This window comes from Streptomyces sp. SAS_272 (genome assembly GCF_052543235.1).
This window is the reverse complement of record NZ_JBMNDR010000014.1, coordinates 1-56,906: the sequence shown is the minus strand read 5'-3', so window position 1 is coordinate 56,906 and position 56,906 is coordinate 1. Positions and strand designations below refer to the sequence as shown.

Here is a 56,906-nt window from a genome sequence, read left to right as displayed (position 1 = left end):
GGCCGCGGTCAGCACGTATCCGGCGATCGTCCATGCCCAGAAGCGGCGGCTGCGGTCGGCCAGCGGTCCCGAAGCCAGACGCAGTCCGAGCGCGGCGGCCTCGCCCGCCCCCGTGACCACGCCGACCACGGCCGCGGAGGCGCCCAGGTGAGCGAGCAGCGGGCCGGTGACGGAACGAGCGCCCTCGTAGACGAAGTCCATCAGCAGGCTGACGCCCCCGAACACCAACACGAACCGCCACGCCGAGAGACCCAGGGCAGGTGGGTCCGACGGTTCGGGTGTGGCGGACGTGGTGCGGACGGGCTTCACGAGCTCCTCCCCGAGGGCGTCGCGTGCCCGGCAGGCCGGACATCGCCTCCTGAACACCGGACCACCTCCTGGTGGCGCTCTCCGCCTCACAGACGAATCCGGCAGGCTCATCCTCTCTCGGCACGCCGCGGCAGTCAGGTGCGGAGGGGGACGCAGGACGCTCTCCCTCGCCTGCCGGACGAGCGTGGCGCCGTTTCGCGCTCAGTCGGCCCGCGCGGTGGCGCGGTCGCAGTCGCCCGTCTCCGGAGGCAGGGCCGCGGCCGGGGCGAGGCTGCGGCGCTCCTGAGCATGGGCGTAACCCGTAAGACCGGCCAGTACGGCCAACAGCACGGCCGACGAGCCCGCCGTACCGAGGTCGAGACCGCCCTTCGCGACCGGCTTGGTCAGGAAGTCGCCGGCTGTCGCACCGAGCGGGCGGGTCAGCACGAAGGCAATCCAGAACAGGAGCACGTTCGGCACGACGGGCACCCGCATCAGGGCCACCAGTACCACCAGGACGCCGGTCACCAGCGCCGCCCCGCCGGCATAGCCGAGGCCCGAACTGTCGGACAGAAAGTCGCCCATCGAGGTGCCGAGCGTGTTGGAGACGAGGATCGCCGACCAGAACAGCGCCTCCCCGCGGAAGCTGACGATGTCCCGGATGACGAACGTCATCCCCGTCAGCTTCCAGACGGCGAAGACGACGACCAGGACCGAGATCAGGATCGCCGCGCCCGTCGGGTAGCCCAGGCCGAGGCCCTGCGGCCCCCAGCCCAGCGAAGCGGTGCCGCTCGAAAGGTACTTGGCGCCGGCGTCGCGGTTCATGAAGTCGGACATCGTGGTGCCGGCCATGCTGGTCGACAGGATGACCGTCCAGTAGAAGAACGGGTTGTAGCGGCGGGAGCGCAACTGAACGACCAGGGTCACCACGAAGAGCAGGAACAGAGTGATCGTGGTGAGGAAGTAGCCGAGCTTCAGGGTCTGGGCGAACAGGTCGCCGGCCGTCTCGCCCAGGGTCGTCGCCGCGATCTTCATGATCCAGAAGGCGAGGGTGACCTCAGGCAGTTTCTTCATCACCGACCTGGCCGTGGTCGCGGCGCGTCGCTGCGGGGCGGCAGCGTCTAAGTCGGTGAGGACTTCGGGGTTCTCCATGGTCGGACACTCCTCTTCGTGGGGGGTGTGCAAGGGCACCCGTCTCCGCGAGGGGGACGGGCGCCTTGCGACACACGGGCCGACCGCGCCGGCCGGCCGTGGTGTCCGACCTTGTCGGTGATCGTCTGAACGCTTCCTGAACGCGTTCCCAACCGTTCAGGCCGCCTGCCGCGTCACTCGCGCGGGTTCCGCGGCGTCCTTTCGGGTCACCGCCAGGTACACCACCAGGCCGAGGATGACGGCCAGGAAGAGCCCGCTCGTGACGACGGTGCCGAACCCGAGGCCGCCGTCGCCGGTCGGCTGGGACAGGTAGTCGCCGATCGAGGCGCCGAGCGGACGGGTGAGGATATAGGCGATCCAGAAGCTCCACACCGCGTCCAGGCCCAGCGCGAAGTGCGCGACCGCCACGGCGGCGATGGCCAGGGCGAACAGAACCGCCGCGAGCCAGTAGCCGAGGTCCATGCGCTCGGAGACCAGGTCACCGGCCGCCGTGCCGAGGGCGAAGGTGAACAGCACCGCCAGCCAGTAGAACGACTCACGGCTCGTGGTGTCGATGCTGTGGATGGAGAGGGTGCGCTCGCGGCGGTACCAGACGACGAACACGACGGCGAGAAGGACGGCGAACACAGCGGTGCTCGTCTCCAGCGGCACGCCCATGTTGTCGGTGAGGTTGTCGCTGATCAGCGTGCCGACCACGCTGATCAGAGCGACAGCGAGCCAGTAGACGCCGGCCCGGTAGGCGTTCGTACGGAACTGGACGACCAGGACCACCGCGAGCAGCGCGCTCATCAGGACCGACACGCCCGTCAGGCCCAGTCCGGCCTTCTCGTTGAGCAGGTCGGCCGCGGTCTCGCCGACCGTCGTGCACAGCACCTTGATGATCCAGAAGTAGGCGGTGACCTCGGGGACCTTGTTCCAGCGCAGACGGCGGGAGGGGCGACCGGAGGCAGTCGGGTCCGGTTCGGCCTCGGGAGTCTCGGAGAGTTCGTAGGTCATGGGCAGGACGTTGCCAGCGGTTACCTGAACGCATCCTGACTGCCGCGCGGCTTTCCCGGTGCGCTGAGTCCGGCCTGATCACGATGGGGCCATGCATACCCGCGCCGCGTCCTGGCTGCGGCACCGGCTCGGCCGCGCCGTCGTCCTCGCCTACGTCCTCGCCCTGGTCCTGCCCGCGCCCGGCCTGTGGCTGCGCCACCCCCGGCCCTTACCGCCGACGCACCTGACACTGCACACCGCACCGCTCCTGCTGTCCCTGGTCCTGTTCTCGGCCGGGCTCCAGGTACCCGTCCGCGCGCTGGGCCGCCTGCTGCGGCGGCCGAAGGCCCTGCTCGCCGGGCTCGTGCTGCACCTCGCGATCCCGCTGGCGGTGCTGCCGCTCGTCGCGTTCCTGTTGCGGCGCACCCCCGACACCGACGGCGGCAGCGGACTGCTCACCGCGATGATCCTCGTCGTGGCGATGCCCGTCGCCGCCGGAGCCACCGTATGGACCGACAAGGGCGACGGCGACCAGCCGACAATGGTGGGCCTCGTCCTGGCCTCCACCCTCCTCAGCCCGCTCACCACCCCCTTGCTGCTGGCAACGCTGTCGCCGCTGCTCAGCGGCGGCTACGCGCACACCCTCGCCGCCACCGGCCGACTGGCCCAGGGCGGATTCGCCCTCACCGCCGTGGTCCTTCCCTGTGCGGCGGGCCTGCTGAGCACGCTCGTCCTGCCCGCGCGGTGGCTGGGCCGTCTCGTCACGACGGTGGCACCGGCGGCCATGGCCGGTTCGCTGGTCCTGACCTACGTCAACGCCAGCGGAGCCCTCGGCTCCGTCCTCACCCGGCCCCGCCCGCTGCTGTTCGCCGCCGCCCTGGCCGTGGCCGCCCTGGTCTGCCTGCTCTCCTTCGTCCTCGGCCGGGTCGCCGCCCGCGTCCTGCGGCTGGAAGCGGGTACCGCCTCGTCGCTGACGCTCGCCTGCGGCATGAACAACAGCAGCGCGAGCGCGGTGCTGATCACCGCGTCCCTGCCCGACAAACCTCACCTGCTGCTGCCGGTCCTCGCCTACGGACTGCTGCAGAAGACCGCCGCGAGCCGGATCGTCACCCGCCTGGGACCGGCTCCCGCTCTCACGCCAGGCGCCTGAACGGTCTTCAGCAACCGTCCTCGGAGTCGGCTTCCTCATGGCGTACGGGGACGAGCAGAGTGAAGGCGGCCGGGCGGCGGCCGGTCAGGGAGAGTCTGCCGCCGAGGGAGACGGCCAGGTCGCGGGCGAGGGACAGCCCGATGCCGGAGCCCGGTTCCGGGCCGGTGTGACCGCGATCGAACAGCCGGCCGGCCTCGCCGTCCACGGCGCCCTCGTCGGTGACGTCGAAGGCGACGGCTTCGCCGAGGTCGCGGGCCGTGAGTCGTACGGTGCCGTGCCCGTGGACGCGGGCGTTGTCCAACAGGACGCCGAGGATCTCGGTGACGGGGACGCCGGGGACGCGGGCGTCGTCGGCCGCATCGACGGTCGCGCACTCCAGGCGTCTGCCGTCGCGCGCGAACATTCCGTGCCACCGCACCTCGATCTCGCGCAGCAGCCGTGGCACGGAGGTGTCCGGCGCGGGCCGGCGCGGCAGGCCGCGGGAGCGGGACAGGCGCAGCACCTCCTCCACCGTGCCGTGCAGGCGGCGCGTGGTGGCCAGTGCCTCCTCCAGGGCCGCCCGCGTCCGGGCGTCGTCGTCCTGGGCGAGCCCCGCCTCCAGGGTGAGCTGGAGCCCGGTCAGCGGGGTGCGTAGCTGGTGGGAGGCGTTGGTGGTGAAGTCCCTTTCGTGGCGCAGGAGTTCGGTCAGGCTGTGCAGCATCTCGTTGTGGGTGTGCGCGACCTGGTCGATCTCGGCGACGCTGCTGGGGGCTGCCCGGGCGCTCAGGTCACCGGCGGTGACGGCCTGGCAGTGGCGGGAGAGGTCCTCCAGCGGCACGGCCAGCACCCGCGCCTGCCGACGGGCGACGAGGACGGCCACCGTCAGCGCGAGGGCACAGACTCCGGCAAGGACAGCCCAGGCGAGCAGGTAACGGTCGCGTACGGCGGATGCCGGTGAGGAGGCCCGTACGACGCCGATCACCCGCTCGGCGTGCGAGACGGGCACGGCGACGACCAGGTCACCGCCCGACCGGCCGCGCACCACCTCCGCGGCCAGTGCCCGTCGCACGGCGCTGTCGCCGGTACGGGGGCCGGTGCCGGCCCGCAGCCGCAGGCCGAGGTCGTACAGTCCGAGGCGCCCGCCGGCCGGGGGCGCGGGCAGTTCCACTGGGTCGCCGGTCGTGTAGTCCGGGCTGACGCGCACGGCGCCGGACAGCGCCGCCCGTTCCAGGGTGTCGCGCTGGTCGGCGTACAGGGACGACCTGATCGCCAGGGCCAGCGGGACGGCGAGGAGGACGACGGCGACCAGGGCGGCGGTGAGGGCGACTCGCACCACGCGCTGTCTCATGCCCCCATCTTGCGGCCCCCCGACCGGCCCGTGCGCGGTGCGCCACGCGCTTTTGCCGTCGTCTAACCGTCGGCGTGCGGGGCGTTAACCGTCGGCCTCCTAGCGTCGGTGGCATGACCGGAAGACAGTTCCCCGGCAGTTCCTCGGGAGGGCAGTGACCATGTCGTACGCACGTACTTCCGCCGGCGTCGTCGTAGTGACGGTGGTCGCCGCGGTGATCGCGGGGTGTTCCGGATCGTCGTCCGGGACGCAGTCCGGTTCGGCTTCCACGGTGTCGTCCACGTCGCCGGCGCAGCCCAGTCCGGCGCCCACCGAGTCGAACCCGCCCGGTGACATCCCCGACAACCAGGTCTTCGTGGCCTACCGGCCCACCAGCGGGTTCACCGCATTCACGGTGAAGGTGCCGGAGGGCTGGGCCCGCACAGGCAAGGGCGCCACGACCGTGTTCACGGACAAACTGAACAGCGTCCAGATCACGACGGCCGCCGCCACCACCGCGCCGACCGTCACCTCGCTCACGAACACCGTCGTACCCCGACTGCGCACCCAGGTGCCGAATTTCGCGTCCCCGAAGGTCTCGCAGGTGACCCGTCACGCGGGTCAGGTCGTCCTTCTCACCTATCAGGGCGACTCGGCCAAGGATCCGGTCACCGGCAAAGTGGTGCGGGACGCGTTCGAGCGGTACGCCTTCTACCGGCAGGGCCACGAGGTGGACCTGACGCTGTCCGGCCCGGTGAACGCCGACAACGTCGATCCGTGGCGGACCGTCAGCGACTCGCTTGCGTGGCGGTGAGTGCGATGCCCGCAGGTACGAACGACGACGGGGTGCTGGCCGCCCGGGAGCTGTACCGCTTCTACCGGGCGGGCGAGGAGGAGACGCTCGCGTTGCGCGGGGTGTCGCTGCGGGTGCGGCAGGGTGAGACGGTCGCCGTCGTCGGCCCCTCAGGGGCGGGCAAGTCGACCCTGCTGGCGTGCCTGGCCGGCCTCGACGAGCCGTCGGGCGGCGAGGTCCGGGTGTCGGGGGTACGGATCAGCCACCGGCCCGAGACCGAGCGCGCCCGGCTGCGCGCCCGGCATCTGGGCGTGCTCCTTCAGTCCCGCAACCTGCTGCCGCATCTGTCCGTGCGCGACAACATCCGACTCGCCCAGCACGCGGTGCGCGGCCGGCCCGCCGTGCGGGCCGAGGCGCTGCTGGAGCAGGTGGGGCTCGGGCAGCGGGCGAGCGCGCTGCCGCGGCAGTTGTCCGGCGGTGAGCTGGCGCGCGCCGGACTGGCCGTCGCGCTGGCCAACTCCCCGGCCGTGCTGCTGGCCGACGAGCCGACCGGCGAACTCGACGGCGGCACCGAGGAGTTGGTGCTGCGGATGCTGCGGGACCGGGCGGCGGACGGCTGCGCGGTGCTGATCGTGACGCACAGCGCGGAGGCGGTGCGGGGCGCCGACCGGGTGATCGCACTGGACGACGGGCGGGTTCACGAGGGGCACGAAGGAACCGTGCATACGAAGGGGGACGAGGGAACCGTGCATACGAAGGGGGACGGTCATGTCCACCGCTGACCTGCTCGTCTCCTGCCGGGGAGTCGCGCTCACCTTCGGCAGGGGCCCCGGCGCCGTGGTGGCCGTGCACGGCGCCGACCTGGACGTCCGCTGCGGCGACCGGCTGGCGGTCGTGGGCCCGTCCGGGTCGGGGAAGTCGTCCCTGCTGCATCTGCTGGCCGGGCTGGAACGCCCCACCAGCGGAACGATCGACCGGCCCGGACTCGACGGGCCGCGGGACATCGGTCTCGTCTTCCAGGCCGACAGCCTCATCCCCGCTCTGGATGTCACCGAGAACACCGCGCTGCCGCTGATGCTCGCCGGACCGCGGGTGGAGGAGACCCGCCGCCCGGTCGCCGAGGCGCTCGACGTGGTCGGCGCGGCCGGGCTGGCCGACCGGCTGCCCGACGAGATCTCCGGGGGTCAGGCCCAGCGGGTGGCCGTGGCCCGCGTCCTGGCACAGTCGCCCCGGCTGATCCTCGCCGACGAGCCCACCGGCCGCCTCGACCGCACCACCGGCGGACGAGTCCTGGACGCCCTGCTGGCGGCGGCCGACCGGACGGGCGCGGCCCTCGTCGTCACCACCCACGACCCGGCCGTCGCCGCCCGGCTCACCGTCCGCCGGATCATGCGCGAGGGCCGGTTGCTCGCACCCGGGTCAGCGGACGCGCCGGACCCACGAGGGAGCCTGTCATGATCACCACCTGGGCGGGCGGACTCGCCCGCCACCGCATCGGACGGCTCCTCGCCGCCGTCGCCGGGATCGCCCTCGCCGTCGGCCTGGTCGCCGCGCTCGGCTCCTTCCTCACCGCGTCCAAGGCGACCATGACCCAGCGGGCAGTGCGCTCGGTCGCCGTGGACTGGCAGGTCGAGGCACAGCCCGGCGCCGACCCGAACGTCGTCCGGGCGCTGGTGCGGGCCACCCCCGGCACACAGGCCGCGCTGCCCGTCGGCTTCGCCCGCACCACCGGCTTCACCGCCACCGTCCAGGGCAGCACCCAGACCACCGGCCCCGGCGTCGCGCTCGGCCTCCCGGCCGGCTATGGCACCTGGTTCCCCGGCGAGCTGCGCACGCTCTCCGGCTCCGGCACCGGCGTCCTGCTCGCCCAGCAGACCGCCTCCAACCTGCACGCGGCCCCCGGCGACACCATCGGCGTACGGCTGCCGGGCGCCGGGCTGCGGCAGGTGCGAGTGGACGGCGTGGTCGACCTGCCCCAGGCCGACTCGCTGTTCCAGAAGGTCGGCGCGCCCGCACAGTCCCAGCCGGCCGCTCCGCCGGACAACGTGGTGCTCCTGCCCGCCGCGCGGTTCGCATCCCTCACCCGGGGAGCCACCGACGTCACCACGCAGATCCACGTGGCCCGCGACGCGAAGCTGCCGTCCGACCCGGCCGCCGCGTTCTCCTCGGTGACCGGCGCCGCCCACAACCTGGAGGCCAGGTCGGCGGGCACCGCGCTGGTCGGCAACAATCTCGGCGCCGCGCTCGACTCCGCCCGCCAGGACGCCCTCTACGCCCAGATCCTCTTCCTCTTCCTCGGTGTCCCAGGCGCGGTCCTGGCCGCCGCCCTGACCGCGGCGGTCGCCTCGGCCGACGGCGAACGGCGCCGCCGGGAGCAGGGGCTGCTGCGGCTGCGCGGGCTGCGGCCCCGTCAGATCACCGCACTCGCGGGCCTGGAGGCCGCGCCGGTGGGGGTGGTCGGCGGCCTCGCGGGTCTCGGGCTCGCCGCGCTGACCGGCCGTATCGCGTTCGGCACCGCCTCCTTCGGGGCGAACGCGGGCACCTGGGCGCTCTGGTACGCCGTCGCTTTCGTCCTCGGCGTGGCCGTGGCCGCCGGCGCGGTGCTCGTGCCCGCCCTGCGGGACCTGCGCACGGTGACCGTCGCGGACACCGGGAAGGAGCCGGGCGGAACCCGTTCACCCTGGTGGCTGCGGTACGGCCTGGACTTCGCCCTGCTGATCGGCTCGTGGCTGGTCTTCCGCGCTTCCTCCGGCAACCAGTACGCCCTCGTCCTCGCTCCGGAGGGCGTGCCCAGCGTCTCCGTCTCCTACTGGGCGTTCCTCGGCCCCGCGCTTCTGTGGCTCGGCGCGGCACTGCTGCTGTGGCGGCTGACCCTGCTGGCTCTCGCCCACGGCCGACCGGCGCTGGCCCACCTCGCCCGTCCGTTGACCGCGACCCTCGCCACGACCACGGCGGCCGTGCTGTCGCGCCGCCGGCGTCCGCTGGCCCGCTCGGTGGTGCTGCTCGCCCTCGCCGTGTCGTTCGCGATCTCCACGGCCGTCTTCAACTCCACCTACCGCCAGCAGTCCGAGGTCGACGCCCGCCTCACCAACGGCGCGGACGTCACCGTCACCGAGCCGCCCGGCGCGCAGATCCCGCCGAGCGCGGCGGGCAGCCTGAAGGTCTCCGGCGTCCGGCACGTCGAGCCTGTCCAGCACCGCTACGCCTATGTCGGCGCCGACCTCCAGGACCTCTACGGCGTCCGGCCCGCCACCGTCGCGAAGGCGACCTCGCTCCAGGACGCCTACTTCGCGGGCGGCACCGCCGGGCAGCTGATGCGGCGGCTCACCCAGCACCCCGACAACCTGCTGGTCAGCGCGGAGACCGTGCACGACTTCCAGCTCTCCCCCGGTGACACCGTCAACCTCCGCGTCCAGGACGCCCGTACGAAGGCACTGCGTACCGTGCCCTTCCACTACGCGGGGATCGTCAAGGAGTTCCCGACCGCGCCGAAGGACAGCTTCTTCGTCGCCAACGCGGCCTACGTGGCCAAGGCGACCGGCAGCGACGCGGTCGGCGCCTTCCTGCTCGACACGGGAGGCAGCCACCAGCGGCAGATCGCCGCACATCTGCGCGAGCGGCTCGGCACCGGTGCCACGGTCACCGACCTCACGCAGACGCGCGGCACGGTCGGCACCAGCCTCACCTCCGTCGACCTGGCCGGGCTCACCCGCGTCGAACTCGCCTTCGCCGTCCTGCTGGCCGCCGGAGCAGGCGGCCTCGTCCTCGCCCTCGGACTGGCCGAACGCCGCCGCACCTTCGCCGTCGCCACCGTCCTCGGCGCCCGCAGCGGCCAACTGCGCGGCATGGTCCTCACCGAGGCCCTGCTGCTGGCCGCCGGCGGGCTCGCCGGGGGCGCTCTCATCGGGTGGGCGCTGTCCGAGATGCTCGTGAAGGTCCTGACGGGCGTCTTCGATCCGCCGCCCGCGAGCCTGTCGGTGCCGGGCGGCTACCTGGCCCTGACGGCGGGCGCGGCCGTCGTCGCCGTACTGGGCGCCGCGCTGAACGGCATCCGCAGCGCCGGCCGGCCCGCCGTGGAGGAACTGCGTGATCTGTGAGCGGCCGGGAGCGGGCGGGCCGAGCGGCTCGCCCGCTCCTAGGCTGTCCAGCATGCGCACGCACGCGAACGCCGACCGCAGCCGCCATCGCATCCTCGTCGTCGAGGACGACGACACCATCGGCCGCCATCTGGAGTCCGGCCTGCGCGGCAACGGCTACACACCGACCTGGAGCCGGACGGGTTCCGCGGCCCTGGCCGAGGCCGCGCGCACCCCGTACGACGTGCTGTTGCTCGACCTGGGGCTGCCCGACATGGACGGTCTGGACGTCGCCCGCACCCTGCGAGCCCGCCACCCGGACCTGCTGATCGTCATCCTGACGGCCCGCACCGACGACATCGACGTCATCGCCGGGCTGGACGCGGGGGCCGACGACTACCTCGTCAAGCCGTTCGGCCTGACCGTGCTGCTCGCCCGGCTCCGCGCCCATCTGCGGCGCAGGGTCGTCGCCACGCCGCCGCAGGAACCCGTCCGGCTGGCCGACCTCGTCCTGGACGGCGTCGCCCGCCGCTGCATACTGCACGACCAGGATGTCGAGCTGCGTCCCAAGGAGTTCGACCTGCTCGCCGTCCTGACCCGGCATGCGGGGGAGGCCGTCTCCCGGGAGACCCTGATGGCACAGGTCTGGGACGAGAACTGGTTCGGCTCCACCAAGACCCTCGACGTCACCATGGCCGGCCTGCGCCGCCGCCTCACGCAGGCCGCCGCCACCTCGGCCCGCCCCAGCAGCCTGCCCCGCATCACCACCCTGCGGGGGCACGGTTACCGCCTGGAACTCTGACGGGCCCCACCCGCACGGCGCACGCCGGCCCGGTACGCCGGTGGGACGCGGGCATCCGAGGCGGATCCTCAGTGCACGATCCGGTAGCGGTGTTCGGGCCGGCCGGTGGCTCCGTAGCGTAGTTCGAGCCGGACCATACCCTCCCGTACGAGGTAGGAGAGGTACCGCTGGGCCGTGGCGCGGGAGACGCCGGTGAGTTCGGCGGCCTGGGCCGCGGACAGGGGGTCGTGGGCGTCGCGCAGGACCTGGTGCAGGAGGGCGAGGGTCGGCGCGGAGTGGCCCTTGGCCGGGACCCGGGGGACGGCCGGTGGCCGGGCGGCGCTGAAGAGGGCGTCCACGTCGGCCTGGTCGGTGCGGGGGGCCAGTCCGAGGGCGTCCACGCGGTGCTGGAGTTCGCGGTAGGCGGTGAGCCGCTCGGCCAGGTCGGTGGCGCCGAACGGCTTGACCAGGTATCCCACGGCACCGAGCTTCATGGCGGTCCGTACCGAGGTGATGTCCCGGTCGGCGGTGATCATGATCGCGTCGGGGCGGGCGCCGCCCTCGTCCGCGCTGAGCTGCCGCAGCACGTCGAGTCCACTGCCGTCCGGCAGGAAGACGTCGAGCAGCAGCAGGTCGGGGTGGAGGGTGCGCACCGCGTCCAGCGTCTCGGCCACGGTCGCCGCCCGGCCGATCACCTCGAAGCCCTCGACGCGGGAGACGTAGTCGCAGTGGATGTGGCTGATGTGGAAGTCGTCGTCCACCACCAGGATCCGGATCATCCGCGGTCACCTCCTGACGGCGAGGCCGTCGTGAACTGTTCGTCCGCCGGGAGGGCGGTGGCGTCCGGCACCGGCAGCACGACGGTGAAGACCGCGCCCGGACCCTCGCTGGCCGTGATGGTGCCGCCGTGTCGCTGGGCCAGCCGGTGGACGAGGGCCAGACCGAGTCCGCGCCGGGCGGTGCCGCGGTCCGGCCGGGTCGACCAGCCGTCCTCGAAGATCGTTTCGGCGGCTCCAGGGGGAATCCCCGGGCCGCTGTCCGAGACCCGGACGAACACCTGGTCGACGGCCTCGATCAGGGAGAGCCGCACCTGGCGGCTGCCCGCCGGGGGTGGTCCGCCGGCCGCCGCGTCGATGGCGTTGTCCAGGAGGTTGCCGACGATGGTCAGCAGCCGCCGCAGGTGCGGCGGGTCCTCGCCGAGCGCGGAGTCGTCGCTGAGCGTCACCTGCACCCCGCGTTCCGCGGCCACCGTGGTCTTGGCGACGATCAGCCCCACGAGCAGCGCGTTGCCTATCCGTTCGCGTACGGACTCGGTCAGCGCCTGATCGGCGCCGGCCGATTCGACCGCGTACTCGAAGGCGGCGTCGTGGTCTCCGATGTCCAGCAGCCCGGCCACGGTGTGCATGCGGTTGGTGAACTCGTGCTGCTGGGCGCGCAGGGCGTCGGTCAGTCCGCGCACCGAGTCCAGTTCGCGCAGCAGCCCGATCAGCTCGGTGCGGTCGCGGACGGTGACCACCGCGCCCAGCTCTCGGCCGTGCAGTGTCACCGGCATCCGGTTGACCACCAGGCAGTGGTCGTCGGTCAGCACGCTGAGGTCGGCGCCGGTCAGGGTGCCGTCCAGGGCGCGGCGCAGCCGCCCGTCGGGCAACACCTCATCGAGCCTGCTGCCGAGCGCCGCGCCGAGGCCGAGCAGGGTGCGGGCCTCGTCGTTGACCACGGTGATCCTGCCGTCGGGATCGAAGGCGATCACGCCCTCCCTGATGCCGTGGAGCATGGCCTCGCGGTCCTGCAGCAGTCCGGCGATCTCCTCCAGCTCCAGCCCGAAGGTCGACCGTTTCAGCCGCCTGGCCAGCAGGAACGCTGCCGTCGAGCCGAGGGCGACGGCGATCGCGGCATACAGGCCGAAGGTGGGCAGCTCCCGCCACAGCTCGCCGAGCACATCGTGTTCCGGGATACCGGCCGACACCTCGCCGACCAGCGTGCCCGTGGGCCCGTACAGAGGAGCCTTGCCGTTGGCGGACCGCCCGGTCGCGCCCTGGTCGGAACCCACGTGGGGGCGGCCGTCCAGCACCGCGATGGGATCGCCCACCGGCTCGCCGATCAGCGCCGGGTCGGGGTGCGAGTGACGGATTCCGTGCAGGTCGATCACGACCACGTACGACGCCCCCGACGCCTTGCGGATCCGTTCGGCGACGGTCTGCACGATCCCGCCGCCGCCCCCGTGCGCCACGGCCTGCCGGATCTGCGGCTCGGCGGCGGTGGTCTGCGCGATGTCCAGTGCCCGCTGCTCGTAGGCGCGGTCGATCTCGCCCCGCTGGGCGAACGCGAACAGTACGAAGCCGATGGCTCCGGTCAGAGTCAGGATGACCAGCTGGCTGGCCAGGATCCGCGCGGAGAGCCTCCCCTTCCCGCCGCGGCCGATCCGGATACGGATGGGCATCACAGGTGCCTACGCCCTTGTCGTGCTGCCGGGTACGGCCCCTGCGCCGTACCCGTGGTGGCGTGATTGTGTCCCACCGAGGACATTCTGCCCACCCCCCGGCCTACTGAGCAGAACGCGCAGAACCCCTGTTAACACGACTATCGCGAGATACGTGTGAAACAGCGACGTAATACGGGGCGGCCTTTAGCGTCTGCCTTCCTCGACCTCCGAGGTGAGGAAAGGAGACAGTCTCAGATGGCTTCGCGAAATGACGTCGCGGTGAGCCCGGTCGCCGCAAAAGTCGGCCGGGACAGCGCTCGAGTCGAGATTTCAGGACTCACCAAACGATTTCTGACTCCTACGGGTGAGGTGTTCACGGCGCTTGAGGACGTCTCCTTCACCGTGGAGCCGGGCCAGTTCTGCGCGGTGGTGGGCCCGACCGGCTGCGGCAAGTCGACGACGCTGAGCATGGTGTCCGGGCTCGACCGGCCCAGCGAGGGCTCGGTCAAGGTCGGCGGCCGTGAAGTGGACGGCGTCGCCGACGGCGTCAGCTTCATGTTCCAGACCGACGCGCTGCTGCCCTGGAAGACCGTCCTCGGCAACGTCCTGATGGGCCCGGTCTTCCGCGGCGTCCCCAAGCAGCAGGCGCAGGCGTCGGCACGCGACTGGCTACGCCGGGTGGGTCTGACGGGGTTCGAGGACCGATACCCGCACCAACTCTCCGGTGGTATGCGCAAGCGCGTGGCGATGGCCGCGGCGCTGATCAACGAGCCCAAGATCCTGATCATGGACGAACCGTTCGGCGCCCTGGACGTGCAGACCAAGGCGATCATGTCGACCGAACTGCTCGGCTTGTGGGAGCAGATCCGTCCGTCGGTCATCTTCATCACCCACGACCTCGACGAGGCCGTGGCACTGGCCGACCGGGTCGTCGTCATGACGTCCAGCCCCGGGTCGGTCAAGGCGGTCTTCGACATCGATCTGCCGCGCCCGCGCGGCGCGGTCCAGGAGATCCGCTTCCAGCCCCGCTTCATCGACCTTCAGCACCAGATCTGGGAAACGCTGCGCGAGGAGGTGGAGCGCGCCTACGCCCGCACCGCAGGAGGTACGGCATGAGCACGACGTCCGCAGTTCCCGCCACGCTGGTCAAGGGCGGCGCACCGTCCTCGGCCGCTGTCGCCGCGAAGCGGGCCGCCCGGCGGCGCACCGCGCAGGTGTGGGCGGCCCGGATCGGCCTCGCGGCCGTCGTCATCGGCGGCTGGCAGGCGTTCACCACCTGGGGCGTCGTCGACCCGTTCTTCTTCGGGCAGCCGTCCGGCATCGCCAGGCGGCTGGTCGACCTCTTCCGGAACGGCACCGAGTTCGGGTCCTTCTACGCCAACATCTGGACCACCATCCAGGAGGCGCTCGCGGGCTTCGCCCTCGGGGCGGTCACCGGCGTGGTCTTCGGCGTCACGCTCGGCCAGAGCCGCTTCCTCGCCGACGTGCTCGGCCCCTACATCAAGATGGTCAACGCGATCCCGCGGATCGTCCTCGGCTCGATCTTCATCGTCGCGTTCGGCATCGGCGTGCTGCCGAAGATCCTGCTCGCCGCGGTGCTGGTGTTCTTCATCGTCTTCTTCAACGCCTTCCAGGGCGTGCGTGAGGTCGACCGCAACATCCTCGCCAACGCGAAGGTGCTCGGCGCCTCACAGACGCAGATCACCCGGCACGTCATCGTGCCGTCCGCGCTCACCTGGATCATCGCCAGCCTGCACAGCGCCTTCGGCTTCGCCATCGTCGGCGCGCTGGTCGGCGAGGTGCTCGGCGCGCAGAGCGGTCTCGGCCTGGTCATCAAGACCGCACAGAACAACTTCGACCCCAACGGCGTGTTCGCCACGATGCTCGTCATCTCGGTCATCGTGCTCGGCGCCGAGTGGCTCATCGGCAAGCTCGAACACCGGCTGCTGTCCTGGCGCCCACCGGCTCCGTCCGCGGCCAACTCCCTCTGAGAACACAGCACTTCCCTCTACTTCATCACAGACTTGTAGCAAAGGAATGTGGTCAGCCATGTCCAGACGACCCGTCGCCGTCGCCGCGTCCGTCCTCACCGTCCTCGCCCTCGGCGCCGTCAGCGCCTGTTCCAGCACCTCGTCCGCCTCGACCGGCGGTTCGGGTTCCGTTCCGACCGTCAAGCTCATGGCCGGCGGCCTCGACAAGCAGATCTACCTCCCGTACCAGCTCGCCCAGCAGCTCGGCTTCTACAAGAAGTACGGCGTCGACGTCCAGCTGAGCACCGAGCAGGACGGCGGTGTCGGCGCCGAGGAAGCCATGGCCTCGGGGCAGGTGGACATGGCGGGCGCCTGGTACAACCACACGATCGAGTTCCAGGCGAAGGGCAAGGCGGTCGAGGACGTCGTCCAGCTCTCCGGCGCGCCGGGCGAGCGCGAGATGTGCACCACGAAGTCGGGCGTCCACTCGGGCTCCGACTTCAAGGGAAAGACCCTCGGCGTCACCGACCTGGGGTCGGGCACCGACACCCTCACCCAGTTCCTGGCCGCCAAGCAGGGCGTCAAGACCAGCCAGTTCCACCGGATCGCGGTCGGCGCGGGGTCCACCGCCGTCGCCGCGCTGCAGAAGGGCAAGGTCGACTGTGTCATGACGACGCAGCCGACGGTGGCCGCGATCCAGAAGAAGGGCGTCGGCTCCTCCGCCATCGACCTGGCCACCACCTCCGGCGCCACGGCGGCGATGGGCGGCGCCTATCCCGCGGCCAGTGTGCTCGCCCTCACCGACTGGGTGAACTCGCACAAGGCCACCGTGCAGAAGGTCGTCGACGCGCTCGTCGCCACCATGCACTGGATCAACACCCACAGCGCCGCCGACATCGCGAACAAGCTGCCGGCGTCGTACGTCTCGAACCAGTTGGTGACCAAGGCCGACTACATCTCGGCCCTGAACGAGGACAAGGGCCAGTTCCTCCCCGACGGCCTGATGCCGGCCGGCGGCCCGAAGACCTCGCTGGCCACCGAGCAACTGGTCGGCAACGTGAAGTCGTCGGTGGACCTCAGCAAGACGTTCACCAATGACTTCGCCGTCCAGGCCAACAAGACCGAGGGCTTCAAGACCACCACGACCCCGGCCATGAGCGCGTCCTGACCGGCCACCGTTCCTCGGTTCAGTCCTCGTTGGGCCGGGCGAGCCTTCGGTCGTAGGCGAAGATCACGGCCTGGACGCGGTCGCGGGCTCCGATCTTGGCCAGGACGCGGCCGACGTGCGTCTTGACGGTGGACTCGGACAGGACGAACCGGGCGGCGATCTCACCGTTGGTCCAGCCCTTGCCGACGGCGACGAGGATCTCTCGCTCGCGGTCGGTGAGTGAGGCGAGTCCCGGGTCCTCGGCAGGGTCCGCGCGGTGCGCGGGGACGTAGCGGGCGTACTCCTCCAGGAGACGGCGGGTGAGGGCGGGCGCGATGACGGCGTCGCCGGAGGCGACGGCGCGGATGCCGGCGAGGAGCTCCTCGGGGCGCGCGTCCTTGAGGAGGAAGCCGCTGGCGCCGGCACGGAGGGCGGCGTGGACGTATTCGTCCAGGTCGAAGGTGGTGAGTACCAGGACGCGCGAGCGGCCGCCGGCGGCGACGATGCGACGGGTGGCCTCGATGCCGTCCATGCCGGGCATGCGGACGTCCATCAGGACGACGTCCGGGCGCAGTTCGGCGGCCTTGCGAACAGCCTCGGCGCCGTGGGCGGCCTCCCCGACGACGTCGGTCTCGGCGACGGAGTCCAGGAGGAGGTGGAAGCCGTAGCGTTGCAGCGGCTGATCGTCCACGATGAGGACGGTGGTCATCGGTCACCGCCCTGGGGTGTGAGGTCGAGGACGGCCTCGACGCTCCATCCTCCGCCGCCCGTCGGCCCCGCGCTCACGGTGCCGCCGTACAGAGCCGCTCTCTCCCGCATGCCCACCAGGCCGTGTCCTTCCTCGTTCGGCGGCCCGGACCGTACGGCCGGGCCGGTGTCCTGGACCTGGATGTTCAGCCGGCTGTCCTCGACGAGGATCGCCAGGTGCACCCGGGAGTCGGTGGCCGCGTGCTTCAGGGTGTTGGTGAGGGCTTCCTGGACGATGCGGTACACCGTCAGCTGTACCCCGCCGTCCAGGGCGTCGACGTCGCCGGAGGTCCGGTAGACGACCTCCAGACCGGCAGTGCGCACACCCTCACACAGCGCTTCGACGTCCCCGACACCGGGCTGCGGACTGAGTTCCAGCGCCCCGGCAGGGCCGTCGGACGCCTCCCGCAGGACACCCAGCACGCGCCGCAGCTCACCGAGGGCCGTCCGGCCGGTGTCGCCGATAAGCTGAAGAGCCTCCTTGCCCCGTTCGGGAGCGATGTCGGTGGCGTAGGAGCCCGCGTCGGCGAGCGTGATGATGACGGACAGGTTGTGGCCGACGATGTCGTGCATCTCGCGGGCGACCCGGGTGCGTTCGGCGGCCGTGGCCAGCCTGCTGCGCTGGTCACGCTCGATCTCCAGGCGGGCGGCCCGGTCTCGCAGCCCGGCGAGCTGGGCCCGGCGGGTCCGTACCATCAGGCCGAGCGCCAGGGCCGCGGTCGCCGTGCTCAGCAGGAAGAACAGCGCGTCCCAGACGGACACCGCCGCGGAAGCGCGCACCGCGACCAGCACGATGCCGGCCGCCATGGCCCCGCAGGCCCACGGCAGCTGCCGCAGCCGCCCGTGCAGAGCCAGGCTGTACAGGGCGATGAACAGGGCGACGTCGGCGCGCAGCGCGGCACCCAGCGACCACTGGAGGACGAACACGGCCGTGATGGCGGCGAAGGCCGCCATGGGCCTGCGGCGCCGCCACAGCAGCGGCAGCACGAGACCGGCCTGCAGGGCGAGCATGGCAGGCGGAGGAAGCCGGGTGAAGGCGAGTCTGAACCGGCGTGGGGCGTCGCCGTCCCCGGCGCCCCCGTGCAGCAGATCCGGCAGGCAGAACACCAGGAAGACCAGCACCACCACCGCGGTGTCCAGCACCCATGGATGCGCCCGGTCCGCGTGCCGCAGCCGCTGGCCGCCCCGGCTTAGCCGGGCGACCAGCGGCCCCATCCCGCCGATGTCGTCGGTGGTGGTCGTCAACGTGGTCACCTGCCCATGGTGCGGGCGGTCAGACGTCGCTGCGCACGAGCCGGTACGCCGCTCCCGCCAGGGCGAGCGCCGTCCAGCCGAGGAAGACCAGCAGCCCGGCCGTGGGGGACAGGGCGGTGCTGTCGTGGGTCAGGGCGAACAGCGACTCGCCCGCGTTGCTCGGCAGGTAGGGGCTGATGTCGTTCTGCCAGGAGCTCGGCAGCAGGGAGATGAGCCCTGGGATGAGCATGAGTGTGGCGACCAGCACCGAGATACCGCCGGCCACCGACCGCAGCAGCGCGCCCAGCGCGACGCCGATCACACCGACCAGTCCCAGGTAGAGCCCGGCGCCCAGCAGGCTTCGCAGTACTCCAGCGTGCGAGAGGCTCATCGCGGCCGGCGTGCCGGAGACGATGCCGCTGCCGAAGCCGAAGGCGACGAACGCGCCGAGCGTGCCGATCACCAGCGCCACCAGCCCGAACACGGCCGCCTTGGACCACAGCACGGGCAGCCTGCGGGGAACCGCCGCGAGCGTCGAGCGGATCATGCCCGTCGAGTACTCCCCCGCCGTGACCAGCACGCCGAGCACGCCGAGGGCGAGCTGGGCGAAGTTCGTGCCGAAGAGGGACAGACTGACGGCCGTCGAGGCGGCGAAGTCCCGGTCCATGTGGCTGGAGCCGATCTGCGACTTGTAGCGGCTCGCGGCGATCAGCCCGAAGGCCACCAGGAACAGCAGACCGAGGCCCAGGGTGATCCAGGTCGAGCGCAGCGACCACAGCTTGGCCCACTCCGAGGACAGCACGCGCCGTCCGGTCACCCGGTAGGCGGGGCGGGGCGCGGTGGTCCTGGGTTCCTCCGCTGTCGCGGTGAGGGTGCTCATGCGAGCCTCCCCAGGGTCTCGATGCCGGCCGTGGTGCCGTGGTACTCCACGGCGTCCTTGGTCAGGTCCATGAACGCTTCTTCCAGTGACACGGTCCTGGCGCTCAGCTCGAACAGCGCGATGCCGTGTTCGGCGGCTTTGAGTCCGATCTGGCGGGCGGTCAGCCCGGTCACCTGGAGCTCCTCGGAGCCGATCCGGCCTGTGACGTCGACACCGGGCCCGGCCAGCACGTCCCGCAGCCGCGCCGGGTCCTGGGTCGTCACGTTCACGGTGTCGCCGCCCGCCTCGCGGATCAGGTCCGCCACGGTCGTGTCGGCCAGCAGCCGGCCGCGTCCCACGATGATCAGGTGGTCCGCCACCAGGGCCATCTCACTCATCAGGTGCGAGGACACGAACACCGTCCGGCCCTCGTCGGCGAGCCCCTTGAGCAGGTTGCGGATCCAGAGCACGCCCTCCGGGTCCAGCCCGTTGACCGGCTCGTCCAGCATCACCGTCAGCGGATCGCCCAGCAGCGCCGCGGCGATGCCCAGCCGCTGGCCCATCCCGAGGGAGAAGGCACCGGCCCGCTTCCTTGCCACGCTGCCAAGGCCGGCCAGGTCGATGACCTCGTCGACCCGGCTGCCCGGAATCCCGTGGGTCAGCGCGAGCGCCCTGAGGTGGTTGTACGCCGAGCGGCCCGGATGGATCGACTTCGCCTCCAGGAGCGCGCCGACCTCCTGCAGTGGAGCCCGGTGGCTGGCGTAGTGGTGGCCGTTCACGGTGACGGATCCACTCGTCGGGGCATCCAGGCCGACGATCATGCGCATGGTCGTGGACTTGCCCGCGCCGTTGGGCCCCAGAAAGCCGGTCACCGTGCCCGGCTTCACGACGAAGTCCAGCCCGTCGACCGCCGTCTTGTCGCCGTATCGCTTGGTCAACTGCCGTGCTTCGATCATTCGCGTTCTCCCTGTCGGCCTACGGCGCCCGTCCCTTCCGACGCCACACCGGCAACGCTAGGCGTCGAATTCCCCGAATCGGTGGTACCGGGAGGCTGAACCGCGCCGTGCGCGTAGTACCGCGGTACTACGCGTCTACCTGCGGTGACTCCGGTGTTCACCGGCTCCGCCGTGGTGGCAGCAGGCGTCCGGCCGCCGCGGAGGGCGGGCCACCCTCCGTGCCCGGCACCTCGGCGTCCGCGGCGCGCTGGGCCCGTTCCGCGCTCTCGACCAGGCTCTCGCTGTCCGATGCGGCGTGGGCCAGGCCGGCGCAGCACAGTGTGAGCAGGAGGGCGCCCGCCGCGAAGGGCAGGGTGCGGCGCGGGGGCGGCGGGGCCGGCAGGGCCTGCACTCGCTGGGGCACGGCCCCGCCGGTCGCCGCCAGAGTCGCGGTACGTGGCATACCGGCCGAGGCGAGAGCCGCCCGACCGACGGCGCGGGCAACGACCGTACGGCTGCCGATTCGGGCTGCGGCCTCCTCGTCGGCCCATCGCTCCAGGACAAAGCCACCGGCCTCGGCCGGCGGTCGCAGCAGCGGGTTGACGGCCGCCGTGAGTCGCCACACGGTCCATCGTCAGATCGCGGTCCGGCGCGCCATCGCCATGACCCGCGTTTTCGGCGGTTTCGAACGCGGCATCGAGCTGACCAACGCGCCGGCGATCGTGCGCCCACGGCAGGAACATCACCGCGAGGTCCCAGGGCCACGCGAGGAGGCGACGTCCACACTGCGGACCCCCGCGGTGTCGGGTCACGATCACAGGACGGAGCGGCGGGCCGACACCGCGAGCACCAGCAGGCCGGGGAGCAGCGGCAGCCAGGCTGTCAGCAGGCGGTAGCCGAAGACCGCCGACAGGGCCGCGGCTGCGGGCGTCCCGGCCGCGGTGAGCGTCAGCACGAGCGCGGCGTCCAGTGAACCCAGACCGCCCGGGGTGGGTAGCAGTACGGCGGCGCCGCTGGCGAGGAGGTACGCCAGAAGGACGTGACCGGCGGGCACGGGCACGTCCAGTGCCCGAACCACGGCGATCACCACGGCAGCGTGCAGCAGGGCGAAGCCGAGGGAGCCACCCCACAGGGCGCATGCCCTGGCCCTCTGGCCGTGCACTGCCCGCACGTCGGCGAGGACCTGGCCGGCCGCGCGCCCTACGCCGCGGCGCGCCGGCCGGCTCAGGGCCACGGCGGTGGCGGCCACGATGACGCAGCCGGCCACCGAGAGCAGGATGCAGGCGCGTGGGAGGGCCGGCGAAAGGCGCGGGGTCCGGGGCGAGGCCAGGAGCAGCACGACGGCAAGTGCGAAGCGGACCAGAGCGCCGGCGGCGGCCTTGACCGCGAGCGCGGTCGCCGACCGGGCGGTGGACAGCCCGCGGCGGGTGAGGAACCGCAGGTTGACCGCGCTCGCGCCGACCCCGGCGGGCAGCAGGTGATTGGCCGCGCACGCCGCGAACTGTGCCGCCACGAGCTGCCCGGCAGGCAGCCGCTCGGCCACCGCTCCCTGCTGGGCGACGGCCGCGAACACCCACGTCGCGAGAGCGGCCGCACCAGCCGCCAGCAGCCAGGCGCGATCGGCGACGGCAAGCCGGTCGGCGCTGGCGTCCACCGCGTGCCGGTGTGCGGCGAGCACCCAGACTGCCGCCGCCACCGCGGCTACGGTGAGGGCGAGCTGCCAGGACCGGCGCAGGCCGACGGACAGCGGAACGCTGATGGCGTTCACTTCCGCCCTCCCTGCGTCACGCCGGGTGCGACGTACACGCGCAGGCCGGCCACCTGGTGCGGGGTCCAGGAACGGGCGTATCCGGGCGGGCTGCCGCCCGGTGCCACGAGGGCGGCGACGGGCAGCCGGTGGGCGGTTCGGCGTATGGCTGCGGCGGTGGTGTTGGTGTTGTGGCCGCCGGTCGCCGCGGACGAGCAGCCCGCGTAGTAGGCGATCGGGACGTAGTCCCCTCCCGTCACCAGGCAGGGCGGTTGGACGCCCAGTCGGTGCAGCCCGGCCGCGACGGCCGCCCACTCACGATGTGCAGCGGTGGTGCGCCGCACGGTGTGCTCCAGCACCGCGAACTGCACGGCCAGGTGACCGACCAGAGCGAGGGTCAGCAGCACCAGAGTCAGCGGTCGGCGGATCCGACCGGGGACCCTGGCCACGCGCACCAGAAGATCGGCGACCGGAAGAACGAGCAGCGCATAGGCGGGCAGCAGGAAGCGGGGTGCCGCGTAACCGATCAGGAACAGGTACGGGAAGGCCGCCGAGACGGCGCAGGCCAGCGGCACGAGCGGGGCGGCGGGGCGGCGGGCCCGGACGGCGACCACGCCCGCGAGGGCGGCGAGCAGCGGCAGAACGTACCACCACAGGGTCTCCAGCACAGGGGGCGCGGCACTGGTGCAGGGGCGGCACAGCGCACGTCCGCCCAGAGCGCGCAGCTGGTCTGCGACGGCGATGTTCCAGCCGAGTCCGCCCTGGATGCGGGACGCGTCGGACAGGCGTTGCGCCAGACCGCCGTAGGAGACGTACGCCTCGATCACCCACTCGGCCGCCCCTGCGACCAGGCCGCCGCCCAGCGCCCCCAGCAGCGCGGGGCGCCGCCACCGCCGTACACACACCGGCATGACGAGCAGGGGCAGGGTCGCCCAGACCGCGTCCGTGGGGCGCATCCAGGCCATCAGGGCCGCGCTCAGGCCCACGCCCCACAGAGCCGTTCGGTCGAAGCGGTTCGCCTGAGCGCGCAGGAAGCAGCCCGTGCCGACCAGGGCGCCGACGGCGACCCAGTAGTTGGGCATGGCCTGAGGACCGTAGAACAGCGTCACCCACAAGGTGGCGAACAGGACGCCCGCGGTCGCGAGCACCCGGGTGGGGAGAACACCCCGCCATGCGCGGAGCGCAAGGAACAGGGCGAGGCCGGACAGGACGGCCAGGTAGATCCGCAGCACCGCGGTGGACGACGTCCAAGCGGCGACCGGCGCCACCAGCAGCGGAACGCCACGGGCACGCGGAGCACTGAAGAACGCGGCCGGCGCGTGGGGGGCGACCTGGCTGACGTAGACCGACTCGTCCCAACCGAGGCCCATTCCTCGTGGAAGTGGGCAGGCGCACGGTGTGGATCCACACGTACGGCCAGCGCTTCGCCTCGCACCACGACAGTTCACCTGGCTCGTCCCCGAGGCTTCCCCCGGAGGAACAACCGGAATGCGTCGTCGTGATCGGAGAGGACGACGGGTTACCTGCGGACATCTCTTACGACGCGTCCACGCGAACCCTCACGGTGGGCACGGGCTGCACACGCCCGGTGGCGCCGGAAGTCTGGGACTATCGGATCGGCGGGGTGCAGGTGATCCGCAAGTGGTTCAGCTTCCGCAAGCGCAAGCCAGACGTGGAACGACAGACCCCGTTGAACGACATCCTGCCCCCGACCTGGCCTGCCCGGTGGACCGTTGACCTGCTTGACCTCATCAACGCGCTCGGGCTCCTCGTAGCCCTCGAACCCCGACAGGCACAGCTGCTGGACGCAGTGAGCAGCGGCCCGCTCATCAGCACCGACGACCTACGGGGCGAGGGCATCCTGCCCGTACCTGCCTACGCAACCAAGGAACCGAAACCGCCGCGGAAGTCTCGACGCGCCCCCGGCCCTGGTCAGGAGAGCCTCGGCTTCTCGGACTGACACCCGCCCGGCCTGAGTGCCTGACGCCCGCAACATCAACGGAATATTTGCGCGACGACGCCCCGCCGCAGACCCCGGCACGGCGCAACCGCATTCAGTCTGGCGGTTGCACACGTCTGCTGCCAGCAGCCGGCGGCCCTTGCCGGAGAGTATTCGGTGCCCATGACCTTCCCCAGCCGTGAGACTGGGGCGGTGACGTGAACCTCGCCGTGCGTGTCCACACCCAAGTCGACCTCACTCCGATTGGGCAGATCCGTGCTCGAGGTGGTGCTGCGCTCTCTGACGGAACCGGCTCTTCACACGCATATGCGAGTGCAATCGCAAAGTAGGCGCGCCCCGAAAACGTTACAGGGACAAGGGCCGCATGAGGTGCCGACCGCATCGTGCCCGACAGCGCAGCCGATCTCATGACGAGGCCGCGCCGAAGCTCTCCGGTGCGGCCTCGTCGTCTCACGGCTCCGCGCAAAGCCCCCAGGCGGGGCCCGCCGTATCACTCGCCTATCACGCAGCCATCACCAACTGGGCGGCCCCTCCCGGACCGGAAGGCCCTGACCTGCTATTTCATGCCCGCGCTGGACTGGCGTAGACGCCCCTGGACGGCCTCTACAACCTGTGCCAGGTGGGTGGTGCCCAGCGAGGGCCCCAGGATCAGGACGGAGCCTCTTCTGGCCCGTCAAAGCGGTATTGCAGGGTGTTCGGTGGTGTCTCGCTCACCCGTCAGACCCTCTCATCCTCACGGACGCCCCTGCCACGGGGATCGGTGAATACCGTCCTGACCGGGTCGAAGACCTCGCGGGCGGCGTATCGCTCCCGGCAACGGATGTTCCCACGCCGGATCTCGCCCTCGCGAGTTCGGCGTTCGCAGTACGCCCGGGTGCGCGGTTCGTGGCGCAGCCGGGCGAACACCGTGCGGTGCGGGGCGGCGTTCGCCTGGACCTGCCGTGAGCGCGGGTCAGTGACGTGGCCCGGCGCCGTGGAGGAGTGTGTCGATGACGAGGGCGGCCAGGACGTCCGGGTCCCGACCGGCCGAATCCCCGTCGGGCCCGGGCTTGTTCAGGGCTTCGTCGAGGAGGGCGTAGTACACCTGCGCCGTCCATTCCAGGTCCGTGTCCGGGGCGAGGAGTCCCTCGCGCTGCGCCCGGGTCAGCAGTTGGTGGGTGTGAGCGTTGATCTCGGCCCAGAGAGCGGCGGCGGCTTCGGTGTGGGGGGTGGCGTGGCTGAGGGTGAAGCGCCAGGCGCTCTTCACCCTCAGGACGTTCGCGGTCACCCGGTGGAGAGCGACGAGCGCGGGGGCGGCGTCGGAGGCCATGCCCGCACGCTCGGGAGCCACACTCACCGGCGCGGCGGCCGTGCTGGGCGCGACGACCAGGCCGCAAGCAGATCGGGGAGCAGGTCCCAGTCCCGCCCCGCGACGATGCGTCGCCACTTTGCGATTCCAGCCTGGGCCGCCTTGTGCGGCTGAGCCGTCTGTATGTCAGCCGTGATGACGATGCCTTCCGGTGGAAAAGGCTTATGCCTGTTCGTTGCAGACGGCGCCGCCACCGCGGACCATCGCCGCGCCGCCCACGTGAAGGCCGCGGCGGAGAACCGCCGGCCGGGGGGATTCCCGCCGGACCCGCCCCTTCTGCACGCGCTGGACGCCTCCTTGCGGCAGCCGGATGCCGCGACCGGGCTCCCGCGACGCGCTGTGCGGCACTCCTCCGCCTCTCCGGCCGACCGGCGGAACGGCGTTTCCGGATCGTTACGAGGAGCGGGTTCCCCCTCTCTCACCTGCAGGGCCGTACGCCCCGTCATGTGCGGTGCACTCCGCGTATACACGCGAGGTATACATGCGGCGTATACACCGTGTGTAGAGTGAGCCTCATGTCCATCGGTCACACCCTTTTGGGGCTCCTGGAGTCCGGCCCGCGCCACGGTTACGACCTGAAGCGGGCCTTCGACGAGACGTTCGGTCACGACCGTCCGCTGCATTACGGCCAGGTCTACTCGACGATGTCCCGGCTGCTGAAGAACGGCCTCGTCGAGGTCGACGGCGTGGAGGCCGGGTCCGGCCCGGAGCGCAAGCGCTACGCGATCACCGACGCCGGCATCACCGACGTGGCGCAGTGGCTCGCGACCCCGCAGAAGCCGCAGGAGTACCTCCAGTCGGAGCTCTACACCAAAGTCGTCCTCGCGCTGCTCACCCATCGGGACGCCGCCGACATCCTGGACACCCAGCGCTCGGAGCACCTGCGCAGCATGCGCATACTGACGGACCGCAAGCGCAGGGGCGATCTGGCGGACCAGCTGATCTGCGACCACGCCCTCTTCCACCTGGAGGCGGACCTGCGCTGGCTGGAGCTGACCGCCGCCCGACTCGACAAACTCCGTGAGGCTGTGGCCCGATGACGACTTCTCCCCCCGGTTCCCTGCTCACCGCACGGGACCTGCGCAAGACCTACGGGCCCACCCACGCCCTCGACGGCGCCGCGTTCTCCATCCACCCCGGCGAGGTCGTCGCCGTCATGGGCCCCTCCGGCTCCGGCAAGTCGACGCTGCTGCACTGCCTCGCGGGCATCCTGCCGCCCGACTCCGGGTCGATTCTCTACAACGGGCGTGAAGTGACGACGATGAGCGACGCCGGTCGCAGCGCGCTGCGCCGCTCCGAGTTCGGCTTCGTGTTCCAGTTCGGGCAGCTCGTCCCGGAACTGACCTGCGTGGAGAACGTCGCCCTGCCGCTCAGGCTGAACGGCGCCTCCCGCAAGGAGGCCGAGCGGGCGGCGCTCGGCTGGATGGAACGCCTGGAGGTCGACGACCTGAAGGGCAAGCGGCCCGGCGAGGTCTCCGGCGGCCAGGGGCAGCGCGTCGCCGTGGCGCGTGCGCTGGTCACCGGTCCTCGGGTGCTGTTCGCCGACGAACCGACCGGCGCGCTCGACTCCGCCAACGGCGAACGGGTGATGGACCTGCTCACCGGGGCGGCCCGGTCCGCCAACGCCGCGGTCGTCCTCGTCACCCACGAGGCACGGGTGGCCTCCTACTCCGACCGCGAGGTCGTCGTACGCGACGGCAAGTCCCGGGACATGGAGCGCGCCGTATGAGTCCGCGCAAGGGTCGCCTCGCACGCAGGGAAGTCCCCTCGCTCGGGCGGAGCCGGGAGCCGGGAGGAAGCCGGCCGTGGGGCTGGACCGCAGACCTGGCCATGGGCGCCCGGTTCGCCGTCACCGGCGGCCGCGAGGGCTGGGTCCGGACGACGCTGACGGCGGTCGGCGTCGGCCTCGGCGTGGTCCTGCTCCTGCTCTGCACCGCGACGCCCAACGTGTTCGCCTCCCGCAGCAAGGTGGAGGACGCCCGCTACGCCGACCTGTTCACCCGCGATGTTCCGCCCAAAGCCGACAACACCCTGCTGATCGCCGACGCCGACACCACCTGGCACGACGACGACGTCCGGGGCCGGTTCCTCGAACCCGAGGGCGCGCGGGCGCCGCTGCCCCCGGGGGTCGACCGCTTCCCGGGCAAGGGCGAGATGGCGGTCTCCCCCGCGCTCAAGGAGCTGCTGGACTCGGACGACGCGAAACTGCTGCGGGAGCGCCTGCCGTACAAGATCACCGGCACGATCGGCGAGCGCGGGCTGATCGGCTCGCACGAACTGGTCTACTACGCGGGAGCCTCGGGGCTGACGCTGTCGGACACCGCCCTGGCGACGCGGCTCACCGAGTTCGGCAGACCGGACACGACGCCCGAGAAGACCGACCCGGTGCTGCTGCTCATGATCGCGGTCGTGTTCGTCGTACTGCTCACGCCGGTCGCCGTGTTCATCGCGGCCGCCGTCCGCTTCGGCGGTGAACGCCGCGACCGCCGCCTCGCCGCGCTGCGCCTGGTCGGCTCCGACCGGGGCATGACCCGGCGGATCGCGGCGGGAGAGGCGCTGGCCGGATCCCTCCTGGGCCTGGCCGTGGGCGCCGGCCTCTTCGTGCTGGGCCGGCAGAGACTGGGCACCAGCGAGTTGCTGGGCGTGAGCGTCTGGCCCAGCTACCTCGACCCCGCTCCCGCGCTCGCCGCGCTGGTCGTGGTGACGGTGCCGGTCGCCGCGGTGCTGGTCACGCTGCTCGCGATGCGCGGCGTGGTCGTCGAACCCCTCGGTGTGGTGCGCGCGGCCAAGCAGCGCCGCCGCCGGCTGTGGTGGCGGCTGCTGCCGCCGGTGGCCGGCCTCGCGATGCTCTACCCGATGATCGGCCAGGGCCACACCAACGGGGACTTCAACCAGTACCTCGTCATCGGCGGCGTCCTGATGCTGCTGATCGGCATCACCGCCCTGCTGCCCTGGGTCGTGGAGGCGGTCGTCGCCCGGCTCGGCAAGGGCCCGCTGTCCTGGCAGCTGGCCGTGCGACGGCTGCAGCTGAGCAGCGGCACCGCCGCCCGTATGGTCAACGGCATCGCCGTGGCGGTGGCCGGGGCCATCGCGCTGCAGATGCTCTTCACGGGCACGCAGGACCAGTACACCGAGAACACCGGCCAGGACCCCTCCCGGGTCCAGATGCAGGTCAACTTCAGCGGCCCCAGGCAGCTGTCCGGCGTCGCGCGCGAATTCGCCGACGCCAAGGGCGTCCGGGCCGCGGTGGCCCTGGCCCGCTCCCAGTACGGGGACTCCCGTCGCAACCCGGAGAACAGCGAAGGGCTGACCGTGGGCGACTGCGCCGCCCTGCGCGAACTCGCCGCACTGCCCTCCTGCAAGGACGGTGACGTGTTCGTCACGAGAACGCGTACCGGCTACGCGGACCCCAGCAACGCGTCCCAGATCGCCCTGCTGAAGTCCGGCCGGCAGCTCTACATCGATCCGTCGTACGACGGATCCGAACGCGGCCGCGAGGTGCCCTGGACCGTTCCGGCGAACATCCCGGTGGTGGACGCGCGCAAGGACTCGCTGCTCAACTACACCAGTCTGCTGGTCACCCCCGCCGCCCTGCCCCCCGCTGCCGCGCCCGCGGTGTTCTCGGACGGCGTCTACCTGCGCCTGGACCCCTCGGTGCCGGACTCACGGGAGTACGTGCGCAACGTCGCCGCCCGCATCGACCCCCTGGCGCAGACCTTCGGGTGGACGGCGGCCCAGGAGAACGCCCTGTACACCTCCATCCGCACCGGTCTGTTCATCGGGGCCGCCTTCGTGCTGGGGCTGATCGGCGCGAGCCTGCTGGTCTCCCAGCTGGAGCAGCTGCGCGAGCGCCGCAAGCTGCTCTCCGCGCTGGTCGCCTTCGGCACCCGGCGCCGCACGCTGAGCATGTCGGTGCTGTGGCAGACGGCCCTCCCGGTCGGGCTCGGCCTCGCCCTGGCCACGACGGTGGGGGTGACCCTCGGCGTCGTGCTGCTGAAGATGACCCGTACACCGGTGACGATGGACTGGACGAACGTGCTCGCCATGGCCGGCGTGGGCGCGGCCGTGGTCGGCGTGGTCACGCTGCTCAGCGTGCCGCCGCTGCTGCGCATGATGCGCCCTGCGGGCCTGCGCACGGAATAGGCCGCACCCCTGCGACGCAGTGGGCTCCTCCCGCCGGGAGGAGCCCACTCGCGCATGCGGGCAGTCCGGGCGTGGCGGGCGACGCCGTCGCCCGTCGGGCGGCAGCCGCCCGGGCCCGCACCCGTCGCACCCTTCCCGACCCGGGTCAGCGGTCTGCGGGGTCGGACGCCGCCGGGGAAGGGCGTCCGCCGGACCCGGTCATGTGGACCCGGTGCCCGTCCGCACGTGCGACGACGGCCTGTGGCCCTCGTCCGGCGTCGGACCGGCAGGTCCGGGCAGCCCGCCGGGGCCGGCTCCCGGGATCGGGTCTCCCGGGATCGGGTCTCCCGGGGCCGGCTCGCCCGGGGCCGGGTCTCCCGGGGCCGGCTCGCCCGGGGCCGGCTCGGCGCTCTCGCCGAGGAATCCGCCCGACTGGTGCTGCCACAGCTTGGCGTAGGCGCCGTCGGCCGCGAGCAGCTCCTCGTGGGATCCCTCCTCGACGACGCTTCCGCGGTCGAGGACGACGAGACGGTCCATGCCGGCGACGGTGCTCAGACGGTGGGCGACCACCAGGGCCGTTCGTCCGTCCATCAACCGCCACAGGGCGTCCTGGACGAGGAGCTCGCTCTCCGAGTCCAGCGCGCTGGTCGCCTCGTCGAGCAGCAGGATCGGGGCGTCGCGCAGGATGGCCCTGGCGAGGGCGACACGCTGACGCTGGCCGCCCGAGAGTTTCACCCCCCGCTCCCCCACCAAGGTGCCGAATCCCTCGGGGAGCTGGTCGGCGAACTCCGTCACGTGTGCGGCCACGGCCGCGGCGCGGATCTCGTCGTCGGTGGCGCCGGGCCGGGCGAAGGCGATGTTGTCCCGCAGGCTGCGGTGGAACATGGCGGGTTCCTGCGGGACGTAGGCGATCAGGGAGCGCAGGTCGCCCTGGCGCAGCCGGCTGATGTCCTGACCTCCGATCAGGATGCGTCCGCCGTCGATGTCCGACATCCGCAGCAGGAGCCGGGTCAGGGTGGTCTTGCCGCCGCCGGACCGGCCGACCAGACCGATCCGCGCGCCCCCGGGCACGTCCAGTTCGAGTTTGCGGAAGATCGGCTTCGCGCCCGCGTGGGCGAAGGTCACCGCCTCGAAGCGGATGCCGGTGTCCCGCGCCGCGAGCGGTTCGGGTTCCGTCGGGTCGAGCACCGTGGGCGGATCGAGGAGCAGTTCGGTGAACTGCGCGGCCTCGGTCATCGAGCTCTCCAGACGCCGGTAGATCTGGTTGAACTCGAACATGATCTGCGTCGCGTTGGAGTAGTAGGTGAACGCGACGACGACCTCCTCCACTCCCTGACCCGAGCCGCCGAGGGCGATCGCGACCACCAGGCCCAGCACGTTGGTCAGCACGGACAGGGGGGCGATCAGGATGTCGACGCGCAGGTTGCCGTAGTCCCACGACCTCAGCGTCAGGCGCCGGGAGTCCGCGACACGGCTGCGGTGTTCGTCGGCCTCCCGCCGCTCGGCGGCGAACGCCCGGATGGTCTCCATGTTGACGAGACTGTCGGCGACGTGTCCGGAGACCCGGGCGATCGCCGCCTCACGGTCGTGGACGAGCATCTGCCGGCGCCGGATCAGCGGTGTCGCGGCCGCCACGGTCAGCGCGATCATCACGAGGAGCCCGACGACGAGCATCGGCTCGTAGCTCCACAGCACCACGGCGCCGAACACCAGGGGGACGAGACTGCCCACGATCCGGTACGTCACCGTGTCGACGAAGTCCTCGAAGCGCTTGCCGAAGCTCAGCACCCGTTTGGTCAGGGAGCCGGCGAAGTTGTCGTGGAAGAACGCCGCGTCCTTGGCGAGGAGTTCGTCCATGCCGCTCACGTACAGGTGCTCCATGCCCAGGGCGTCCACACGGTTCAGGCAGTGCTGGCCGACCCGCCACACGGCCTCGGCGAGCAGCAGCGTCGCGCCGAAGCCCAGCACGTACGGCAGTGCCGAGTGGAGGCTGAGACCGCTGTCGTCGGCGGCCTGCCCTGCCAGTTTGGCGATCAGCAGGGGGGCGACATAGCGGATGCCGATGTTGCCCACGGCCGGCAGCAGCAGCGCGGGCAGGGCCACTCGTCGTAGTCGCAGCAGTTCCAGGCCGTAGCGGCGCAGCGCCAGAACGACCGCGCTCCTGCCCGGCGTCGACCCTCGCGCATCTGTTGTTCCCATCACGCTCCCGGTGGTTCGGAAGTCGGAAGTGTCCCGTCCGCGGAGGTCCACAGTCCAGGCATTTACTGCGGAACGGCGACAACCGGACACTGCTGCCCTTCCCTGTACGCAGCGGACGTGTCCGACAGCGAGCAGGCGGGCGTCGGCGTCCGCGTCGCCCCAGGTCGAGGGCCTCTGCACGGTGGGCCCCTGGACCACGGGGCGCCGGTCCGACCGCGACGAGCGGCGCCGGTCGCCCTTCCGGGGCGTCGTCGGCGGTCAGGGGCGTCCGCGGACTCGGCGACGAGAGCACGGGTTGGACAGATGTGCGATGAAGCCCTCTCGCGTGGCCGTCGGATGACACGATGTCACCATGACCACCGGGCCGGCGTCGCGCGCCGCACGAGCCGCGTTCTTCGCGGCCGTCTGCGTGCTGACGGCGGCCGTCGGCCACACCTGGGCGTCCGGCGTGTCCCCGCCGTGGTTCGTCCTCGGCAGTTCCCTGTTCGGCACGGCGTCCCTTGCGTGGTGGGTCGCCGGACGCGAGCGCGGGGCGGTGGTCGTGACCGCCTCCACGGTCGCGACGCAGCTCGCCCTGCACTCGCTGTTCGATCTGCTGCGGCCCGGTCCGACGGTCTCCGCGGCCGCCGCGGAACACATCGAGCTCATGAGGCGGATGAGCCGTGGTCAGCTCAGGGACCACATGGAGCACATGGCCAGCATGGGCATGAAGCCCGTGGACATGGCCGCCACGGAGCCGGGCTCCGCCGGCACGGGCTCCATGCGCATGGGCTCCATGGACCTGATGCTTCCCGGCGGCCACGGCGGCGCCCTCATGTTCGCCGCGCACTCGCTGGCCGCCCTGGTGTGCGGGCTGTGGCTGTGGCGGGGCGAATCGGCGGCGTTCCGGGTGGGCCGCGCGCTCGCCGCCGCGGTGTTCGTGCCGTTGCGGCTCGCGCTGCGGACCACTGGCGTCGCACCGCGGCCGCAGGCGCCCGCGCGTCCGGCGCCCGCACCTCCCGCGCGCAGACTGCGCGCGGCACTGCTGCAGCACGCCGTCTCCCGCAGAGGTCCGCCCGGGCACCCGGCCCCCTGCTGACCGTCCCTGCTCTTGCAGACGGACGGCGGCACCGGCCTGCCCGCCTGCCGCAGGCACCGCGAAGCGGCACGGCGCCACAGGCCGGCCATTGGCCCCGGCGCCCGAGCGCCCCTCCGCCGTGGACGTGGCGCGCCTTGGAGCGCCCCCGTACTGCCGGGCCGTGTGCAGCCATGCGCCGGCGCGCGCCCGCAGCACCTCGAAGGACCCTTCGCGATGATCCCTGCCCTTGCCTGCTCCGTTCCGAGACCGTCCGGCCCGGGAAACAACGACGCGGAAGTGACGCACTGGGCGCTGGCCGCCCGGGGCGGCGACCCCGTGGCCGTCGAGCGTTTCGTCCGCGCGACCTACAGCGACGTCTGGCGGTTCGTGGCGCACCTCAGCGGCGACACGCACGGCGCCGACGACCTGGCCCAGGACGCCTTCCTCCGCGCTCTCCACAACCTGCCGCAGTTCGCCGGGCGTTCAGGCGTGCGCACCTGGCTCATGTCGATCGCCCGCCGGTCGGTCATCGACCGCTATCGGCACGCTTCCGCCCGCCCCCAGGTGGCCGAGACCGCCGACTGGCGGGCCGCCGCGGAGAACACCCAGCCGTTCGGCCTGCCCGGCTTCGAGGAGGGCGTGGCGCTCCTCGACCTGCTCGACGGCCTGGACGCCGCACGCCGGGAGGCGTTCGTGCTCACCCAGCTCCTCGGGCTGTCCTACGCCGACGCCGCGTCCGCCGCGGGCTGCCCGATCGGCACCGTGCGCTCCCGGGTGGCGCGGGCCCGAGAGGACCTGAGCGCCCTGCTCCGGGCCGCGGAGAGATCCGGGGAGCCCGGACACCGACAGCCGGAATTCACCTCCCCCGTCGACGGTCGGCGCGCGGCGCCATCTGGTTCCCGGCTTGTGCCGGAAATCCGAAACAGCTGATGCACGGGGAGCGCGAGGCGTCATTTCATGTTCGGCACGCGCCCCCGAACACCGCGCCGCCCGGCGATTTCCGCACGGACGGCAGGGGTACGCCCCCTGCTGTCCGTGCGGGCGCCACGCATCACACGCATCGAACCTCGGAACGCGAAACCTCGTGACACGAACCTCGGAATCCTGGAGTTACCTGTGACACCGCTGATGGAGAACGCCTTCGCCGCGATCAGGGAAAGGCACGGATCGCAGTCGATCGTGCGCGTGGAGGAGATGCTGGAAACCCGGAAGCAATCCCGGCATCCCCTTCAGAAGGGCGCCAAATGGATCATGCCGGGAATTTCTCAGCAGCCCTGGCACGACCCGTACGGCCATCCCGAGTTGAACCCGGTGGTGCACGCGCTGGAGGCGAATCACGCATCGATCAAATCGGAACTGGAAACCGCGTGGTCCGCTCGCCGGAACGCGTTCTCGGACTACGAGCACTACCTGACCCGCCAGCAGGACTGGCAGGCCCTGTACCTGTTCCGGGACGGCGCTCCGGTCGCCGAGTCGGCCGGCACCGTCCCCACCGCGTTCAAGGTGCTGCAGGAGCACGCCGTCGACACGGAGAAGATCTGCCCCCTCCTGGAGTGCCACTTCTCGACCCTCCTGCCGGGCGCGGAGATCGCACCGCACTGCGACCTGTGGAACTTCAGCATCAATCTCCACCTCGCCGTCGACATTCCGGACGGATGCGGCATCACGGTGGCCGGCGAGACCCGCTCGTGGGACGAGGGCAAGTGCCTGCTGTTCGACTACTCGTTCGAGCATGAGGCGTGGAACCACGGGACACGCCCGCGGACCTGCCTGCTCGTCGACCTGTGGCATCCGGACACGACGGTCCCCGAGCGGGCGGCGCTCGTCGTCCTCATCACCGAGATCCGCAAGCTGATGGGCGACGCCTGAGCAGGCGCCGGCCCCCGCTACGGCCGGCCGGGCCGAACGGTCACCGCGGTGGCCTTCACCCGGCCGGAGTTGCGGAACCACAGGTCGATGCCCACCTTCTCCCCGGGGTCCAGCTCCGGTGGATCGAGGACCGCCACCTTGACGCCGAAGGCGTCCATCCGCAGGCTGCCGCCGGACGCGACGGTGACGGGACCGATGGGCCTCGTGCGGCTCTCGCCGTTCTCCGTGACCGTGCGGGCCAGCACCATGACCCCCAGGTCCAGGGACGAGACGGACTCCAGTGTGTCCTCGACGGGCCCGGTGTTGCGGAGGGAGACGAGGACCGTGGTGGTCGCGGAGCCGGCCGACTGGAGGATACGGGCGTCGCTGACGCCGATCCTCGCCGACGGATCGCCCGCCGCCCCGGTCGCCGTGTAGACGCACAGCAGCAGCAGGACCACCGCGCAGGCGCCGGCCGGCACGAGAGCGGCGCGCAGGGCGGCGGCCGCGGCCGGGCGGCGCCAAACAGGAAGGGGGCGTTCAGCGGACGCTGCCGGCGCTGACATCGTCGGTCTCCTCTCGGGACGGGATGCGGTCGGGCTCCTGCGAGCGCCCGGAGAACAGCGGCACGGGCCGGGCCCTCAGGCGCAGGCTGTTGGCGACGACGAGGACGGAGCTGGCGGACATCGCCACGGCTGCGAACATCGGGTTGAGCCAGCCGGTGGCCGCCAGCGGGACGGTGACCGCGTTGTAGCCGAACGCCCAGACGAGGTTGGCCCGGATCGTGGTCAGGGTCCTGCGGGTGAGCCGCACCGCCGCGACGACGGCCTCCATGTCCTCGCGCACGAGGGTGATGTCGGCCGCGCCGATCGCCACGTCGGTCCCGCTGCCCATGGCGATGCCGAGATCGGCCGAGGCGAGGGCCGCGGCGTCGTTGACCCCGTCGCCGATGACCGCCACGCGCCGTCCCTCGGCCCGCAGCTTCGCCACGAGGTCCGCCTTGCCGGCCGGGGTGACTGCGGCGTGCACGTCGTCGATGCCCACCTGCTCGGCCACGGCGCGGGCGGCGGCCGGGCCGTCGCCGGTCACCAGGATCGGCTCGATGCCGAGCGCCTGAAGCCGGCAGACGGCGTTCTCGCTGGAGGGGCGCAGGCGGTCGCCGACGGCGAGGACGGCGACGGGGCGGGCGTCCACCTCGACGACGACGGCGGTCTGCGCGGCGGCCTCGGCGCTCTCCAGCGCCGTCCGCAGCGCGTCCGGCAGGACGGCGCCCGGGTGCGGGCGTCCGACGGTGATCTCGCGGCCCTCGACCCGGCCGCTCACGCCGGAACCGGCGACCGCGCGGAACCCGGCCACCGGCGGCAGCGGCGCGCCGTCCGCGACCCGGCGCGCCGCCGTGACCACGGCGCGTCCGATGGGGTGTTCGGAGCCGTACTCGACCGCTCCGGCCAGGCGCAGGATCTGCGCGGCGTCCTCGTCGGTGCTCACGGTCGTCTGGACGAGCGTCATGTGGCCGGTGGTGAGCGTGCCGGTCTTGTCGAAGACGACGGTGTCGATGCGCTGCAGCCGCTCCAGGGCCTCCGGCCCCCGGATGAGCACGCCGAGCTGTGCGCCGCGTCCGGTGGCCGCCAGGAAGGCGGTCGGAGTGGCGAGGCCGAGCGCACAGGGGCAGGCGACGACGAGTACGGCCACCGCCGCGGTGACGGCCGACTCGGCGTCCGCGCCGGCGCCGAGCCAGAAACCGAGCACCGTGCAGGCCACGGCGACGACGGCGGGCACGAAGACGCCCGCGACGGCGTCGGCGAGCCGTTGGACGCGGGCCTTGCCCGCCTGGGCGTCGGTCACCAGCCGGGTGATCCGGGCGAGCTGGGTGTCGGCGCCGACCGCGGTGGCGCGGACCACGAGCAGTCCGCCGGCGTTGACGGCGGCGCCCACCGCGGCGGATCCGGGGCCCACCTCCACGGGGGTGCTCTCGCCGGTGACCAGGGACAGGTCGAGGGCCGAACCGCCCTCCACCACGACCCCGTCCGTGGCGACCTTCTCACCCGGCCGCACCACGAACTCCTGTCCCACCAGCAGTTCGGAGACCGGGACCCGCCGGTGGTCCGCGCCGTCCCTCAGTTCGACGTCCTTGGCCCCTAGTTCGGCGAGCGCACGCAGCGCCGACCCCGTGCCGTGCTTGGCCCGCGCCTCCAGGTACCGGCCGGCTAGCACGAAGAGGGGCACGCTCACCGCCGCCTCCAAGTACAGGTGCGCGGTGCCGGCCTCGGCGCCGGGCAGCAGACTGAACGGCATCCGCATGCCCGGTGCACCCGCCCCTCCGAAGGACAGCGCATAGCCCGACCACAGGAACGAGGCGGCCACGCCGAGGGAGACCAGGGTGTCCATGGTCGCCGCCCCGTGGCGCAGTCCGTTCCACGCCCGCACGTGGAACGGCGCCGCGCTCCACAGCGCGACCACCGCGGTGAGGTAGAAGCACACCCACTGCCAGGCGTCGAACTGCAGGGCCGGAATCATGGACAGCACCAATACGGGCGCCGACAGCAGCGTCGTGATCCACAGCCGCCGCCGCTCCGTCGCGCCGGCGGCCCCGGCCTCCTGCTCCCCGCCCGGCGTCCCCCCGTCTTCCGCGGCGGCGCCCGCCGGGGGCGGTGGCAGTCGGGCGGTGTAGCCCGCGCTCTCGACGGTCGCGATCAGCTCCTGGAAGGTCACCGCCGCCGGATGGGAGACCCTGGCGCGTCCGGTGGCCAGGTTGACCGCCGCCGTCACGCCCTCGACGCGGCCCAGCTTCTTCTCCACCCGGCCCACGCATGCGGCGCAGGTCATTCCGCCGACCACCAGATCGGTGGTCACCCGCGGTGCACCCGGCTCCGGACCGGCGTCGGCGGATGTCATAGGCTCTCCCGCACGAAACGGCCCGGAGCGTTCATGCCATGCATGTCCGACATCCCGGGCTCCCCCGCGCCTCCCGGTTCATCCACGGTCCGGTGCATGCCGGGGGCGACAGGACCGGCAGCCCGCCCGACGGCGTACGAGACGGCCGTCAGCAGAAGCAAGAGAATGATGAACCCCGGCAAAACAGGGGGTACGGCGAAAGTCCGACTTCGGTCGCGCTCTGCAATGCTCATGGAGCATACGGTAGGGGGGTATGCCGCGGAATCGCCGTCCCGGCGCTGTGATGAAAAAGGTCGAAGCCGCCGGGAACCAGAGCGGACCTGCCCCCGACTAATAGAGGGGGGAGCCTTTCCATTTCCGCCTCCATGGCCTACCGTGCACCCCTCGGAGCGCTTTATCACCGGCGCATTAAAGACCTGATCGCCGATCGAACTGGTCATCTATTCAACCGCCGGGCATCCTGCGCGCGGCCGAAAAGAGCAGGTTTGGCGACCGCCTTTCCTGCGGGCGGCCCCGGGAAAAGCGTCGAAGCACTCCCACTTCACCCCCAGGGCGACTTCGCCGCGAGCTCGCCGCACGCCGGAGCACGTTCGACAACCGGTATTCGAGCCAGTCCAAAAACGGGGGGAGGTCGCTTGTCGGCGTGCATGCCGTGAGCCACGATCCACTGGGAGCCGCGCACTCCGGCCCGGTCGCCCACCGGGCCGACGCCGGCTCGTCCGACAGGCAGCGCATCAGAGCCGATGTCACTGCGATCACCTGTCGTCACGGTGCACGTGAACAAAGGATCCACCGCGTGCCGCCTGGTGGAACCCAAGGGGGATTGTCCAGAAATGTTCGCACTGAAGTCACCACCCGCTCCGCCGCGCCAACGTCTTGGACTGCCCCTGCTCGTTCTCGCCACCGCGCAGCTGGTCATCTCGCTCGACTTCAACATCGTCTACGTCGCCCTCCCCGGCATCGGCAGCGGGCTCGGCTTCTCAGGACAGAACCTCCAATGGGTGGTCAGCGCCTACGTCGTCGCCACCGGAGGCTTCCTCCTGCTCGGCGGACGGGCGACCGATCTGCTCGGAAGGCGCCGCGTCTTCGTCCTCGCCGCGCTGTTGTACGCCCTCTCTTCGCTGGTGGGCGGCCTGTCCGGATCCGCGGGCGTCCTCGTCGCGGTGCGCGCGGTCCAGGGCGTCGGCGGGGCACTGCTGTTTCCCGCCACCCTTTCCCTGATCAACACCCTCTACGACGAGGGCCCGAGCCGTAACCGCGCACTGGCCGTCTGGGGAGCCGCCGGGGCGGGTGGGCTGTGCTTCGGCTCGCTGCTCGGCGGGGTCCTCGTGGACGCGTTCGGCTGGCCGTCGGTGTTCCTCGTCAACGTCCCGCTGGCCGCGGCGATCGCGCTGGCCGGGCTGCTGCTCTTCCCCGCCGACGGGCCGCCGGCCCGGCAGCGTCACTTCGACCTCCTGGGCGCGCTGACCGCCACTTCGGGCATCACCCTGCTGGTCCTCGTCCTCGTCCACGCGCCCGAAGCCGGCTGGGGCAGCCGCGGCGTACTGATCTGCGCGGCCCTCTCCGTCGTCCTGCTGACGCTCTTCGCCCTCGTCGAGGCGCGCGCCCGTGATCCGCTGACGCCGGCACGGATGTTCGGCCACCGCGGCCTGACCGGCGCCATGGCCCTCACCGCGCTGTTCAGCGCCACCTTCAGCTCCGTCCCCTACTTCCTGACCCTGTACTTCCAGACCGTGCGCGGCTACAGCGCGCTGGGCACCGGACTCGCCTTCCTCGTCCCCGCCGTCGTCGTCGCCGCCGGGACACAGGCGGGCGAACGCGCCGTGGCCGCCCTCGGGGTGCGCGCCACCATGCTGGCCGGCATGTCCACGGGAGCCGTCGGCGCCCTGCTCCTGGCCGTCTCCGTCACCGACTCGGGCTCGTATGCGCGTCTGCTGCCCGGCATCGTGCTGCTGAGTCTGGGTCAGGGCGCCACCTGGACCGGCATGTGGATCGCGGCGGCGGCCGAAGTGGCCCCCGGCGACCAGGGCATCGCCTCCGGCATGGCGTCGACCACGCTCCAGGTGGGCGGCGCCGTGGGCCTGGCCGTCCTGGTCGCCGTCGCCCGCACCGCAGGCCACGCCGCCACCGGCGCCGCCCTGCTCGACGGGATCCGCGACGCGCTGTACGTCATCGCCGCCGGGATCTGTCTGGGCGCCGTGGCCCTCCTCCTCCTGCGCAGACTCGCCCACCGGTGAGGACCCCCGCCGTCACCTGAGCGCCCGACCGGCTCCGCCGTCTCGGCAGCCTCCCCCTCCCCCTGCCTCTGAGCACTCACCCCACACCCAGAGCACGCCGACGAGGAGACACTGCTGTGTCCAGCCTGCCCGCACCCGATCTCCGCCCCTGCCCGCCGCCCTCGCCCGCCGTGCCCCGCGGCCGGTCAGCCGTCCTGTGCGGCCTGGCCGGCTGGGTTCCCCCGCGCGTCGTGACCAACGAGGAACTGTCCCGGCGGCTCGACACCAGCGACGCCTGGATCCGGACCCGGACCGGTATCGGCCGACGGCACTTCGCCGAAGCCGGCCAGGCGACCTCCGACCTGGCGGTGGAGGCGGGCCGCCGCGCCCTGGACTGCGCGGGCGGCATCGCCGCGGACGCGGTCGTCGTCGCCACCACGACCCCGGACCGCTCCTGCCCGGCCACCGCCCCGGTCGTCGCCGCCCGGCTGGGTCTGACGGGAGCGGCGGCGTTCGACGTCAGCGCCGTGTGCACCGGGTTCGTGTACGGACTGGCCTCGGCCGCCGGTCTGATCGCGGCCGGCGTGGCCGAGCGCGTCCTGCTCATCGGCGCCGACACCTACTCCACGATCGTCGACCCCGGGGACCGGGCCAACGCGATCATCTTCGGGGACGGCGCCGGAGCGGTCGTCCTGCGCGCCGGACACCCCGACGAGCCCGGCGCGGTCGGCCACTTCGACCTCGGCAGCGACGGCGCCGGAGAGGAGCTGATCATGGTGGCCGCCGGCGGCTCCCGGCAGCGCTCGACGCCCGGCGACGTCAGCCCGCAGGATCACCACTTCTCGATGCGCGGCAAAGAGGTCTACCGGCACGCGGTCACGCGCATGGCGGACTCGGCGAGCGCCGCGCTCGCCCTGGCCGACTGCAAGGCCGACGACATCGACCACTTCGTTCCCCACCAGGCGAACCAGCGGATCCTGCGGTCGGTGGCGGAGAGCCTCGGACTGCCCCCCGAACGCTGTGTGTCCAACGTCGAGTCGGTGGGCAACACCGGCGCCGCATCCATCCCGCTCGCCCTCGCCGACGCGGCCGCCCGCCACGCCTTCAAGCCGGGCGAGCGTGTCCTGCTCACCGCGTTCGGAGGCGGTCTCACGTGGGGCTCCTGCCTCCTGAACTGGCCCGTCCTCCCCCGCGTCAGCCATCCGCACAGCCAAGAAGGAGCACTCGCATCATGAGCACCACCTACGACCGACTGGTCTCGATCGTCACCAAGTTGCACGACGCGCCGCCCCATCGGATCAGCCCCGACGTGACCTTCGCCGGGCTGGACGTCGACTCGCTGACCATGGTCGAGATCAGCATGCGCATCGAACGCGACCTCGGCGTCACCGTCGCGGACAACGAACTCGAGGAGGACCTCACCCTCGAAGCGACCGCCCGGCTGATCGACTCGAAACTCGCCCGGTAACCACACTCGACGGAAAGCGGAGAACCATGGAGATCAGGACGCAGGACGGCAAGGAGATCGGCGCCACCGTCGAGGGGTTCGACCACACGACGGCCTCGCCGGAGGACGTCGACACCCTGAAGAAGACCGTCTACACCGAGAAGATCGCCGTCCTGAAGGGCCAGGACCTGACGCCTCGGGAGTTCCTCGAACTCGGCAGGCTGCTGGGCCGTCCGGAGACCTACTACGAACCCATGTACAAGCACCCCGAGGTCGAGGAGATATTCGTCTCCTCGAACGTTCCGAAGGACGGAAAGCAGATCGGCGTGCCGAAGACCGGCAAATTCTGGCACGCCGACTACCAGTTCATGCCGGACCCGTTCGGCCTCACCCTCATCTACCCGCAGGTGATACCGGAGAAGAACCGGGGCACCTACTTCATCGACATGGGCAAGGCGTACGAGAGGCTCCCCGAGGAACTGCGGAAGGAACTCGCGGGAACGCGCTGCCGGCACTCGGTGCGCAAATACTTCAAGATCCGCCCGCACGACGTGTACCGGCCGATCTCCGAGATCATCGACGAGGTGGAGACGAAGACCCCGGCCGTCGTCAAGCCGACCGCGTTCACCCACCCGATGACCGGCGAGACGGTCCTCTACATCAGCGAGGGCTTCACCGTCGGCATCGAGGACGAGGACGGCAGGCCGCTGGAGTCGGATCTGCTCCACCGGCTCTTCGAGGCCACCGGGCAGCTCGACGACACCTTCACCCACGGCAACATCCACCTGCAGACCTTCGAGCAGGGCGATCTGCTGGTCTGGGACAACCGCAGCCTCATCCACCGGGCCCGGCACACCACCACGCCCGAACCGACGGTCTCCTTCCGGCTCACCGTGCACGACGAGCGCAAGCTCTACGACGAGGCCGCGGCGTGATCGCGCGGGCCGCCGTACGGCCGGACGCGCCGGCACGGGAGTTCGGCCGCGACGACGAGCTCCTGGAGCGGGTGCTGAGGCCGTACAAGGCGCACTGCAAGTACCTCGAGGCCGCGTCGGTCAGCTCGCGCTCCGGCCGCGTGACGGCCCGGGGTGAATTCTCCATCCCGGAGTCCTGCTATATCGACGACACCGGGCATCTGAACGCGGTCGAAGTGAACATCAGCTACAACCAGATGATGTATTACGCCATCGCCAAGTCCGTGCAGGAGGGCCTGCTGGCGGACTTCGCCTCGTGGACCCTCGAGGACTTCTGGCGGCATCAGCTGCCGGACATTCTCATCGCCCGGTTCGGCGGCAGTTTCCGGCGCCCCATCGACGCCCGTTCCTTCTTCGGCGAGATCGAATTCCTGTCGGTGGAACGGCGCTCACCCGGCGGTGGGAATCCGCTGATCGTCGCGGACACCGCCTACCGGTACTGGGACGACGCGGGCGGCAGGTGCGACGGCGACGTGAAGATCGCCATCGTGAACGGCCCGTAGAACGGCCCACGGAAACGGCCCGTGAAAAGGAACCGATTGCCCGGCGCGCCGCCGACCACGGGCGGCGCGCCGTCGGACGACCGAGAGCGGAGAGTCCCGAGAATGGCCGCATCGTCAGCGCCGCGCACGGCCGGCGGCACACTGCACCACCCACAGCTCAAGACCCTCGTCGACACGGCACGCTTCAACGCCGAGCACCGGCCGTCGGCCACCGCCGTCGTCTGTGAAGGGCGCACTCTCACCTACGGGCAACTGCACCGTGAGAGCAACCGCGTCGCCCACGCCCTCCGCGCGGCCGGGGCGGCCCCCGGCGCCCGGGTCGCCTACCTGGGCAAGGAGTCCGAGCACTACTACGAGATCCTCTTCGGGTGCGCCAAGAGCGAGACCGTTCTGGTGCCCGTCAACTGGCGGCTGACGGCTCCCGAGGTCAGTCACATCCTCCAGGACTCCGGAAGCGAACTGCTGTTCCTGGAGGAGGACTTCGCGCCGGTCCTGGACCGACTGCCGACGGCGCCCCCGAAGACCGTGGTCCGGCTCGGCGTCGACGACGGCTTCTCCGCGTGGAAGGCGGCTCGCCCCGACACCGACCTCGTGCCGTCCGCCGAGCCCGGCACCCCGGTCGCCCAGCTCTACACCAGCGGCACCACCGGCCTGCCCAAGGGCGTGGTCCTGGCTCACCGCAGCTTCTTCGCCGTCCGTGACGCCCTCGCGAGCGAGGGGCTGGACTGGATCGACTGGCGCGCCGGCGACACCGCCCTGGTCGGCATCCCCGGATTCCACGTCGGCGGTCTGTGGTGGGCCGCCCAGAACTTCAACGCCGGCGTGACCGTCGTGGCGATGCGCGCCTTCGCGGCCCGCGACGCGATCGACCTCATCCGCGACCTGGGCGTCACCACCGCCTGCGTCGTCCCGGCGATGCTGCGCATGATGCTGACCGAACCCGGAGCCGAACCGGGCGACTTCAGGACGCTGCGCAAGATCGTCTACGGCGGCTCGCCGATCTCCGAGGCGCTGCTCGAGGAGAGTCTCGCCATGTTCGGGGCCGAGTTCGCGCAGATCTACGGACTCACGGAGACCGGCAACACGGCCGTCTGTCTGCCCCCGGCCGACCACATCCCCGGCCACCCCCGGATGCAGGCGGCGGGACGCCCCTATCCGGGCGTCCGCACCAAGGTGATCGACGACGCGGGCCGCGAGCTGCCGGCGGGCGCGATCGGCGAGGTCTGCCTGGCGACGCCGGCGCACATGGTCGAGTACTGGGGTCTGCCCGAGAAGACCGACGAGACCCTCGTCGACGGGTGGATCCACACCGGGGACGCCGGCTATGTCGACGACGACGGCTATGTCTTCATCCGCGACCGCATCAAGGACGCGATCCTCGTCGCGGGCGAGAACGTCTACCCCGCCGAGATCGAGAACGCGCTGGAACGCCACCCCGGCGTCGCCGAGGCGGTGATCGTGGGAGCCCCCGACGAACAGTGGGGCGAGACCGTCCACGCGTTCGTCGTGGCCGCGCCGGGCGAGCAGCCGACCCCACGGGACCTGCACCGCTTCCTCGTCGACCGGCTCGCCGCGTTCAAGCTGCCGTCCCGCTACGAGTTCGTCGACCACGTGCCGCGCAACCCTAGCGGGAAGATCCTCCGCCGGGAACTGCGCGACCGTTTCTGGAAGGGCTCCGGACGCAAGGTCAACTGACCGGCACACAGCCACCACCCCCGCTATCGAGAGAGAACGACATGCCTGAACCCCTGACGCTGGCGGGCTTCCGTGCGGACCTGGCGGAGTTCCTGCATCAGCGACCCGACGACGTCGACCTCGACGAGAACCCCCTGTACGCGGGCCTGGACTCGCTGCGCATCACCACCCTGGCCGCGCGCTGGCGGGCGACCGGCACGGACGTGAGCTTCCTGGAGCTCGCCGAACGCACCTCGTTCGCCCAGTGGTGGGAGCTGCTGTCCGAACGCCAGGCGGGAGCGGCCCGTGCCGACGCCTGACACGACCGGTGAGCGGCATCCGCTGCTGGCCGCCCAGGAAGGCGTCTGGACCGGCCAGCAACTCGACCTGGACAGTCCCGCCTACAACACGGCCGAGTACGTGGAGATCCACGGGCCGGTCGATCCGGTGCTCTTCGAGCAGGCGCTGCGCCGCACGGTGGGCGAGACCGAGGCCCTGAACGTCCGTTTCGCCGTCGACGGCGGCGGGCGGCCCTGGCAGCTCGCCGCACCCGGCATCGCATGGCAGCCGCACATCGCCGACCTCACCACCGCCCCCGACCCGCACGGCGCCGCCCTCGACTGGATGGCGCGCGACATGGCCCGCCCGGTCGATCTCGAGCGCGGACCCGTCTTCGGTCACGCCCTGCTGCGCACGGCCCCCGACCGGTTCCTCTGGTATCACCGCGTCCACCACATCGCCCTCGACGGCTTCGGCCTCTCCCTGGTCGCCCACCGCGTGGCCCAGGTCTACACGGCCCTGTCCGAGGGCGCGCCGCCCGGCGACAGCGGGTTCGGCGCCCTGGAGTCGGTGCGGCAGGAGGAGCGCGCCTACCTGGAGTCGAAACGCTTCGCGGCCGACCGCGCGTACTGGACGCACAGGTTCGCGGACCGTCCGGACGTGCCCAGCCCGGCCCGCGGTCAGGCGCTTCCCGCACGGCACTTCCTGCGCCGCGTCGCCGACCTCGATCCCGGTGACACGCAGGCGCTGCGTTCCGTCGCGCAGGAGCTCTCGGTGGCCTGGTCCGACGTGGTGCTGGCCGCCACGGCCGCCTACCTCGGGCGGACGACCGGCGCGTCCGAGATCGTCCTCAGCCTGCCCGCCATGGGCCGCCTCGGTTCCGTGTCCCTGCGCGTGCCGTGCATGGTGCGCAACATCCTGCCGCTGCGCGTGGCCGTGAACGAGCGGGACAGCCTGCGGGACCTGGCGGTACGGGTGTCCGACGAGCTGCGGGCGGGACTGCCGCACCAGCGGTACCGCTACGAGCGGCTGCGGCGCGATCTGAAGCTGGTCGGCGGCAACCGCAGGCTGTCGGGTCCCGGTGTCAACATCATGCCGTTCGAGTACGACCTGCGTTTCGCCGGGCACCGCAGCACCGTGCACAACGTGTCCGCGGGTCCGGTCGACGACCTGGCGGTCAACGTCTACGACCGCGCGGAGGGCGCCGGTCTGAGGATCGCCGTCGACGCCCACCCGGACCTCTACGGTGAGGCCGAACTGGCCGCACATCAGCAGGGGTTGCTGTCCCTGCTGCGCGACGCCGCGGCCGCTCCCGCCCAGGCGTTCGGCGTGCGCCGGCCCGTCACCGTGCTCGACGGCGGCCCCCTGCCCGGGCCGGCCCGAACGGTGCTCAGCCTGATAGCCGACCACGCCGCCCGGCGCGGCGGCGCCACCGCCGTGGAGCACGACGGACAGCGCATCACCTACGCGGAGCTGTTCGGCTCCGCACGCCGTCTCGCGCAGCGCCTCGCCGCGAAGGACGTCGGAGCGGGCGCGCTGGTGGCCGTCGTCCTGCCGCGCGGCATCGACGCCGTCACCGCGATCCTGGGCGTCCTGCTGTCCGGAGCCGCGTACTGTCCCCTCGACCCGGGCGCGCCGACGTCCCGTACCGCGGCGCTCCTGGCGGACGCGGACCCGGCCCTGGTCCTCACCACCGGCGCGCAGGCCGCCCGGTTCGCGGACCGCGCCGTCCTGCTGCTCGACGCCCCCGACCCCGCGCTCCGGTCGCCGGTCGCGGCCGCCGCTTCCGCGGGCGATCCGGCGTACGTCATCCACACCTCGGGGTCCACCGGCCGGCCCAAGGGCGTGGAGATCAGCCACGGCGCGCTGGCCGTCTTCGTCGCCGGCGCGGCCCACCGCTACGGTCTGCGCCGCGAGGACAGGGTCCTGCAGTTCGCGCCCCTGCACTTCGACGCCAGCGTGGAGGAGATCTTCCTCACCCTGTGCACCGGTGCGACGCTCGTGGTGCGCACCGAGGACATGACCGAGTCGGTGCCCGGGCTCCTCGAGGCGTGCGACCGGCTGCGGATCAGCGTCCTCGACCTGCCCACGGCCTACTGGCACGAACTGGCCTACGCCGTCTCCACGGGCGTCGCCGCGCTTCCCTCCGGGGTGCGCACCGTCGTCATCGGGGGCGAGGCCGCTCTGCCCGAACGCGTGGACCGCTGGCGGGAGTCGGTGGATCCTTCGGTGCGGTTGTTCAACACCTACGGTCCGACCGAGGCGACCGTGGTCGCCACCGTGGCCGCGCTCCACGACCCGGCTCTCTCCGCGGGCGACGTGCCGATCGGGGTTCCGCTGCCCGGCATGCGGGCCGTCGTCCTCGGCGACGAGCTGTACCTCGTCGGTGAGGCGCTGGCCCTCGGCTACCGCGGGGGCCTGCCCCTGGACGCGGCGCGGTTCGCCCCGCTGCCGCAGCTCCCCGGCGCCCCCCGCGGCTACCGCACCGGTGATCTGGTGCGGCTCGGCGACGACGGTCAGCTGCGGTTCACCGGCCGGGCCGACGACGAGTTCAAGATCAGCGGTCATCGGGTGCAGCCGGCCGAGGTGGAGACCGTGCTCCTCGCACATCCCCGCATCCGTGAGGCCGCCGTGGTCGGCCAGGTCCTGCCGGACGGAACACGCCGGCTCGCGGCGCACGTCGTCGCCGAGGACCCGTCGCCCACGGCGGCCCAGGTCCGGGAGCATCTGCGCGCGACGCTGCCGGCGGCGATGGTCCCGTCCGCGGTGGAGTTCACCGACCGGTTGCCCCGCACCGGCACGGGAAAGATCGACAGGAGTGCGCTCGGCGCCCGCGTGGGGGGCGCCGCCGTCACCGCCCCGGCGGCGGGCGATCCGCTGGAGCAAGCCATCTGCGCCCCAGAGGCGAGCAGTCCGCTGGAGCAGGCCATCACCGGCGTCTGGGAGCAGATCCTGGGCACCGGCGGCATCTCGCCCCAGGACGACTTCTTCGACCTCGGCGCCCAGTCGCTCCAGGCCATCCAGGCCGCCAACCGCCTCGGGGTGTCCCTGGCGCGCGAGGTGCGCGTCGCTTGGCTCTTCCAGCACCCGACGGCCGCCGGGCTGGCACGCCACCTCGAACGGCAGGACGCGCCGACGCCGGCTCCCGGCCCCCTGGAGCGCGTCCTCGCCGACGCCGTGCTCGACGAGGACACGGCGCCCGCCTCCCCGGTGGGCGTACGCGGCGCACCGCGCAGGATCCTGCTCACCGGCGCCACCGGGTTCGTCGGCTCGCACCTGCTGGCCGAACTCCTGGCCTCGACCGACGCCGAGATCGTCTGCCCGGTCCGCGCGGCGAGTCCGGCGCAGGCCGCCGACCGCGTCCACCGGGCCCTGACCGACCAGCAGCTCGCGCTGCCCGACCCGCGGCGCGTCAGCGCGATTCCCGCCGACCTCTCCCGGCCCGGTCTGGGGCTCGGGCCGGACCGGTTCGCGGAACTGGCCGACACCTGCGACGCGGTGTTCCACAACGCCGCGACGGTCAGCATCATGCGCGACTACACCAGCCTGCGCGCCGCCAACACCGAGTCCACCCGTCTGCTGCTGCGCATGGCGTCGGCGCGTTCGGTGCCGTTCCATCTCGTCTCCACGCTGTCCGTCGCGCCGCCGCGCCGCCACAGCCCCGAGGTCCCGGAGGAGTTCTTTGCGGCGCATCCCGGTCTCGTCTACGGCTACCAGCAGTCCAAATGGGCTTCGGAGCGCCTGCTGGAACAGGCCGCCGAGCGTGGGCTGCCGGTCACGCTGCACCGTCTCGGCCGGGTGGTCGGAGCACCGGACACGGGTTACGTCAACGAACGGGACTTCCTGTGGAGCGTGCTCCGGTCGGGGATCCCGGCCGGCATCCTCCCCGACCTGTTCGAGGCGGAGGTCTGGACTCCGGTGGACTACGTCGCCCGAGCCGTCGTCCGCCTGTCCCTGACCGCGCCGCGGTCCGGCGCCGTCTTCAACCACGCTCCCGTGCCCGGGATCCGGCTGACGGACCTCTACGACTGGGTGCAGGAGTACGGATACGCGGTGAAGCGGCTCTCCATGGCGCAGTGGCGTGCGCAGCTGCCCCGTTCCGCCGACGTGGCCACGACGACCGGCGCGTTCTTCGACTCCTGGGCAGACCAGGGCGACGCCGGGAACGGCGACGCCGGGGACGGCGACGCCGACCTCGAACTGGGCCCGGTCCGGGCCGACAACGTCCTGAGCGGCCTCGAAGGCAGCGGCATCGTCTGCCCGCCCGCCGACCGCGCCCTGGTGTTCCGCTATCTGGACCACTGCGTCAAGACCGGGACGCTGCCCGCTCCGTCCGCAACGGGGAGCTGACTCCCGGGAACTGGGGCGGACTTCGCCACGACTACTGAAGCGGAGTCCGCCCTACCCTCCAAGGAGACCCCATGTTGACGAAACGGGCCGTCGCCGTCGGCCTGGCCGGCGCTCTCTGCCTGGCCACCGCGGCCTGCGGAGCCTCGTCCTCCCCGACGACGCAGACCGCGGCCGGGACGCGTGCCGCCGGATACCCGGTGAGCATCGAGAACTGCGGGCAGACCACGACGTACACGCGGGCGCCGAGCCGGGTGGTCGTCATGAACGGCGCCTCCGTCGCCGAGGTCTCCGCGCTGCTGGCGCTCGGTCTCGGCGACCGCATCGTCGCCAACGGACAGTCCTACGGGATGTCCGAGGTGGCCGGGCGGGCCAAGGCCATCAAGGCACTGCCCACCGGGGACATCAAGCTCAACGACGCCTACGACATCCCCCGCGAGGCGATGCTGGGCCTGCGCCCCGACCTCGTCCTGTCGACCACGTCCTACGGCTTCGACGCGAAGAACGGCTTCGCGACCCGCGAGGACCTGAAGGCGGTCGACGCCCGCACCTACGTCTCCCCGCAGGGCTGCGACCAGGACACCTCCCGCATGACGGTCGAGGACAGCTACACGCTGCTGCGCGACCTGGGAAAGATCTTCCACGTCGGCGACCGGGCCGAGAAGCTCATCGCCGCGTCGAAGAAGCGGATCGGCGACATAGCGGCCGAGGTCAAGGGCGAGAAGACGCCGAACGTCATGGTGGTGTTCTCCAACATGGCCATGGGCGGCAACGACTTCAGTTCCGTCGCGGCCAACGGCATCTGGAACGACGTCCTCGCCAAGGCCGGCGGCCGCAACGCCTTCGCCTCCGCCTCCACCACCTCCTTCGCCGACCTCAGCAAGGAGAAGGTCGCCGCCGAGCCGGTCGACGCCCTCGTGGTCATCAGCTACAACGACCCCAACCCCGCGGCGTACGCCCGCACTCTGCTCAAGGAGTTCCCCCAGTGGCCGGCCGCGAAGAACGACCGTTACACGGTGCTGTCCGACTCGATCTACCTCGGCCCCAGCAACGACCTGGCGGTGGACAAGATCGCCAGGATGCTCCACCCCGACGCGTTCGCACAGGCCGGGCGCGGCTGAGCCCCACGCTGGTCCTGGTGGTCCTGCTGGTCGTGCTCGCCCTCGTCATGATGACGGCGGTCAGCATCGGCGCGGTCGGCGTGCCGCTGGGCGACGTGTGGCGGATCGTGCTCCACCACCTGGGGGGCGGCGGGGCGACCGGCGACCCGGCCGTGGACCAGATCGTCTGGAACTTCCGCACCCCGCGCGTCGTCCTGGCCGCCCTGGCGGGCGCGGGCCTCGCGGTCTCCGGCGTGGTGCTGCAGGCCGTCGTGGCCAATCCGCTCGCCGATCCGTACGTGCTGGGCGTCTCCTCGGGCGCCTCCCTCGGCGCGGTCCTCGTCATCACGCTGACCAGCGGCGCCCTCGGGGGACTCGGTGTGTCGGCGGCCGCGTTCGTGGGCGCCGTCGGCGCGGTCGTGCTGGTCTTCCTGCTGGGACGCCGCGACGGGCGGCTCGCGCCCACCCGGCTGGTCCTCTCGGGCGTCGCCGTGGGGTACCTGTTCCTGGCGGCCACCAGCTACCTCCAGCTGCAGGCAACGCCCACCGAACTGCGCACCGTCATGTTCTGGATGCTGGGCAGCGTCGCCGGCGCCCAGTGGGGTCAACTGCCCGTCGTGGGGACCGTCGTCGTCACCGCCACGGTGGCCCTGTCGCTGTTCGGACGCCGGCTGAACGCGCTGCTCGCCGGCGAGGAGTCGGCCATCGCGCTCGGTGTCGACGTGCACCGGCTGCGCGCCCTGCTGCTGGTCCTGGCCTCCCTGCTCACCGGGACGGTCATCGCCGTGGCCGGCGGCATCGGCTTCGTCGGCCTGATGATCCCCCATCTGGTGCGCCTCGTCACCGGCGCCGACCACCGCCGGCTGCTGCCCCGGGCCGCCCTGGTCGGCGCCCTCTACCTGGTGGTCGTCGACCTGCTCTCCCGTACGGTCGACCGCCCCAACGAACTTCCCCTCGGCATCCTCACCGCACTGTTCGGCGCACCCTTCTTCCTGTGGCTGCTGCGCCGGAACAAGAGCCTGGACACCGCATGAAACTCACCGTGGAACAGCTCCACATCACCCTGGACCGCCACCCGATCCTCCATGACGTGGCTCTGGAGGCCCGGCCGGGCGACGTCGTCGGCCTCGTCGGGCCCAACGGCAGCGGCAAGTCCACGCTGCTGCGCACCGTCTACCGCTCGCTGCGCCCCCGGCACGGCGTGGTGCGCGTCGACGGCGACGACGTGTGGGCCCTCTCCCCGCGCGACGCCGCCCGTCGCACGGCCGCGGTCCTCCAGGACTCCGGCAGCGCTCCGGCCGGGCTGTGCGTCCTGGAGATCGTCGCCCTCGGCCGTACGCCGCACCACGGCCTCCTCGGCCGCGACGGCGCCGACGACCGCGCGGCCGTCGAGGAGGCGCTCGACCGGTGCGGCGCCCGCCCGCTGGCCGAGCGGGACTTCGCGTCGCTGTCCGGCGGCGAACGCCAGCGCGTCCTGCTCGCCCGCGCTCTCGCCCAGCGCCCGAGGGTGCTGGTCCTCGACGAGCTGACCAACCACCTCGACATCCGGGCCCGTTTCGAACTCCTCGAACTGATCCGCTCCACCGGCATCACCACCCTCGCCGTCCTCCACGATCTCGACCTGGCGGCCCGGCTGTGCGACCACCTCGTCGCGCTCCACTGCGGCCGGGTGGTCGCGGCGGGGCCCGTCCTGGACGTCCTGACTCCCGCATTGCTGCGCGACGTCTTCGGGGTGACGGCCACGGCGGACCGCCACCCCGACGGCGTCGTACGCGTCACCTACGGGGCCGAGCCCCTCGCCCTGGACCTGCTGCCGGAGACGGCGATCGGCTGACGCGCCGGTCCTACCGCTCGTCGCCGGACCGCGCCGGCGGGCTGCGGGCTCCGCCCGTCGCAGCCGCGCCCGCACGGGTCCGGGGCCTGCCGCTCGTCCCGTGGCGAGCGGCAGGCCCCGGACGACGTCACCCCCGGCGTCACAGGCCGTCCCGGCCCGGACGGACCAGCACGGCGAGGGCCTTCACCGCCCCGCTGTGTTCGAAGTGCAGCGTGAAGGCGACCAGGTCACCGGACTGCCAGCCCTTCTTCGCCGGCAGTATCACGTCGACGCCGCCCGGGGACATGGCGAGGCTCCGCCCGGCGGGAAGGGCGACGGATTCCACCGTCCGGTCGGACGCCGCGTTGCCCTCGGCCATGACATGGCGGCTCAGGACGGGCGTTCCTTCGCCGGCCTCCTGCGTCGTCACCTTCAGCAGACGGTCCGAGGAGCCCCCGCTGTTGGTGATCCGGAAGAAGGCCGCCGTGACCGGGGTGGCCCCGAAGGGCACCAGCACCTTGCCGTCGGTGACCTCGATCAGCGCCGGACTGCCGGCGTTTCCGGAGGCGGCCCACACGCTCAGCCCGCCGAGGGCGAGGCCGCACGCGGCGACCGGCGCGAGCGCGCCGAGCAGCGCGTCGGTGAGGCGGCGGCCGGTCGGCCGCCATGGGTTCTGTCCGGTCATCGGACGGTCCTCCGAACGCGCGACGACGGTTGCCAGGTACGCAGGCGCAGGCTGTTGGCGACGACCAGCACCGAGCTGACCGACATGGCGGCCGCCGCCGGCATCGGGGTGAGCAGGCCGACCATGGCCGGCGGGACGGTGACGACGTTGTACCCGAACGCCCACACCAGGTTGACGCGGATCGTGCGCAGGGTGCGCCGGGCGAGCAGGACCGCGTCCGCGAGGGCCTCGATGTCGCCGCGGACGAGGCTGACGTCGGCGGCGCCGACGGCCGCGTCCGTGCCGCTGCCCATGGCGATACCCAGGTCGGCGCCCGCCAGCGCCGCGGCGTCGTTCACCCCGTCGCCGACGACCGCGACCCGGTGCCCCTGCTCCTGCAACTCCCGCACGAGGGCGGCCTTGTCCTCGGGTGTGCAGCGTGCCCGGACCTCCGCGATGCCGAGCGCCTCCGCGACGGCCCGGGCGGGCTCCTCGCGGTCGCCGGTGGCGAGCACCGGCCGTACGCCCAGGCGCCGCAGCCGGTCCACCGCACGGTAGCTGCCGGGCCGGACGACGTCCCCGATCTCGAGCAGAGCCTCGACCGTGCCGTCCACCCGCACCAGCACGGGTGTGAGCGCCTCGGACCCCGCCCGGCCGAGGGCGTCCGCGAGCGCGTCGGGCACCTCGTCGTCGGGCGCGAGGACCTCCACCAGCCGCCCCTCGACGCGCCCCCGCACGCCCCGCCCCGGCAGCGCGCCGAACCCGGTCGCCTCCGGCAGCCCGCGCCCGCCCGACTCCCGCCGGGCGCAGGCGAGGACGGCGCGTCCGAGCGGATGCTCCGACCCCTGTTCCACGGCCGCCGCCAGCCGCAGCACCGCGTCCGCGCCGAGCCCGTCCGGTACGGCGGTGACCCGGACGACGTTCATGTGACCGCTGGTGAGCGTGCCGGTCTTGTCCAGGACGACGACGTCGACGTGCTGCAGCCCCTCCAGCGCCTGCGGTCCGGTCACCAGGACGCCGAGTCGGGCGCCGCGGCCGGTGGCGGCCGTCAGCGCGGTCGGGGTCGCGAGGCCGAGCGCGCACGGGCAGGCCACGACCAGGACCGCGACGCACGCGGTGACCGCCGCCTGCGGTGCGGCCCCCGCGCCCAGCCAGAACCCGAGCGCGGTGACGGCCAGCGCGAGCACGACCGGCACGAAGACGCCGGCCACCGAGTCCGCCAGCCGCTGCGCCCGCGCCTTCCCCGCCTGAGCCTCTTCCACCAGCCGGGTGATCCGGGCGAGCTGGGTGTCCGCGCCGACGGCCGTCGCCCGCACGAGCAGCAGCCCGCCGGCGTTGACGGCGCCGCCGACCACGGCCGATCCCGGTCCGACCTCGACGGGTTCGCTCTCGCCGGTGACCAGCGACAGGTCCACCGCCGAACTGCCCTTCACCACCTGCCCGTCGGTGGCCACCCGCTCGCCAGGTCTGACGAAGAAGACCTGTCCCGCCGTCAACTCCTCTATGGGGACGAGTCGTTCGGATCCGTCGTCGTCACGGACCGACACCTCTGCGGCCGCGAGCCGGGCCAGCGACCGCAGCGCCTGCCCGGCGCCGTGCCGCGCCCGCGCCTCCAGGAACCGCCCGGCGAGCACGAACAGCGTTACGCCGACGGCCGCTTCGAGGTAGATGTGCGCGACACCGTCCGACGCGGTGGGCAGGAGCGTGAACGGCATCCGCATCCCCGGATCGCCGGCGCCCCCGAGGAAGAGCGCGTACGACGACCACGCGAAGGACGCCGCCACGCCCAGCGAGACGAGCGTGTCCATGGTCGCCGCGGCGTGCCGCAGCCCGCGGACCGCCCGCACGTGGAAGGGCCAGGCGCCCCACACCGCGACGGGCGCGGCGAGCACGAAACACAGCCACTGCCAGTTCCGGAACTGCAGGCCCGGCGCCATCGACAGCACCAGCACGGGCAGCGCGAGAACGGCCGTGACCACCAGCCGGTGCCGCTCCCGCCGGGTCTCCTCCCCCTCGTCGCCGCCGTCGGCCGCGGGCTGCCGCCGGTGGAGCGGCTCGGGCAGGGCGGCCGTGTAGCCCGCCTTCTCGACGGCAGCGACGAGTTCGTCGGGGCCGACGCCCGCCGGATGGCGTACGCGAGCCGTCCCGGTGGCCAGGTTGACGGTCGCCGTCACCCCGTCCAGCTTGCCGAGCTTCTTCTCGACACGGCTCACGCACGCGGCGCAGGTCATGCCGCCGACGGTCAGGTCGGTGGTCACCAGGACGGTTCCCGGCCGTGCGCCCATCAGCCGTGTCCCCCCTGCATGTCGTCCATGTCGTCCATGTCGTCGCCCCGATCGCCGCCGGTGCCGGTTCCGGTGCCGGTGCCGGTGCCGGTGCCGTGCATGCCCGGGGCGACGGGGCCGACGCCGTCACCCACCGCGTAGGACACCGCGAAGATCAGGACGAGCAGCACGAGGAACCCGCAGAGTGCGGGCGCGGGGGCCGCTCTCCGCAGGACCGATCCCGCGCCGCGCAGGGGAATTCGCCGGGACTCGTCCATCAACCGCGTCTCCTGGTCACGTCGTACGGCGTCACGGGAATCGCGCCGTACCCCTGTAGTAGTCGGGGCGGAGACCCGTCGAGTTCCGGTCGCCGGCATGGTGCACGTCACAGGGACCTCGGAGGACGCTGCACGGCCTCGCCGGCTCGGCGGACGGGCGGCGCCGATCCGCGGTCAGAACTCGCCGGCGCCGCCCAGCCCGGTGAGCGCGCCCACCGGGTCCGGGTCGGGGGTGCCGCGAGGCCACCAGTCGTCATGGCCGGGTTCGGACTCGTACGCGTACCACAGCCCGTCTCGGCCGAAGCGCAGTTGGACATGGCCGCGGGGGTGGGTGAGGTGATTGCGACGAGGGCGGAAGGCGGGCAGGTCGGCGGCCAGGAGGAGGGGGCGGGCCCGGTCGAAGCGGCCGGCCGGCGGGTCCCACGACTCCTCAAGGACGGCGAGCCCGTCCGGTCCGCCCTGCCGCCAGGCGGCCACCGCGCGCGCCAGTTCGGACGGGGTGCGGCCGGCGGCGGAGGCCAGCGAGGCGTAGAGGGCCCGGGTGGCGACGGTGAGCCCGGAGCCGGGACGGGACGCGGCGAGCCGTACGGCGTCCTGCCAGAGGGTCAGCGCGCCGATCTCGTCGTGGCCGGTGGTCAGCAGGGCGTGGGCGCGGGCCGCCGCGTCGGTCGCGAGATGGTCCAGCGCGAAGGAGTCCGGGCCGTTCGGCGCGGACGGGTACACCGGAGGCTGCTCGGGGTGCGCGGGCGCGGGCAGCGGGGCCGGGAGGGGCGGCAGCCGGCGCTCGGCGAGGGCCTCCGCGGCCCGCACACCGGGCAGGGGTCGCGGTTGCCGCTCCTGTGCGGCGCGGGCCGCTCGCGCGGCGTTGCGCCGGGACAGCGCGTCCAGCAGTTCGCGCTCGCCCCGGCCGCGCAGCAGGAGCAGCACGAACGGGTCGGCGTCGAGCAGCCGCGCGGTCTGATAGCAGAGGGCGGCCGCGTGCTTGCAGGGGTGACCGCGGTCGGGGCAGCTGCAGTGCGGTTCCAGGTCGCCGGGGCCGGGCAGCAGCGGCACCCCGCACTCGGCGAGCGACTGCGGCATCTCCTTGTCGAGCAGGGCGGCGATGTGTCCGGGGTGCTCGACGGCGGCGGCCAGGAAGCGCTCCCATTCCTCCTGGCCCAGGGTGCGCAGCCGGACCTGGACCCGGTACGGGCGGGGGCGGCTGCCCTGCACATAGGCGAGGACGTGTCCCGGCGTGACGGTGATCGCGTCCACGTTTCCCTGCTCGGCGTAACCGCGCCCGCGGACCACGCGCCCGGGGTCGAGGGCGCCCTCCTCGAGCGCGGCGACCCAGGCGTTCCCCCACCAGGTCCCGGCGAAGGCTCCGCCGGTGCGCGGAGGGAAGGCCGGGAAGGTGCGGCGGTGATCGCCGTCCCGGGAGGGAGCGGCCATGGAACGGGGAGTGTGGGGCGGGACGTCGTCGAGCACCAGGGAGAAGGCACGGTCCTCGCGGCCGTCAGGACTGTCGAGGTCGTCCGGGCCGATCCCCGCGTGATCCCGGCGGGCCCCCCGCACGGGCTCCGGTCCGGGCCCGGATTCAGGCCCGGATTCAGGCCCGGATTCGGGTCCGGATCCGTAGCGGGACTCGGGGACGGATCCGGGATCGTGGCGGGGCTCGGGCTGGATCTCGGGGACGCATTCGGCATCGGCACCGGCACCGGCACCGGCACCGGGGACGGATTCGGTGTCGCGATCGGGATCGGGATCGGGATCGATGTCGCGATCGGGTGTGTGCTCGGCGGCGTCGTCCGAGGGCATGCGGAAGGAGTCGGCGAGCAACTCCCTCACCGCACGTGCGCGTTCCTCGGCGAGCCGGTCGCGGGTGCGGTCCGCTCGCCGGACATCGGCGGAGCGCCCGGCGGGCAGCGCGGCCGAACGCGTCTCGGGGCTCGGGCCGGGACGGTGCCGCCCACGGCCGGGGGTCGTCTCCTGAGCCGACTGTGCGGGCGTCTCGGCGGGCGTCTCGGCGGGCGTCTCGGCGGGAGTCCGAGGTTCGGCCGCGGACGGGCCGCGGCGCGCCTGGGCCCGGGCCGCGCGCAGGGCCTCGCGGGCGACGTCCCCGGGACGTGGGCCCGACGTCACGGGCGGAGCGCTCGTGGTGTCCGGGACGGGGCCGGTCCCTGGGGGTGCGGTGTCCGGGCCGGCCGTGGGGCGGGGGGAGGACGGCGTCTGCGGCACGGCGGCCGCCGACGCCCCGGCCCCCGCCTGATCCACGGCGGCCGGTCCCGCGGGCGCAGGCGGCACGGCGGGCTCCGCAAGCCGGGAGCCGGTCACGGGAACGGTCTCGGAACCGGGGGG

At 72.4% G+C, this 56,906-nt stretch carries 48 protein-coding genes (1 of these 48 running past the window's edge); 27 read left to right on the top strand and 21 right to left on the bottom strand.

Going from position 1 to position 56,906, the window contains the following annotated elements; translation table 11 throughout:
• From ACN6LD_RS11815 to ACN6LD_RS11805, 3 genes are all read right to left on the bottom strand, one after another.
• On the bottom strand, window positions 1-309 hold the 5' portion of the coding sequence (locus ACN6LD_RS11815; protein ID WP_445043110.1) for an MFS transporter. It extends 960 nt beyond the left edge of the window; 309 of the gene's 1,269 nt are visible here — the first part of the coding sequence; its start codon is at window positions 307-309; its stop codon lies off the left edge, out of view.
• Between the two features lie 201 nt (window positions 310-510).
• Window positions 511-1,440 (bottom strand): COG4705 family protein, encoded by a 930-nt coding sequence (locus tag ACN6LD_RS11810; protein WP_445043109.1) that lies wholly within the window; start codon window positions 1,438-1,440, stop codon window positions 511-513.
• 156 nt (window positions 1,441-1,596) lie between these two features.
• Window positions 1,597-2,436: a COG4705 family protein gene (locus tag ACN6LD_RS11805; protein WP_445043108.1), complete on the bottom strand. Its 840-nt coding sequence runs from the start codon at window positions 2,434-2,436 to the stop codon at window positions 1,597-1,599.
• Window positions 2,437-2,527: 91 nt separating this feature from the next.
• On the opposite strand from ACN6LD_RS11805, the gene ACN6LD_RS11800 reads away from it, so the two are divergent.
• A complete protein-coding gene (locus ACN6LD_RS11800) occupies window positions 2,528-3,565 on the top strand; it encodes a sodium-dependent transporter (protein ID WP_445043107.1) in 1,038 nt (345 codons plus the stop codon).
• A gap of 7 nt (window positions 3,566-3,572) precedes the next feature.
• Here ACN6LD_RS11800 and ACN6LD_RS11795 read toward each other — a convergent pair whose 3' ends face one another.
• Window positions 3,573-4,892 (bottom strand): histidine kinase dimerization/phospho-acceptor domain-containing protein, encoded by a 1,320-nt coding sequence (locus tag ACN6LD_RS11795; protein WP_445043106.1) that lies wholly within the window; start codon window positions 4,890-4,892, stop codon window positions 3,573-3,575.
• A gap of 160 nt (window positions 4,893-5,052) precedes the next feature.
• On the opposite strand from ACN6LD_RS11795, the gene ACN6LD_RS11790 reads away from it, so the two are divergent.
• The 5 genes from ACN6LD_RS11790 to ACN6LD_RS11770 are packed head-to-tail and all read left to right on the top strand — an operon-like array spanning window position 5,053 to window position 10,542.
• A complete protein-coding gene (locus ACN6LD_RS11790) occupies window positions 5,053-5,685 on the top strand; it encodes a hypothetical protein (RefSeq protein ID WP_445043105.1) in 633 nt (210 codons plus the stop codon).
• Window positions 5,686-5,690: 5 nt separating this feature from the next.
• Window positions 5,691-6,446, top strand: coding sequence for an ABC transporter ATP-binding protein (locus ACN6LD_RS11785; protein ID WP_445043104.1), 756 nt, complete (start codon window positions 5,691-5,693; stop codon window positions 6,444-6,446).
• Entirely contained in the window at window positions 6,433-7,122 is a 690-nt protein-coding gene (locus tag ACN6LD_RS11780; RefSeq protein ID WP_445043103.1) for an ABC transporter ATP-binding protein, read from the top strand. Before ACN6LD_RS11785 ends, ACN6LD_RS11780 begins: the two co-directional genes overlap by 14 nt.
• Complete coding sequence (locus tag ACN6LD_RS11775; protein WP_445043102.1) at window positions 7,119-9,761, top strand: FtsX-like permease family protein; 2,643 nt, start codon at window positions 7,119-7,121, stop codon at window positions 9,759-9,761. The genes ACN6LD_RS11780 and ACN6LD_RS11775 overlap by 4 nt, the downstream gene beginning before the upstream one ends.
• A 52-nt stretch (window positions 9,762-9,813) precedes the next feature.
• Window positions 9,814-10,542 carry a response regulator transcription factor gene (locus ACN6LD_RS11770; RefSeq protein WP_445043101.1) on the top strand — a complete coding sequence of 243 codons (729 nt, stop codon included), beginning with the start codon at window positions 9,814-9,816 and terminating at the stop codon, window positions 10,540-10,542.
• A 68-nt stretch (window positions 10,543-10,610) separates the two neighbouring features.
• Here the strand turns inward: ACN6LD_RS11770 and ACN6LD_RS11765 are convergent, their stop codons facing one another.
• Both ACN6LD_RS11765 and ACN6LD_RS11760 read right to left on the bottom strand, forming a co-directional pair.
• Window positions 10,611-11,300: a response regulator gene (locus ACN6LD_RS11765; protein ID WP_445043100.1), complete on the bottom strand. Its 690-nt coding sequence runs from the start codon at window positions 11,298-11,300 to the stop codon at window positions 10,611-10,613.
• A complete protein-coding gene (locus ACN6LD_RS11760) occupies window positions 11,297-12,961 on the bottom strand; it encodes an ATP-binding protein (protein ID WP_445043099.1) in 1,665 nt (554 codons plus the stop codon). The genes ACN6LD_RS11765 and ACN6LD_RS11760 overlap by 4 nt, the downstream gene beginning before the upstream one ends.
• 237 nt (window positions 12,962-13,198) lie before the next feature.
• Here ACN6LD_RS11760 and ACN6LD_RS11755 point away from each other — a divergent pair, with 237 nt between their 5' ends.
• From ACN6LD_RS11755 to ACN6LD_RS11745, 3 genes are read left to right on the top strand one after another with little or no spacing between them, the layout of a single operon-like run.
• Window positions 13,199-14,059 (top strand): ABC transporter ATP-binding protein, encoded by an 861-nt coding sequence (locus tag ACN6LD_RS11755; protein WP_445043098.1) that lies wholly within the window; start codon window positions 13,199-13,201, stop codon window positions 14,057-14,059.
• Window positions 14,056-14,934, top strand: coding sequence for an ABC transporter permease (locus ACN6LD_RS11750; RefSeq protein WP_445043097.1), 879 nt, complete (start codon window positions 14,056-14,058; stop codon window positions 14,932-14,934). Before ACN6LD_RS11755 ends, ACN6LD_RS11750 begins: the two co-directional genes overlap by 4 nt.
• Before the next feature lie 58 nt (window positions 14,935-14,992).
• The gene (locus ACN6LD_RS11745) at window positions 14,993-16,081 is read left to right on the top strand and encodes an ABC transporter substrate-binding protein (RefSeq protein ID WP_445043096.1); all 1,089 of its coding nucleotides are present in this window, start codon (window positions 14,993-14,995) and stop codon (window positions 16,079-16,081) included.
• A 19-nt stretch (window positions 16,082-16,100) separates the two neighbouring features.
• Here ACN6LD_RS11745 and ACN6LD_RS11740 read toward each other — a convergent pair whose 3' ends face one another.
• From ACN6LD_RS11740 to ACN6LD_RS11710, 7 genes are all read right to left on the bottom strand, one after another.
• Window positions 16,101-16,769: a response regulator gene (locus ACN6LD_RS11740; protein ID WP_445043095.1), complete on the bottom strand. Its 669-nt coding sequence runs from the start codon at window positions 16,767-16,769 to the stop codon at window positions 16,101-16,103.
• Window positions 16,766-18,022 (bottom strand): sensor histidine kinase, encoded by a 1,257-nt coding sequence (locus ACN6LD_RS11735; protein WP_445043138.1) that lies wholly within the window; start codon window positions 18,020-18,022, stop codon window positions 16,766-16,768. The genes ACN6LD_RS11740 and ACN6LD_RS11735 overlap by 4 nt, the downstream gene beginning before the upstream one ends.
• A 58-nt stretch (window positions 18,023-18,080) precedes the next feature.
• The gene (locus ACN6LD_RS11730; protein WP_445043094.1) at window positions 18,081-18,920 is read right to left on the bottom strand and encodes an ABC transporter permease; all 840 of its coding nucleotides are present in this window, start codon (window positions 18,918-18,920) and stop codon (window positions 18,081-18,083) included.
• On the bottom strand, window positions 18,917-19,855 hold the full coding sequence (locus ACN6LD_RS11725; protein ID WP_445043093.1) for an ATP-binding cassette domain-containing protein: 939 nt from the start codon (window positions 19,853-19,855) through the stop codon (window positions 18,917-18,919). The genes ACN6LD_RS11730 and ACN6LD_RS11725 overlap by 4 nt, the downstream gene beginning before the upstream one ends.
• Before the next feature lie 157 nt (window positions 19,856-20,012).
• The gene (locus ACN6LD_RS11720; protein WP_445043092.1) at window positions 20,013-20,459 is read right to left on the bottom strand and encodes a hypothetical protein; all 447 of its coding nucleotides are present in this window, start codon (window positions 20,457-20,459) and stop codon (window positions 20,013-20,015) included.
• Window positions 20,460-20,648: 189 nt separating this feature from the next.
• Entirely contained in the window at window positions 20,649-21,602 is a 954-nt protein-coding gene (locus ACN6LD_RS11715) for a lysylphosphatidylglycerol synthase domain-containing protein (RefSeq protein ID WP_445043091.1), read from the bottom strand.
• Window positions 21,599-22,951, bottom strand: coding sequence for a hypothetical protein (locus ACN6LD_RS11710; RefSeq protein WP_445043090.1), 1,353 nt, complete (start codon window positions 22,949-22,951; stop codon window positions 21,599-21,601). Before ACN6LD_RS11710 ends, ACN6LD_RS11715 begins: the two co-directional genes overlap by 4 nt.
• Before the next feature lie 5 nt (window positions 22,952-22,956).
• Here ACN6LD_RS11710 and ACN6LD_RS11705 point away from each other — a divergent pair, with 5 nt between their 5' ends.
• Window positions 22,957-23,541, top strand: coding sequence for a type ISP restriction/modification enzyme (locus ACN6LD_RS11705; RefSeq protein ID WP_445043089.1), 585 nt, complete (start codon window positions 22,957-22,959; stop codon window positions 23,539-23,541).
• A 952-nt stretch (window positions 23,542-24,493) separates the two neighbouring features.
• On the opposite strand, the gene ACN6LD_RS11700 is transcribed toward ACN6LD_RS11705, so the two are convergent.
• Window positions 24,494-24,850, bottom strand: coding sequence for a TetR/AcrR family transcriptional regulator (locus tag ACN6LD_RS11700; protein WP_445043088.1), 357 nt, complete (start codon window positions 24,848-24,850; stop codon window positions 24,494-24,496).
• Window positions 24,851-25,404: 554 nt separating this feature from the next.
• On the opposite strand from ACN6LD_RS11700, the gene ACN6LD_RS11695 reads away from it, so the two are divergent.
• The 3 genes from ACN6LD_RS11695 (at window position 25,405) to ACN6LD_RS11685 (ending at window position 29,032) form a co-directional block, all read left to right on the top strand.
• Window positions 25,405-25,929 (top strand): PadR family transcriptional regulator, encoded by a 525-nt coding sequence (locus tag ACN6LD_RS11695; RefSeq protein ID WP_319194224.1) that lies wholly within the window; start codon window positions 25,405-25,407, stop codon window positions 25,927-25,929.
• Window positions 25,926-26,618 (top strand): ABC transporter ATP-binding protein, encoded by a 693-nt coding sequence (locus tag ACN6LD_RS11690; RefSeq protein ID WP_319194226.1) that lies wholly within the window; start codon window positions 25,926-25,928, stop codon window positions 26,616-26,618. Before ACN6LD_RS11695 ends, ACN6LD_RS11690 begins: the two co-directional genes overlap by 4 nt.
• 101 nt (window positions 26,619-26,719) lie before the next feature.
• Window positions 26,720-29,032: an ABC transporter permease gene (locus ACN6LD_RS11685; protein WP_445043137.1), complete on the top strand. Its 2,313-nt coding sequence runs from the start codon at window positions 26,720-26,722 to the stop codon at window positions 29,030-29,032.
• Window positions 29,033-29,230: 198 nt separating this feature from the next.
• On the opposite strand, the gene ACN6LD_RS11680 is transcribed toward ACN6LD_RS11685, so the two are convergent.
• Entirely contained in the window at window positions 29,231-31,210 is a 1,980-nt protein-coding gene (locus ACN6LD_RS11680) for an ABC transporter ATP-binding protein (RefSeq protein ID WP_445043087.1), read from the bottom strand.
• 352 nt (window positions 31,211-31,562) lie between these two features.
• Here ACN6LD_RS11680 and ACN6LD_RS11675 point away from each other — a divergent pair, with 352 nt between their 5' ends.
• From ACN6LD_RS11675 to ACN6LD_RS11665, 3 genes are all read left to right on the top strand, one after another.
• Window positions 31,563-32,288, top strand: coding sequence for a hypothetical protein (locus ACN6LD_RS11675; RefSeq protein ID WP_319194230.1), 726 nt, complete (start codon window positions 31,563-31,565; stop codon window positions 32,286-32,288).
• A 213-nt stretch (window positions 32,289-32,501) separates the two neighbouring features.
• On the top strand, window positions 32,502-33,197 hold the full coding sequence (locus tag ACN6LD_RS11670) for a sigma-70 family RNA polymerase sigma factor (RefSeq protein WP_445043086.1): 696 nt from the start codon (window positions 32,502-32,504) through the stop codon (window positions 33,195-33,197).
• Between the two features lie 186 nt (window positions 33,198-33,383).
• Entirely contained in the window at window positions 33,384-34,136 is a 753-nt protein-coding gene (locus ACN6LD_RS11665) for an aspartyl/asparaginyl beta-hydroxylase domain-containing protein (RefSeq protein ID WP_445043085.1), read from the top strand.
• 17 nt (window positions 34,137-34,153) lie between these two features.
• On the opposite strand, the gene ACN6LD_RS11660 is transcribed toward ACN6LD_RS11665, so the two are convergent.
• Together ACN6LD_RS11660 and ACN6LD_RS11655 are read right to left on the bottom strand one after the other, a co-directional pair.
• The gene (locus tag ACN6LD_RS11660; protein WP_445043084.1) at window positions 34,154-34,681 is read right to left on the bottom strand and encodes a copper chaperone PCu(A)C; all 528 of its coding nucleotides are present in this window, start codon (window positions 34,679-34,681) and stop codon (window positions 34,154-34,156) included.
• On the bottom strand, window positions 34,656-37,010 hold the full coding sequence (locus tag ACN6LD_RS11655; RefSeq protein WP_445043083.1) for a heavy metal translocating P-type ATPase: 2,355 nt from the start codon (window positions 37,008-37,010) through the stop codon (window positions 34,656-34,658). The genes ACN6LD_RS11660 and ACN6LD_RS11655 overlap by 26 nt, the downstream gene beginning before the upstream one ends.
• Before the next feature lie 833 nt (window positions 37,011-37,843).
• On the opposite strand from ACN6LD_RS11655, the gene ACN6LD_RS11650 reads away from it, so the two are divergent.
• The 11 genes from ACN6LD_RS11650 to ACN6LD_RS11600 all read left to right on the top strand — a co-directional run bounded on the left by ACN6LD_RS11650 (window position 37,844) and on the right by ACN6LD_RS11600 (window position 51,384).
• Window positions 37,844-39,247: an MFS transporter gene (locus ACN6LD_RS11650; RefSeq protein WP_445043082.1), complete on the top strand. Its 1,404-nt coding sequence runs from the start codon at window positions 37,844-37,846 to the stop codon at window positions 39,245-39,247.
• Window positions 39,248-39,372: 125 nt separating this feature from the next.
• Window positions 39,373-40,461, top strand: a complete 1,089-nt coding sequence (locus ACN6LD_RS11645; protein WP_445043136.1) for a beta-ketoacyl-ACP synthase III — start codon at window positions 39,373-39,375, stop codon at window positions 40,459-40,461.
• A complete protein-coding gene (locus ACN6LD_RS11640; RefSeq protein ID WP_319195260.1) occupies window positions 40,458-40,694 on the top strand; it encodes an acyl carrier protein in 237 nt (78 codons plus the stop codon). Before ACN6LD_RS11645 ends, ACN6LD_RS11640 begins: the two co-directional genes overlap by 4 nt.
• A gap of 26 nt (window positions 40,695-40,720) precedes the next feature.
• Window positions 40,721-41,608 carry a (3R)-3-[(carboxymethyl)amino]fatty acid oxygenase/decarboxylase gene (gene scoE, locus ACN6LD_RS11635; protein ID WP_319195262.1) on the top strand — a complete coding sequence of 296 codons (888 nt, stop codon included), beginning with the start codon at window positions 40,721-40,723 and terminating at the stop codon, window positions 41,606-41,608.
• On the top strand, window positions 41,605-42,150 hold the full coding sequence (gene scoD / locus ACN6LD_RS11630; RefSeq protein ID WP_445043081.1) for a (2E)-enoyl-ACP glycyltransferase: 546 nt from the start codon (window positions 41,605-41,607) through the stop codon (window positions 42,148-42,150). The genes scoE and scoD overlap by 4 nt, the downstream gene beginning before the upstream one ends.
• 102 nt (window positions 42,151-42,252) lie before the next feature.
• Window positions 42,253-43,845, top strand: coding sequence for a long-chain-fatty-acid--CoA ligase (locus ACN6LD_RS11625; RefSeq protein ID WP_445043080.1), 1,593 nt, complete (start codon window positions 42,253-42,255; stop codon window positions 43,843-43,845).
• A gap of 41 nt (window positions 43,846-43,886) precedes the next feature.
• Entirely contained in the window at window positions 43,887-44,144 is a 258-nt protein-coding gene (locus ACN6LD_RS11620) for a phosphopantetheine-binding protein (protein WP_319195267.1), read from the top strand.
• Window positions 44,131-48,453: an amino acid adenylation domain-containing protein gene (locus tag ACN6LD_RS11615; RefSeq protein WP_445043079.1), complete on the top strand. Its 4,323-nt coding sequence runs from the start codon at window positions 44,131-44,133 to the stop codon at window positions 48,451-48,453. The genes ACN6LD_RS11620 and ACN6LD_RS11615 overlap by 14 nt, the downstream gene beginning before the upstream one ends.
• 71 nt (window positions 48,454-48,524) lie before the next feature.
• Window positions 48,525-49,571 (top strand): ABC transporter substrate-binding protein, encoded by a 1,047-nt coding sequence (locus tag ACN6LD_RS11610; protein ID WP_445043078.1) that lies wholly within the window; start codon window positions 48,525-48,527, stop codon window positions 49,569-49,571.
• A gap of 17 nt (window positions 49,572-49,588) precedes the next feature.
• Window positions 49,589-50,584 carry a FecCD family ABC transporter permease gene (locus tag ACN6LD_RS11605; protein WP_458576030.1) on the top strand — a complete coding sequence of 332 codons (996 nt, stop codon included), beginning with the start codon at window positions 49,589-49,591 and terminating at the stop codon, window positions 50,582-50,584.
• Window positions 50,581-51,384 (top strand): ABC transporter ATP-binding protein, encoded by an 804-nt coding sequence (locus ACN6LD_RS11600; RefSeq protein ID WP_445043077.1) that lies wholly within the window; start codon window positions 50,581-50,583, stop codon window positions 51,382-51,384. Before ACN6LD_RS11605 ends, ACN6LD_RS11600 begins: the two co-directional genes overlap by 4 nt.
• A gap of 139 nt (window positions 51,385-51,523) precedes the next feature.
• On the opposite strand, the gene ACN6LD_RS11595 is transcribed toward ACN6LD_RS11600, so the two are convergent.
• The 4 genes from ACN6LD_RS11595 to ACN6LD_RS11580 form a co-directional block, all read right to left on the bottom strand.
• Window positions 51,524-52,048: a copper chaperone PCu(A)C gene (locus ACN6LD_RS11595; protein ID WP_319195275.1), complete on the bottom strand. Its 525-nt coding sequence runs from the start codon at window positions 52,046-52,048 to the stop codon at window positions 51,524-51,526.
• A complete protein-coding gene (locus ACN6LD_RS11590; RefSeq protein ID WP_445043076.1) occupies window positions 52,045-54,312 on the bottom strand; it encodes a heavy metal translocating P-type ATPase in 2,268 nt (755 codons plus the stop codon). The genes ACN6LD_RS11595 and ACN6LD_RS11590 overlap by 4 nt, the downstream gene beginning before the upstream one ends.
• Window positions 54,312-54,569, bottom strand: a complete 258-nt coding sequence (locus ACN6LD_RS11585) for a hypothetical protein (RefSeq protein ID WP_445043075.1) — start codon at window positions 54,567-54,569, stop codon at window positions 54,312-54,314. Before ACN6LD_RS11585 ends, ACN6LD_RS11590 begins: the two co-directional genes overlap by 1 nt.
• 174 nt (window positions 54,570-54,743) lie before the next feature.
• On the bottom strand, window positions 54,744-56,822 hold the full coding sequence (locus ACN6LD_RS11580) for an SWIM zinc finger family protein (protein WP_445043135.1): 2,079 nt from the start codon (window positions 56,820-56,822) through the stop codon (window positions 54,744-54,746).
• Window positions 56,823-56,906: the final 84 nt, after the last annotated feature.

Bases quoted from the DNA above. Each gene is read 5' to 3' on its own strand.
- ACN6LD_RS11810 (WP_445043109.1), bottom strand. From the start codon at position 1,440: ATGGAGAACCCCGAAGTCCTCACCGACTTAGACGCTGCCGCCCCGCAG.
- ACN6LD_RS11805 (WP_445043108.1), bottom strand. From the start codon at position 2,436: ATGACCTACGAACTCTCCGAGACTCCCGAGGCCGAACCGGACCCGACT.
- ACN6LD_RS11800 (WP_445043107.1), top strand. From the start codon at position 2,528: ATGCATACCCGCGCCGCGTCCTGGCTGCGGCACCGGCTCGGCCGCGCC.
- ACN6LD_RS11795 (WP_445043106.1), bottom strand. From the start codon at position 4,892: ATGAGACAGCGCGTGGTGCGAGTCGCCCTCACCGCCGCCCTGGTCGCC.
- ACN6LD_RS11790 (WP_445043105.1), top strand. From the start codon at position 5,053: ATGTCGTACGCACGTACTTCCGCCGGCGTCGTCGTAGTGACGGTGGTC.
- ACN6LD_RS11785 (WP_445043104.1), top strand. From the start codon at position 5,691: ATGCCCGCAGGTACGAACGACGACGGGGTGCTGGCCGCCCGGGAGCTG.
- ACN6LD_RS11780 (WP_445043103.1), top strand. From the start codon at position 6,433: ATGTCCACCGCTGACCTGCTCGTCTCCTGCCGGGGAGTCGCGCTCACC.
- ACN6LD_RS11775 (WP_445043102.1), top strand. From the start codon at position 7,119: ATGATCACCACCTGGGCGGGCGGACTCGCCCGCCACCGCATCGGACGG.
- ACN6LD_RS11770 (WP_445043101.1), top strand. From the start codon at position 9,814: ATGCGCACGCACGCGAACGCCGACCGCAGCCGCCATCGCATCCTCGTC.
- ACN6LD_RS11765 (WP_445043100.1), bottom strand. From the start codon at position 11,300: ATGATCCGGATCCTGGTGGTGGACGACGACTTCCACATCAGCCACATC.
- ACN6LD_RS11760 (WP_445043099.1), bottom strand. From the start codon at position 12,961: ATGCCCATCCGTATCCGGATCGGCCGCGGCGGGAAGGGGAGGCTCTCC.
- ACN6LD_RS11755 (WP_445043098.1), top strand. From the start codon at position 13,199: ATGGCTTCGCGAAATGACGTCGCGGTGAGCCCGGTCGCCGCAAAAGTC.
- ACN6LD_RS11750 (WP_445043097.1), top strand. From the start codon at position 14,056: ATGAGCACGACGTCCGCAGTTCCCGCCACGCTGGTCAAGGGCGGCGCA.
- ACN6LD_RS11745 (WP_445043096.1), top strand. From the start codon at position 14,993: ATGTCCAGACGACCCGTCGCCGTCGCCGCGTCCGTCCTCACCGTCCTC.
- ACN6LD_RS11740 (WP_445043095.1), bottom strand. From the start codon at position 16,769: ATGACCACCGTCCTCATCGTGGACGATCAGCCGCTGCAACGCTACGGC.
- ACN6LD_RS11735 (WP_445043138.1), bottom strand. From the start codon at position 18,022: ATGGGGCCGCTGGTCGCCCGGCTAAGCCGGGGCGGCCAGCGGCTGCGG.
- ACN6LD_RS11730 (WP_445043094.1), bottom strand. From the start codon at position 18,920: ATGAGCACCCTCACCGCGACAGCGGAGGAACCCAGGACCACCGCGCCC.
- ACN6LD_RS11725 (WP_445043093.1), bottom strand. From the start codon at position 19,855: ATGATCGAAGCACGGCAGTTGACCAAGCGATACGGCGACAAGACGGCG.
- ACN6LD_RS11710 (WP_445043090.1), bottom strand. From the start codon at position 22,951: ATGGGCCTCGGTTGGGACGAGTCGGTCTACGTCAGCCAGGTCGCCCCC.
- ACN6LD_RS11700 (WP_445043088.1), bottom strand. From the start codon at position 24,850: ATGGCCTCCGACGCCGCCCCCGCGCTCGTCGCTCTCCACCGGGTGACC.
- ACN6LD_RS11695 (WP_319194224.1), top strand. From the start codon at position 25,405: ATGTCCATCGGTCACACCCTTTTGGGGCTCCTGGAGTCCGGCCCGCGC.
- ACN6LD_RS11690 (WP_319194226.1), top strand. From the start codon at position 25,926: ATGACGACTTCTCCCCCCGGTTCCCTGCTCACCGCACGGGACCTGCGC.
- ACN6LD_RS11685 (WP_445043137.1), top strand. From the start codon at position 26,720: ATGGGCGCCCGGTTCGCCGTCACCGGCGGCCGCGAGGGCTGGGTCCGG.
- ACN6LD_RS11680 (WP_445043087.1), bottom strand. From the start codon at position 31,210: ATGGGAACAACAGATGCGCGAGGGTCGACGCCGGGCAGGAGCGCGGTC.
- ACN6LD_RS11675 (WP_319194230.1), top strand. From the start codon at position 31,563: ATGACCACCGGGCCGGCGTCGCGCGCCGCACGAGCCGCGTTCTTCGCG.
- ACN6LD_RS11670 (WP_445043086.1), top strand. From the start codon at position 32,502: ATGATCCCTGCCCTTGCCTGCTCCGTTCCGAGACCGTCCGGCCCGGGA.
- ACN6LD_RS11660 (WP_445043084.1), bottom strand. From the start codon at position 34,681: ATGTCAGCGCCGGCAGCGTCCGCTGAACGCCCCCTTCCTGTTTGGCGC.
- ACN6LD_RS11655 (WP_445043083.1), bottom strand. From the start codon at position 37,010: ATGACATCCGCCGACGCCGGTCCGGAGCCGGGTGCACCGCGGGTGACC.
- ACN6LD_RS11650 (WP_445043082.1), top strand. From the start codon at position 37,844: ATGTTCGCACTGAAGTCACCACCCGCTCCGCCGCGCCAACGTCTTGGA.
- ACN6LD_RS11640 (WP_319195260.1), top strand. From the start codon at position 40,458: ATGAGCACCACCTACGACCGACTGGTCTCGATCGTCACCAAGTTGCAC.
- scoE (WP_319195262.1), top strand. From the start codon at position 40,721: ATGGAGATCAGGACGCAGGACGGCAAGGAGATCGGCGCCACCGTCGAG.
- ACN6LD_RS11625 (WP_445043080.1), top strand. From the start codon at position 42,253: ATGGCCGCATCGTCAGCGCCGCGCACGGCCGGCGGCACACTGCACCAC.
- ACN6LD_RS11620 (WP_319195267.1), top strand. From the start codon at position 43,887: ATGCCTGAACCCCTGACGCTGGCGGGCTTCCGTGCGGACCTGGCGGAG.
- ACN6LD_RS11610 (WP_445043078.1), top strand. From the start codon at position 48,525: ATGTTGACGAAACGGGCCGTCGCCGTCGGCCTGGCCGGCGCTCTCTGC.
- ACN6LD_RS11600 (WP_445043077.1), top strand. From the start codon at position 50,581: ATGAAACTCACCGTGGAACAGCTCCACATCACCCTGGACCGCCACCCG.
- ACN6LD_RS11595 (WP_319195275.1), bottom strand. From the start codon at position 52,048: ATGACCGGACAGAACCCATGGCGGCCGACCGGCCGCCGCCTCACCGAC.
- ACN6LD_RS11590 (WP_445043076.1), bottom strand. From the start codon at position 54,312: ATGGGCGCACGGCCGGGAACCGTCCTGGTGACCACCGACCTGACCGTC.
- ACN6LD_RS11585 (WP_445043075.1), bottom strand. From the start codon at position 54,569: ATGGACGAGTCCCGGCGAATTCCCCTGCGCGGCGCGGGATCGGTCCTG.